The sequence below is a fragment of the Roseovarius sp. MBR-6 genome, from assembly GCF_040547525.1.
Taxonomy (GTDB): Bacteria; Pseudomonadota; Alphaproteobacteria; order Rhodobacterales; family Rhodobacteraceae; genus Roseovarius.
The window spans coordinates 54,539-108,587 of sequence record NZ_JBEPPW010000004.1; the positions used below are offsets into that span (position 1 = coordinate 54,539).

Annotated in this window: 61 protein-coding genes and 2 tRNA genes (2 of these 63 cut by a window edge); 23 read left to right on the forward strand and 40 right to left on the reverse strand. The window is 66.3% G+C overall.

The genetic code is table 11. The annotated features are described in order from the left end of the window. Both ABIE57_RS06765 and ABIE57_RS06770 read right to left on the reverse strand, forming a co-directional pair. Positions 1-251: the 5' end (the start) of a hypothetical protein gene (locus tag ABIE57_RS06765; protein ID WP_354538245.1), read on the reverse strand. 523 nt of this gene lie to the left of the window's left edge; 251 of the gene's 774 nt are visible here — the first part of the coding sequence; its start codon is at positions 249-251; its stop codon lies beyond the left edge, outside the window. Further along, the gene (locus tag ABIE57_RS06770) at positions 245-1,081 is read right to left on the reverse strand and encodes a sulfite exporter TauE/SafE family protein (RefSeq protein WP_354538246.1); all 837 of its coding nucleotides are present in this window, start codon (positions 1,079-1,081) and stop codon (positions 245-247) included. Before ABIE57_RS06770 ends, ABIE57_RS06765 begins: the two co-directional genes overlap by 7 nt. A 124-nt stretch (positions 1,082-1,205) precedes the next feature. Between ABIE57_RS06770 and truA the strand changes: the two genes are divergently transcribed. After that, on the forward strand, positions 1,206-1,976 hold the full coding sequence (gene truA / locus ABIE57_RS06775; RefSeq protein WP_354538247.1) for a tRNA pseudouridine(38-40) synthase TruA: 771 nt from the start codon (positions 1,206-1,208) through the stop codon (positions 1,974-1,976). A 79-nt stretch (positions 1,977-2,055) separates the two neighbouring features. Here truA and ABIE57_RS06780 read toward each other — a convergent pair whose 3' ends face one another. Next, positions 2,056-2,877: an IclR family transcriptional regulator gene (locus ABIE57_RS06780; RefSeq protein ID WP_354538248.1), complete on the reverse strand. Its 822-nt coding sequence runs from the start codon at positions 2,875-2,877 to the stop codon at positions 2,056-2,058. Positions 2,878-3,077: 200 nt separating this feature from the next. Here ABIE57_RS06780 and bhcA point away from each other — a divergent pair, with 200 nt between their 5' ends. The 4 genes from bhcA to bhcD are packed head-to-tail and all read left to right on the forward strand — an operon-like array spanning position 3,078 to position 7,466. Next, the gene (gene bhcA, locus ABIE57_RS06785) at positions 3,078-4,268 is read left to right on the forward strand and encodes an L-aspartate--glyoxylate aminotransferase BhcA (protein ID WP_354538249.1); all 1,191 of its coding nucleotides are present in this window, start codon (positions 3,078-3,080) and stop codon (positions 4,266-4,268) included. Between the two features lie 11 nt (positions 4,269-4,279). Further along, on the forward strand, positions 4,280-5,254 hold the full coding sequence (gene bhcB / locus ABIE57_RS06790) for a beta-hydroxyaspartate dehydratase BhcB (protein ID WP_354538250.1): 975 nt from the start codon (positions 4,280-4,282) through the stop codon (positions 5,252-5,254). Positions 5,255-5,296: 42 nt separating this feature from the next. Then, the gene (gene bhcC, locus ABIE57_RS06795) at positions 5,297-6,460 is read left to right on the forward strand and encodes a 3-hydroxy-D-aspartate aldolase BhcC (RefSeq protein WP_354538251.1); all 1,164 of its coding nucleotides are present in this window, start codon (positions 5,297-5,299) and stop codon (positions 6,458-6,460) included. A gap of 37 nt (positions 6,461-6,497) precedes the next feature. After that, positions 6,498-7,466, forward strand: a complete 969-nt coding sequence (gene bhcD, locus ABIE57_RS06800; RefSeq protein WP_502950134.1) for an iminosuccinate reductase BhcD — start codon at positions 6,498-6,500, stop codon at positions 7,464-7,466. 6 nt (positions 7,467-7,472) lie between these two features. On the opposite strand, the gene ABIE57_RS06805 is transcribed toward bhcD, so the two are convergent. Then, entirely contained in the window at positions 7,473-8,282 is an 810-nt protein-coding gene (locus ABIE57_RS06805) for a LytTR family DNA-binding domain-containing protein (RefSeq protein WP_354538253.1), read from the reverse strand. Positions 8,283-8,377: 95 nt separating this feature from the next. On the opposite strand from ABIE57_RS06805, the gene ABIE57_RS06810 reads away from it, so the two are divergent. Both ABIE57_RS06810 and ABIE57_RS06815 read left to right on the forward strand, forming a co-directional pair. After that, positions 8,378-8,815, forward strand: coding sequence for a PaaI family thioesterase (locus ABIE57_RS06810; protein ID WP_354538254.1), 438 nt, complete (start codon positions 8,378-8,380; stop codon positions 8,813-8,815). Positions 8,816-8,871: 56 nt separating this feature from the next. Continuing rightward, positions 8,872-9,417, forward strand: a complete 546-nt coding sequence (locus ABIE57_RS06815) for a histidine phosphatase family protein (protein WP_354538255.1) — start codon at positions 8,872-8,874, stop codon at positions 9,415-9,417. A 61-nt stretch (positions 9,418-9,478) separates the two neighbouring features. Here the strand turns inward: ABIE57_RS06815 and typA are convergent, their stop codons facing one another. Together typA and ssb are read right to left on the reverse strand one after the other, a co-directional pair. Further along, positions 9,479-11,299: a translational GTPase TypA gene (gene typA / locus ABIE57_RS06820; RefSeq protein ID WP_354538256.1), complete on the reverse strand. Its 1,821-nt coding sequence runs from the start codon at positions 11,297-11,299 to the stop codon at positions 9,479-9,481. A gap of 82 nt (positions 11,300-11,381) precedes the next feature. Then, entirely contained in the window at positions 11,382-11,882 is a 501-nt protein-coding gene (gene ssb / locus ABIE57_RS06825) for a single-stranded DNA-binding protein (RefSeq protein ID WP_354538257.1), read from the reverse strand. 191 nt (positions 11,883-12,073) lie between these two features. Here ssb and ABIE57_RS06830 point away from each other — a divergent pair, with 191 nt between their 5' ends. After that, positions 12,074-12,667: a lytic transglycosylase domain-containing protein gene (locus ABIE57_RS06830; RefSeq protein ID WP_354538258.1), complete on the forward strand. Its 594-nt coding sequence runs from the start codon at positions 12,074-12,076 to the stop codon at positions 12,665-12,667. A 100-nt stretch (positions 12,668-12,767) separates the two neighbouring features. Here the strand turns inward: ABIE57_RS06830 and ilvC are convergent, their stop codons facing one another. Further along, the gene (ilvC, locus tag ABIE57_RS06835) at positions 12,768-13,790 is read right to left on the reverse strand and encodes a ketol-acid reductoisomerase (RefSeq protein ID WP_354538259.1); all 1,023 of its coding nucleotides are present in this window, start codon (positions 13,788-13,790) and stop codon (positions 12,768-12,770) included. Positions 13,791-13,922: 132 nt separating this feature from the next. Here ilvC and ABIE57_RS06840 point away from each other — a divergent pair, with 132 nt between their 5' ends. The 4 genes from ABIE57_RS06840 to ABIE57_RS06855 all read left to right on the forward strand — a co-directional run bounded on the left by ABIE57_RS06840 (position 13,923) and on the right by ABIE57_RS06855 (position 16,952). After that, entirely contained in the window at positions 13,923-14,378 is a 456-nt protein-coding gene (locus ABIE57_RS06840; RefSeq protein ID WP_354538260.1) for an Lrp/AsnC family transcriptional regulator, read from the forward strand. Further along, on the forward strand, positions 14,375-14,833 hold the full coding sequence (locus ABIE57_RS06845; protein ID WP_354538261.1) for an Lrp/AsnC family transcriptional regulator: 459 nt from the start codon (positions 14,375-14,377) through the stop codon (positions 14,831-14,833). The genes ABIE57_RS06840 and ABIE57_RS06845 overlap by 4 nt, the downstream gene beginning before the upstream one ends. A 44-nt stretch (positions 14,834-14,877) precedes the next feature. After that, positions 14,878-15,762, forward strand: coding sequence for a CHAD domain-containing protein (locus ABIE57_RS06850; protein WP_354538262.1), 885 nt, complete (start codon positions 14,878-14,880; stop codon positions 15,760-15,762). Positions 15,763-15,824: 62 nt separating this feature from the next. Further along, complete coding sequence (locus ABIE57_RS06855; RefSeq protein ID WP_354538263.1) at positions 15,825-16,952, forward strand: aminotransferase class V-fold PLP-dependent enzyme; 1,128 nt, start codon at positions 15,825-15,827, stop codon at positions 16,950-16,952. A 247-nt stretch (positions 16,953-17,199) separates the two neighbouring features. On the opposite strand, the gene ABIE57_RS06860 is transcribed toward ABIE57_RS06855, so the two are convergent. From ABIE57_RS06860 to ABIE57_RS06870, 3 genes are all read right to left on the reverse strand, one after another. Continuing rightward, entirely contained in the window at positions 17,200-18,402 is a 1,203-nt protein-coding gene (locus ABIE57_RS06860) for a UbiH/UbiF family hydroxylase (protein WP_354538264.1), read from the reverse strand. 21 nt (positions 18,403-18,423) lie between these two features. After that, positions 18,424-18,642, reverse strand: coding sequence for a hypothetical protein (locus ABIE57_RS06865; protein WP_354538265.1), 219 nt, complete (start codon positions 18,640-18,642; stop codon positions 18,424-18,426). A gap of 108 nt (positions 18,643-18,750) precedes the next feature. Beyond that, positions 18,751-19,395, reverse strand: coding sequence for a pyrimidine 5'-nucleotidase (locus ABIE57_RS06870; protein ID WP_354538266.1), 645 nt, complete (start codon positions 19,393-19,395; stop codon positions 18,751-18,753). 137 nt (positions 19,396-19,532) lie between these two features. Here ABIE57_RS06870 and ABIE57_RS06875 point away from each other — a divergent pair, with 137 nt between their 5' ends. The 4 genes from ABIE57_RS06875 to trpA all read left to right on the forward strand — a co-directional run bounded on the left by ABIE57_RS06875 (position 19,533) and on the right by trpA (position 22,112). Continuing rightward, positions 19,533-19,865, forward strand: coding sequence for an SMR family transporter (locus ABIE57_RS06875; protein ID WP_454282146.1), 333 nt, complete (start codon positions 19,533-19,535; stop codon positions 19,863-19,865). Between the two features lie 71 nt (positions 19,866-19,936). After that, complete coding sequence (locus ABIE57_RS06880) at positions 19,937-20,353, forward strand: Fur family transcriptional regulator (RefSeq protein WP_354538268.1); 417 nt, start codon at positions 19,937-19,939, stop codon at positions 20,351-20,353. Between the two features lie 4 nt (positions 20,354-20,357). After that, entirely contained in the window at positions 20,358-21,266 is a 909-nt protein-coding gene (locus ABIE57_RS06885) for a cation diffusion facilitator family transporter (protein ID WP_354538269.1), read from the forward strand. A 54-nt stretch (positions 21,267-21,320) separates the two neighbouring features. Continuing rightward, positions 21,321-22,112: a tryptophan synthase subunit alpha gene (gene trpA / locus ABIE57_RS06890; protein WP_354538270.1), complete on the forward strand. Its 792-nt coding sequence runs from the start codon at positions 21,321-21,323 to the stop codon at positions 22,110-22,112. Between the two features lie 125 nt (positions 22,113-22,237). Here trpA and ABIE57_RS06895 read toward each other — a convergent pair whose 3' ends face one another. Beyond that, positions 22,238-22,960 carry a heme-dependent oxidative N-demethylase family protein gene (locus ABIE57_RS06895; RefSeq protein WP_354538271.1) on the reverse strand — a complete coding sequence of 241 codons (723 nt, stop codon included), beginning with the start codon at positions 22,958-22,960 and terminating at the stop codon, positions 22,238-22,240. Further along, the gene (locus ABIE57_RS06900; protein ID WP_354538272.1) at positions 22,957-23,358 is read right to left on the reverse strand and encodes a DUF6314 family protein; all 402 of its coding nucleotides are present in this window, start codon (positions 23,356-23,358) and stop codon (positions 22,957-22,959) included. The genes ABIE57_RS06895 and ABIE57_RS06900 overlap by 4 nt, the downstream gene beginning before the upstream one ends. Before the next feature lie 76 nt (positions 23,359-23,434). Here ABIE57_RS06900 and purB point away from each other — a divergent pair, with 76 nt between their 5' ends. Then, on the forward strand, positions 23,435-24,742 hold the full coding sequence (gene purB / locus ABIE57_RS06905; protein WP_354538273.1) for an adenylosuccinate lyase: 1,308 nt from the start codon (positions 23,435-23,437) through the stop codon (positions 24,740-24,742). Between the two features lie 34 nt (positions 24,743-24,776). Next, positions 24,777-24,941, forward strand: coding sequence for a hypothetical protein (locus ABIE57_RS06910; protein ID WP_354538274.1), 165 nt, complete (start codon positions 24,777-24,779; stop codon positions 24,939-24,941). A gap of 74 nt (positions 24,942-25,015) precedes the next feature. Here the strand turns inward: ABIE57_RS06910 and ABIE57_RS06915 are convergent, their stop codons facing one another. The 16 genes from ABIE57_RS06915 to ABIE57_RS06990 form a co-directional block, all read right to left on the reverse strand. Next, a complete protein-coding gene (locus tag ABIE57_RS06915; protein WP_354538275.1) occupies positions 25,016-26,176 on the reverse strand; it encodes a M20 aminoacylase family protein in 1,161 nt (386 codons plus the stop codon). 84 nt (positions 26,177-26,260) lie between these two features. Continuing rightward, entirely contained in the window at positions 26,261-30,259 is a 3,999-nt protein-coding gene (locus tag ABIE57_RS06920; RefSeq protein WP_354538276.1) for a baseplate multidomain protein megatron, read from the reverse strand. Between the two features lie 3 nt (positions 30,260-30,262). Next, positions 30,263-30,700 carry an NlpC/P60 family protein gene (locus ABIE57_RS06925; protein WP_354538277.1) on the reverse strand — a complete coding sequence of 146 codons (438 nt, stop codon included), beginning with the start codon at positions 30,698-30,700 and terminating at the stop codon, positions 30,263-30,265. Continuing rightward, positions 30,697-31,590 carry a phage/gene transfer agent baseplate hub protein gene (locus ABIE57_RS06930; RefSeq protein ID WP_354538278.1) on the reverse strand — a complete coding sequence of 298 codons (894 nt, stop codon included), beginning with the start codon at positions 31,588-31,590 and terminating at the stop codon, positions 30,697-30,699. Before ABIE57_RS06930 ends, ABIE57_RS06925 begins: the two co-directional genes overlap by 4 nt. Then, positions 31,587-32,219, reverse strand: coding sequence for a phage distal tail protein, Rcc01695 family (locus ABIE57_RS06935; protein ID WP_354538279.1), 633 nt, complete (start codon positions 32,217-32,219; stop codon positions 31,587-31,589). Before ABIE57_RS06935 ends, ABIE57_RS06930 begins: the two co-directional genes overlap by 4 nt. A gap of 13 nt (positions 32,220-32,232) precedes the next feature. Continuing rightward, entirely contained in the window at positions 32,233-32,895 is a 663-nt protein-coding gene (locus ABIE57_RS06940) for an RcGTA-type gene transfer agent tail tape measure protein (RefSeq protein ID WP_354538280.1), read from the reverse strand. Beyond that, a complete protein-coding gene (locus ABIE57_RS06945; RefSeq protein WP_354538281.1) occupies positions 32,888-33,094 on the reverse strand; it encodes a rcc01693 family protein in 207 nt (68 codons plus the stop codon). The genes ABIE57_RS06940 and ABIE57_RS06945 overlap by 8 nt, the downstream gene beginning before the upstream one ends. Then, entirely contained in the window at positions 33,091-33,414 is a 324-nt protein-coding gene (locus tag ABIE57_RS06950) for a gene transfer agent family protein (protein WP_354538282.1), read from the reverse strand. The genes ABIE57_RS06945 and ABIE57_RS06950 overlap by 4 nt, the downstream gene beginning before the upstream one ends. A gap of 5 nt (positions 33,415-33,419) precedes the next feature. Beyond that, positions 33,420-33,833 (reverse strand): phage major tail protein, TP901-1 family, encoded by a 414-nt coding sequence (locus tag ABIE57_RS06955; protein WP_354538283.1) that lies wholly within the window; start codon positions 33,831-33,833, stop codon positions 33,420-33,422. Positions 33,834-33,855: 22 nt separating this feature from the next. Continuing rightward, positions 33,856-34,269 carry a DUF3168 domain-containing protein gene (locus tag ABIE57_RS06960; RefSeq protein WP_354538284.1) on the reverse strand — a complete coding sequence of 138 codons (414 nt, stop codon included), beginning with the start codon at positions 34,267-34,269 and terminating at the stop codon, positions 33,856-33,858. Continuing rightward, positions 34,266-34,607 (reverse strand): head-tail adaptor protein, encoded by a 342-nt coding sequence (locus ABIE57_RS06965; protein ID WP_354538285.1) that lies wholly within the window; start codon positions 34,605-34,607, stop codon positions 34,266-34,268. The genes ABIE57_RS06960 and ABIE57_RS06965 overlap by 4 nt, the downstream gene beginning before the upstream one ends. Next, positions 34,604-35,203, reverse strand: a complete 600-nt coding sequence (locus ABIE57_RS06970; RefSeq protein WP_354538286.1) for a head-tail connector protein — start codon at positions 35,201-35,203, stop codon at positions 34,604-34,606. The genes ABIE57_RS06965 and ABIE57_RS06970 overlap by 4 nt, the downstream gene beginning before the upstream one ends. A gap of 151 nt (positions 35,204-35,354) precedes the next feature. Further along, complete coding sequence (locus tag ABIE57_RS06975; RefSeq protein WP_354538287.1) at positions 35,355-36,533, reverse strand: phage major capsid protein; 1,179 nt, start codon at positions 36,531-36,533, stop codon at positions 35,355-35,357. Between the two features lie 32 nt (positions 36,534-36,565). Next, positions 36,566-37,117 carry an HK97 family phage prohead protease gene (locus ABIE57_RS06980; protein ID WP_454283719.1) on the reverse strand — a complete coding sequence of 184 codons (552 nt, stop codon included), beginning with the start codon at positions 37,115-37,117 and terminating at the stop codon, positions 36,566-36,568. A gap of 14 nt (positions 37,118-37,131) precedes the next feature. Beyond that, on the reverse strand, positions 37,132-37,374 hold the full coding sequence (locus ABIE57_RS06985) for a GTA head formation protein, RCAP_rcc01685 family (RefSeq protein ID WP_354538288.1): 243 nt from the start codon (positions 37,372-37,374) through the stop codon (positions 37,132-37,134). Further along, positions 37,367-38,557 (reverse strand): phage portal protein, encoded by a 1,191-nt coding sequence (locus tag ABIE57_RS06990; RefSeq protein WP_354538289.1) that lies wholly within the window; start codon positions 38,555-38,557, stop codon positions 37,367-37,369. Before ABIE57_RS06990 ends, ABIE57_RS06985 begins: the two co-directional genes overlap by 8 nt. A 236-nt stretch (positions 38,558-38,793) precedes the next feature. Here ABIE57_RS06990 and ABIE57_RS06995 point away from each other — a divergent pair, with 236 nt between their 5' ends. Continuing rightward, on the forward strand, positions 38,794-39,111 hold the full coding sequence (locus tag ABIE57_RS06995) for an H-NS histone family protein (protein WP_354538290.1): 318 nt from the start codon (positions 38,794-38,796) through the stop codon (positions 39,109-39,111). Positions 39,112-39,239: 128 nt separating this feature from the next. Here the strand turns inward: ABIE57_RS06995 and ABIE57_RS07000 are convergent, their stop codons facing one another. The 5 genes from ABIE57_RS07000 to hemA all read right to left on the reverse strand — a co-directional run bounded on the left by ABIE57_RS07000 (position 39,240) and on the right by hemA (position 44,740). Then, the gene (locus tag ABIE57_RS07000) at positions 39,240-39,779 is read right to left on the reverse strand and encodes a GIY-YIG nuclease family protein (RefSeq protein ID WP_354538291.1); all 540 of its coding nucleotides are present in this window, start codon (positions 39,777-39,779) and stop codon (positions 39,240-39,242) included. After that, positions 39,776-40,933 (reverse strand): DNA cytosine methyltransferase, encoded by a 1,158-nt coding sequence (locus ABIE57_RS07005; RefSeq protein ID WP_354538292.1) that lies wholly within the window; start codon positions 40,931-40,933, stop codon positions 39,776-39,778. Before ABIE57_RS07005 ends, ABIE57_RS07000 begins: the two co-directional genes overlap by 4 nt. A 52-nt stretch (positions 40,934-40,985) precedes the next feature. Then, positions 40,986-42,110 carry a flavodoxin-dependent (E)-4-hydroxy-3-methylbut-2-enyl-diphosphate synthase gene (gene ispG / locus ABIE57_RS07010; RefSeq protein WP_354538293.1) on the reverse strand — a complete coding sequence of 375 codons (1,125 nt, stop codon included), beginning with the start codon at positions 42,108-42,110 and terminating at the stop codon, positions 40,986-40,988. 72 nt (positions 42,111-42,182) lie between these two features. Continuing rightward, on the reverse strand, positions 42,183-43,394 hold the full coding sequence (locus ABIE57_RS07015; protein ID WP_354538294.1) for a helix-turn-helix domain-containing protein: 1,212 nt from the start codon (positions 43,392-43,394) through the stop codon (positions 42,183-42,185). Between the two features lie 116 nt (positions 43,395-43,510). Further along, positions 43,511-44,740 carry a 5-aminolevulinate synthase gene (hemA, locus tag ABIE57_RS07020; RefSeq protein WP_354538295.1) on the reverse strand — a complete coding sequence of 410 codons (1,230 nt, stop codon included), beginning with the start codon at positions 44,738-44,740 and terminating at the stop codon, positions 43,511-43,513. Between the two features lie 211 nt (positions 44,741-44,951). Here hemA and ABIE57_RS07025 point away from each other — a divergent pair, with 211 nt between their 5' ends. Both ABIE57_RS07025 and ABIE57_RS07030 read left to right on the forward strand, forming a co-directional pair. Beyond that, positions 44,952-46,328 carry a M20/M25/M40 family metallo-hydrolase gene (locus tag ABIE57_RS07025; RefSeq protein ID WP_354538296.1) on the forward strand — a complete coding sequence of 459 codons (1,377 nt, stop codon included), beginning with the start codon at positions 44,952-44,954 and terminating at the stop codon, positions 46,326-46,328. Next, a complete protein-coding gene (locus ABIE57_RS07030) occupies positions 46,325-47,179 on the forward strand; it encodes an alpha/beta fold hydrolase (protein WP_354538297.1) in 855 nt (284 codons plus the stop codon). Before ABIE57_RS07025 ends, ABIE57_RS07030 begins: the two co-directional genes overlap by 4 nt. A gap of 78 nt (positions 47,180-47,257) precedes the next feature. Here the strand turns inward: ABIE57_RS07030 and ABIE57_RS07035 are convergent. From ABIE57_RS07035 to trkA, 6 genes are all read right to left on the reverse strand, one after another. Beyond that, positions 47,258-47,334 (reverse strand) — tRNA-Asp (locus tag ABIE57_RS07035). A gap of 33 nt (positions 47,335-47,367) precedes the next feature. Further along, positions 47,368-47,444: transfer RNA gene (locus ABIE57_RS07040), tRNA-Asp, on the reverse strand. A 112-nt stretch (positions 47,445-47,556) separates the two neighbouring features. Next, a complete protein-coding gene (gene hflX / locus ABIE57_RS07045) occupies positions 47,557-48,834 on the reverse strand; it encodes a GTPase HflX (RefSeq protein WP_354538298.1) in 1,278 nt (425 codons plus the stop codon). Continuing rightward, positions 48,831-49,070 (reverse strand): RNA chaperone Hfq, encoded by a 240-nt coding sequence (hfq, locus tag ABIE57_RS07050; protein WP_210876827.1) that lies wholly within the window; start codon positions 49,068-49,070, stop codon positions 48,831-48,833. The genes hflX and hfq overlap by 4 nt, the downstream gene beginning before the upstream one ends. A gap of 125 nt (positions 49,071-49,195) precedes the next feature. Further along, the gene (locus ABIE57_RS07055) at positions 49,196-50,719 is read right to left on the reverse strand and encodes a TrkH family potassium uptake protein (protein ID WP_354538299.1); all 1,524 of its coding nucleotides are present in this window, start codon (positions 50,717-50,719) and stop codon (positions 49,196-49,198) included. A 4-nt stretch (positions 50,720-50,723) separates the two neighbouring features. Further along, positions 50,724-52,103 carry a Trk system potassium transporter TrkA gene (gene trkA / locus ABIE57_RS07060; protein ID WP_354538300.1) on the reverse strand — a complete coding sequence of 460 codons (1,380 nt, stop codon included), beginning with the start codon at positions 52,101-52,103 and terminating at the stop codon, positions 50,724-50,726. Positions 52,104-52,135: 32 nt separating this feature from the next. Between trkA and ABIE57_RS07065 the strand changes: the two genes are divergently transcribed. Then, positions 52,136-52,657: a hypothetical protein gene (locus tag ABIE57_RS07065; protein ID WP_354538301.1), complete on the forward strand. Its 522-nt coding sequence runs from the start codon at positions 52,136-52,138 to the stop codon at positions 52,655-52,657. A gap of 231 nt (positions 52,658-52,888) precedes the next feature. Then, a complete protein-coding gene (locus ABIE57_RS07070) occupies positions 52,889-53,803 on the forward strand; it encodes a LysR family transcriptional regulator (RefSeq protein WP_354538302.1) in 915 nt (304 codons plus the stop codon). On the opposite strand, the gene ABIE57_RS07075 is transcribed toward ABIE57_RS07070, so the two are convergent. Next, on the reverse strand, positions 53,793-54,049 hold the 3' portion of the coding sequence (locus ABIE57_RS07075) for a hypothetical protein (RefSeq protein WP_354538303.1). 928 nt of this gene lie beyond the right edge of the window; only the last 257 of its 1,185 coding nucleotides appear in the window; the start codon falls outside the window, past its right edge — the gene reads right to left on this strand; the stop codon is at positions 53,793-53,795. The two genes, ABIE57_RS07070 and ABIE57_RS07075, sit on opposite strands and share 11 nt — an antisense overlap.

The following is a 54,049-nucleotide window of genomic DNA, read 5'->3' on the forward strand; positions in this document are numbered from 1 at the left end:
CGGTGCAGCGACAGCGCGCCCCAGAGCGCCTCGGCCACCTGCCGCGCCTGGCAGGCAAGCGGGACGCCCCCCACCCCGCCCCCGGCATCGTTGGGCAGAGCATCAACGCCGACCACCCATGTCCCCTCGCATTCCCGCGCGGCCCCCGCGATGACCGGCAGCACCAAAGCCCGCGCCGCATGCGCCCACGCGCTCAGCGCCGGTTCGGGCGCAAACACCGCCCAGCCCCGGTCAAGCAGCCCCTCTACCATCCCGACGCCTTGCGCAGCATGTTGAGGGCCACGAGAATGATGAAACCCGCGAAGATCCGCTTGAGCGGTTTGGGGTCCATCGCATGGGCAAGCCGCACCCCCCAGGGCGCGGTGATCATCGTCATCGCCACCACCACGGCGAAGGCCACCAGATTGACCGCACCCACGCTCAGGGGCGGGCGGCCCTCGGGGGCGACCGCGACGAAGAGAAAGCCCAGCACCGACGGCGCGGCGATGCTGAGCCCGAAGCCCCCCGCCGTGGCGACCGCCCGGTGGATCGGCACGCCGTAAAGGCTCATCACCGTAACCCCGAACCCGCCGCCGCCAATGCCCATCAGCACCGACAGAAAGCCAAGCACCGGCGCCACCACCAGCCGCCTCAGGCCGCCAGGCATGGTGTCACCCAGCCGCCAGTCGGGGCGGCCCAGCCCCAGTTGCAGGCCGATGACCACGCCGACCACGCCAAAGATTGCCTGAAGCGTGACCGACCGCAGCCCCGCCGCAACCACCACCCCCAAAAGCGCCCCCGCCGCGATCCACGGTCCCCAGCTTTTCAGGATCGCCCAATCGACCGCTCCCTTGCGGTGGTGGCCGAGCACCGAACGCACCGAGGTGACAGCGATGGTCGCCAGCGAGGTGGCGAGGCAGATCTGCATGAGCTGCGGGCTGTCATAGCCGAGCGTCCGGAAGGCGTAGAAGAACGCGGGCACAAGCACGATACCGCCACCCACGCCCCAGAGCCCCGCCAGAACCCCCGCAACCGCGCCGATCGCCATCAGCAGTCCGAGCATCTGCAAAATCAGCCCGGTCTCGGGCAGGATGATCGGCATGGGCGCGTCTCCGGTCTGGTCCGTGCCAGACTTATACCGCGTTCGGGCCGGGCGAAAGGCACGGATTGGACTTGCCCCGCCGCGCCCGAGCGCGCACAAGATCGGCCCCGAGAAAGGAGGCCCGATGCCCCGTTACGCCCTCAGGGTCGAATATGACGGCGCGCCGTTTGCCGGCTGGCAGCGGCAGGCCGAGCACGCTTCGGTGCAGGGTGCCATCGAGGCCGCGCTGGCAAGGCTGGAGCCGGGCGCGCATACCATCGCCGCTGCCGGACGCACCGATGCGGGCGTGCATGCGATGGCGCAGGTGGCGCAATGCGATCTGGCGCGCGACTGGGATCCGTTCCGCCTGTCCGAGGCGCTCAACCATCACCTCAAACCGCTGCCCGTCGCCATTACCGCCTGCGCGCGCACAGCCGACGATTGGCACGCGCGGTTTTCGGCGACGGGACGGCGCTATGTCTTTCGTATCCTCAGCCGCCGTGCGCCGCCTGCCATCGCGGCGGGCCGCGTCTGGCACCTGCGTCACCCGCTTGACATCCACGCCATGCGCGCGGGTGCCGCGCATCTGGTCGGACATCACGATTTCACCACCTTCCGGTCGTCGATCTGCCAGGCACAAAGCCCGGTCAAGACACTCGACGAGGTGCGCATCGACGCGGTCGAAACCCCCACCGGCCCGGAAATACACCTGCATTTCGCCGCGCGCTCGTTCCTGCACAATCAGGTGCGCAGCTTTGTGGGCACGCTCGAACGCGTGGGAAGCGGGGCCTGGCCGCCGGACGATGTGCGCGCGGCACTGGAGGCGCGCAACCGCGCCGCCTGCGGCCCCGTGGCCCCCCCGCACGGGCTCTATCTGGCCGGGGTGCGCTATCCGGTCGATCCGTTCGACGCGTAGGGCGGCCGCTGCGGCCCTGCGAGGGGTCCGCGACCAGCCGGGGGGCGCACGGGCTCGAAATGGCGCAACGCGGATGCCGTCATCCGAGGATCGTCTGTCCGGCGATCCGCGCGGTGATCTGGCGCGCCGCCTCCGCCACGGCGGTGCCGAACCCGGTCAGGCGATCCTCGGCAAAGCGCGAGGACGGGCCCGAAATCGAGATGCCCGCGCAGGGTTCTCCCCGGTCGTTGAAGATGGCCGCGCCGATGCAGGACATGCCCTCATACCGCTCGTCACGGTCAAAGGACCAGCCGCGCGCGCGAATCGTATCGAGATCGGCCGCGAGGCTGGCAAGGCTGACATGGGTGCGCGCGGTAAAGCCCGGAAGCCCTGTCGCGGGCAAAAGCCGCGCGCGGCGCGCCTCCGGCAGGGCGGCAAGGATCGCCTTGCCGGTGCCCGAGGCGTGCATCGGCGTGCGCGAGCCGGGGGGAAAGAAGGCGCGAATCGGGTTCGCGGTCTCGATCTGACCGATAAAGACCACCTCGGCCCCGTCGGGCACGGCAAGATTGGCGGTCTCGCCGGTTTCTTCCATCAGCGCGCGCATGACCGGGCGGCCCATATCGGCAAGCCCCGCACGCTTGAGATAGGCAACACCCGTGCGATAGGCCTCGATGCCGATGGACCAGTCCTGACGCTCCTCGTCGAAACGCAGGAAGGCCCGGGCTTGCAGGGTGGTCAGGATGCGGTGCGTGGTGGCGGTGGGGATGTCGAGGACGCGCGAGAGATCGGTCAGGCTGATACCGTCATGCTGCGCGACGGCGGTGAGGACCGACAGCGCGCGGTCGAGCGCCTGCATGGTGCCTGCACTGCTCTCGGTGAATTGCGATTTGGGGCGACCGCGGGGGCGCTTGGTCTGGGTCATGGGGCACTCCTTTCAGAGAAGAGGATAGGCAAAGTGAAAAATATTTCCAAATATTTTTCATACCGCAGTAGTTGAAAAACGAAATATAGCTTTAAATCATAGTCTTATGAAAACTTTACTATAAATGAAAAAATATTTCAAGAAAATTGCATCTCGCTGGATGACAGGCGATTATGGCGCATCTTGAGGAGGGCTTTGCCATGTCAGATCAGAATCCGGTGTTCATCCCCGGCCCGACCAATATTCCCGACCGCCTGCGCCGTGCGATGCAGGTGCAGACCATGGATCACCGTTCGCCCGCCTTTGCCGGCGCTCTTGCCCCGGTTCTGGACGGGTGCAAGACGGTTTTCGGCACGACATCAGGCGAGATCGTGACGTTTCCCGCCTCCGGCACCGGCGGCTGGGAAGCGGCGATCACCAACACGCTCTCGGCCGGGGACAGCGTTCTTGTGGCGCGCTACGGCATGTTCAGCCATCGCTGGATCGACATGTGCCAGCGCCACGGGCTGGACGTGCAGATCCTAGAATGCGCCTGGGGCAGCGGTGCGCCCGCCGACCGGTTCGAGACGGCGCTGCGCGCCGATACGGGCCACACGATCAAGGCCGTTCTGGTGACACATAACGAGACCGCGACCGGCGTGCGCTCTGATATCGCCGCCGTGCGCCGCGCCATGGACGCGGCCGGACATCCGGCGCTTTTGATGGTGGATTGCGTCTCGTCGCTGGCCTCGATGCCGTTCGAGATGGATGCCTGGGGCGTGGATATCGCCGTTGCGGGCTCGCAGAAGGGCTTCATGCTGACGACCGGCATGGCGATCCTTGCGGTGAGCCCCAAGGCGCTGGCGGCGATGGACGCGGCCACCCTGCCCCGCACCTTCTTTGATTTCCGCGACATGATGGGCGCCAACGCCAAGGGCGGATTTCCCTACACGCCGCCACTGCAACTCATTTTCGGCATGGCCGAGAGCCTCGAGATGCTGTTCGAGGAAGGGCTGGACAAGGTCTATGCCCGCCACACACGACTGGCCGAGGGGGTGCGGCGTGCCGTTGATGCCTGGGGGCTGCGCCTTGTCGCGCAATCGCCCGATCTTTACTCGGACACGGTAAGCGCGATATTCGTGCCGGAAGGGTTTGACAGCAACGCGCTAGTCAACCACGCTTTCGCCACTTACGGGATGAGCTTTGGCGTGGGTCTGGGCGAGATGAACGGTCGGGCCTTCCGCATCGGCCACCTGGGCAGCCTGACCGATTCCATGGTCCTGTCGGGGCTGGCCACGATCGAGATGGCCATGGCCGATCTCGGGTATCCGATCCGCCTGGGCAGCGGTGTGACGGCGGCGCAGGAGCATTTCCGCGCCACCGCGAAACCCGCGCTGACCAAGGCCGCATGAGGGGAGAGACCATGCTTGACGTGAAAGACAAGACCGGGGCCGATCTGACGCTTGACGATATGCTCGCCGCGCGCGCGCGGATCGCGCCCTATATCCACCGCACGCCGGTGCTGACCTCGTCGTTCCTCAACGACCTGACCGGGGCGGAGCTGTTCTTCAAGTGCGAGAACTTCCAGAAGGCCGGTGCGTTCAAGGTGCGCGGTGCCTCGAACGCGGTTTTCGGCCTCAGCGACGAGGTGGCCAAGCGCGGCGTTGCCACCCATTCCAGCGGCAACCACGCGCTCTCGCTCAGCTACGCGGCCGGTCGGCGGGGAATCCCGTGCCACGTGGTCATGCCGCATACCGCGCCGCAGGCCAAGAAGGACGCCGTGCGCGGCTATGGCGGGATCATCACCGAATGCGAGCCCTCGACCACGAGCCGCGAGGCGGTCTTTGCCGAGGTGCAGGCGCGCACGGGGGCGGAGTTCGTTCATCCCTACAACGATCCGCGCGTGATCGCGGGGCAGGCCACCTGCTCGGCGGAACTGATCGAGCAGGTAGAGGGGCTCGATGCGGTGATCGCCCCCATCGGCGGCGGCGGCATGGTCTCGGGCACGTGTCTCACGCTGTCCAATCTCGCGCCGGGGGTGAAGATATACGCCGCCGAGCCGGAGCAGGCCGACGATGCGGCGCGGTCGTTCCGCGCGGGCCATATCATCGCCGACGACGCGCCGGTAACGGTGGCCGACGGGCTCAAGGTGCCCCTCAAGGAAAACACCTGGCATTTCGTGAGCCATTTCGTGGAGGATGTTCTGACCGCGAGCGAGGAAGAGATCATCGACGCGATGAAACTCACCTGGGCGCGCATGAAGATCGTGATGGAGGCAAGCTGCGCCGTGCCGCTGGCCACCATCCTGAAGAACCCCGAGATATTTGCCGGCAAGCGCGTCGGCGTCATCATCACAGGCGGCAATGTCGATCTCGACAGCCTGCCCTGGATCAAGTGAGGCCGCCGAGCGCGCGCCCCTGTAAAACAACCGGAGGATACCATGAAAGACGCGATCAATCTTGACGAATACGAAGTGGGCTTCGACATCCCCGCCCTGCCCGGCATGGCCGAGGCGGATGTCCAGACGCCCTGTCTGATCCTCGATCTTGACGCGCTGGAGCGCAATATCAAGAAGATGGGCGATTGGGCAAAGGCGCATGGCGTGCGCCACCGCGTCCATGGCAAGATGCACAAATCGGTCGATGTGGCGAAATTGCAGGAAAGCCTTGGCGGCGCCTGCGGTGTCTGCTGCCAGAAGGTGAGCGAGGCCGAGGTGTTCGCGCGCGGCGGCATCAAGGATGTGCTGGTGTCCAACCAGGTGCGCGACCCGGCCAAGATCGACCGGCTGGCGCGGCTGCCGAAACTGGGCGCGCGCGCGATCTGCTGTGTCGACGATCTGGCCAATGTGGCGGACCTGTCGGCGGCGGCGGTCAAGCACGGCACCCAGATCGAATGCCTTGTCGAAATCGACTGCGGCGCGGGACGCTGCGGCGTGACGACCACCCCCGCCGTGATCGAGATTGCCAAGGCCATCGACGCCGCACCGGGGCTGAAATTCGCCGGTATCCAGGCCTATCAGGGCGCGATGCAGCACATGGACAGCTATGAGGATCGCAAGGCCAAGATCGAGGTGGCCGTGGCCATGGTCAAGGACGCGGTGGACACGCTCAAGGCCGAGGGGCTGGACTGCGACATCGTCGGCGGCGGCGGCACGGGCAGCTACTATTTCGAAGGCACCTCGGGCGTCTATAACGAGCTGCAATGCGGGTCCTACGCCTTCATGGATGCCGATTACGGGCGTATCCTCGACAAGGACGGCAACCGCATCGACCAGGGCGAGTGGGAAAACGCGCTCTTCATCCTGACCTCGGTGATGAGCCATGCCAAGGCCGACAAGGCTATTGTCGATGCCGGCCTCAAGGCACAGTCGGTGGATAGCGGCCTGCCGGTGATCTTCGGGCGCACGGATGTGCAATATGTCAAATGCTCGGACGAGCATGGCGTGGTGGCCGATGCGCAAGGCGTGCTCAAGGTCAACGAGAAGCTGCGGCTGGTGCCGGGCCATTGCGATCCGACCTGCAATGTCCATGACTGGTATGTGGGCGTGCGCGGCGGCAAGGTCGAAACCGTCTGGCCGGTCTCGGCGCGCGGCCGGGCCTATTGAGGGCATGGGCATGGACACGCAGAGCACGGCGCAGGGCATTGTCATCGTCTCCGAGGCGATCTGCGAAGAGGTGATCACCCGCGCCGATGCTTTCGGCGCGGTGGAGGCGGTCTTCGCCGCCATGGCACGGGGGGATGCGTATAACTTTCCCGTGGTGCGCGAGGCGATCGGCCACGCGGACGCGCTTTACGGCTTCAAGGGCGGGTTTGATCGTGCGGGGCTGGCGCTTGGCCTGAAGGCGGGGGGCTACTGGCCCGGCAACATGGACAAGGGGCTGACCAACCATCAGTCCACCGTGTTCCTCTTCGATCCCGATACCGGGCAGTTGTCGGCGCTGGTGGGCGGCAATTACCTCACGGCGCTGCGCACGGCGGCCTCATCCTCGGTCTCCATCGCCCATCTGGCGCGCAAGGACGCAAAGGTTCTGGGCATGGTCGGCGCGGGCCATCAATCCACCTTCCAGCTGCGCGCCGCCGTCGAGCAGCGCGATTTCGAGAAGGTCGTGGCGTGGAACCCGCATCCCGACATGCTGCCGCGCCTCGGCGCGGTGGCCGAGGAACTGGGGCTGGCCTTCGAGGCGGTGAGCCAGGAGGAACTGGGCGCAGAGGCCGATGTGATCATCACGATCACAAGCGCGTTCGAGCCGCTGGTCATGGCCGGCTGGATCAAGCCCGGCACGCACATCGCCTGCATGGGCACCGATACCAAGGGCAAGCAGGAGGTGGACCCGGCCCTGCTCAAGCGGGCAACGGTCTTTGCCGACGAGATCGCGCAATCCATCAGCATCGGCGAGGCGCAGCACGCGGTGGCGCAGGGGCTGATCGCCGAAGGCGACATCACCCCCATCGGCGCGGTCATCAACGGCAGCCATCCGGGGCGCGGCTCTGACGACGAGATCACGCTGTTCGACGGCACCGGCGTGGGGTTGCAGGATCTGGCCGTGGCCTCGGTCGCGGCGCGCATCGCGCGCGAACGCGGGCTGGGAGACATGGCGCGGCTTGGCTGAGCCGCGTCACTCCGCCACCTCGGAACGCGGCGGGATCAGGCCCGCCGCTTCCAGATTCGGCGCATAGGTGCGCGTGACCGGCACGCGCTCGCCATTGCTCAGGCGCACGAACACCTTGCCCTGCCGCCGCTCGCTGGCGGTGATGGCCGCAAGCGCCACCCAGTGCGAACGATGGGTGCACAGGCCCTCGACCGGCTCCATCTCGTCGATCGCATCCGACAGACGCAGGCGCAGGGTCTCCGTTCCCCGGTCCGTCACCACCTCCACATTGTGGCCGCTCCCCGAGAGACGCAGGATCTGTGCCCCCTGCAAGGCCTCGGGCAGGCGGCGCACAAGGCGGGGGGGCGGCGGCGTGTCCCCGGCCTCGGCCGTCCCAAGCCCGAACTGACGGTGGAACAGGAAAACCGGAGTGACGAAGAACAGCGTGTTGACCCAGATCGACCCCGGCAACAGATCGGCATGCGTCAGGGCCGGATCGAGCGTGGCCCGCAACGTGTAGATGAGCGGCGCAAGCAGGGTCGTGGTGGCAAGGCTGATCTTGAGATCGAGCAACAAGGGCCGCCAATGCCCGCAAAATGTCAGAAGCGTCGCCCGGCTGACGGCCCCGAGCGCCACACCCGACAGGATCACCGCACCCCAATAAACAAGGCGCAGCGGCATGGACATGGTCTGAAACGTCCCGAACGGGCCTGCGACCACGGCCACGAGCCATCCTGTCAGGAGAACCGACAGGCTGGTCAGCGATTTGAACACGGCGAATGTCCGCATGACATGACGCCGGAACTCGGACCAGATCAACTCGACACCCTTGCTCATACCCTTCTTACGTGTATCTATCAGGCGGGCTTTGCAATTCCAACACGGAGTTGGAATATGTGATCCGAACATGACCGGGCAGAAGGGCAAAGGTGATGGGAAATGACGCGGCGCTTTCCCCGGCGCAAGAGGCGCGCATCCACCAGAGTTTCGGCGCGCAGAGCATGATGGCGACGCTCGGCGCGCGGCTTGTCGGCGTGGAGCGGGGCCAGGTGCGGATCGAGGCACCGATCCTGCCCGGCAGCCGCCAGCAGCACGGCTTTGCCCATGCCGGGCTGACATTCGCCATCGGCGACAGTGCGGCGGGTTATGCCGCGCTGAGCATGATGCCCGAGGGGCATGAGGTGCTCACCACCGAAATGAAGATCCACCTGCTCGCGCCCGCGACGGGCGATCTGCTTGTCGCCACGGGCCGGGTGATTCGTCCGGGCCGTCGGCTGGTGATCGTTCAGGCGGATGTGCACGCGCTGAAGGACGGGCGCGAGAGCCATGTCGCGCTCATGACGGGGACGATGATTCCGCTTGCGCCGTGAGCGGGCGTTGCCACGCACCCCCTGCCCGCTATGTGACCCCGTGAAAGGGGGCAACCATGCGCATCGTGCTGGCGATCTGGATGTGTCTGACGGCAGGCGCCGTGGCAGCGGAGCCGAACGAGGCCCTGAAGGCCCCCGGCGTGGTGGCGCTCATGCGGCACGCGCTCGCCCCCGGCACGGGCGATCCGGCGGGGTTCGTGCCGGGCAATTGCGCCACGCAACGCAATCTCGATGCGCGCGGCCGCGCGCAGGCGGCGCGCACCGGCGCGGCACTGCGGGCGGCGGGCGTGACCTTCGATCGGATCTGGACAAGCCGCTGGTGTCGGGCGCGCGACACTGCGGCGCTGATGGAGATGGGCACGCCCGAGGAGATGCCGCCGCTCGATTCCTTCTTCGCCGGTCGCGGCGACGGGACCGCGCAGACCGAGGCGGCGCTCGCCCTGATCGCGGCACTGCCCGAGGATACCCGTCTTCTGATCGTGACCCATCAGGTCAACATCACCGCCCTGACCGGGCTTGGCGTCGGCTCGGGCGAGATCATCGTGACACGGCGCGGGACCACGGGCCTTGTGCCCGTCGGGCGCTACCTGATCGCGCCCTGAACTTTCTCATTTCGCATGATAGAGACGCCCAAAACCGGTTCCCGATTTTGAGCAACAGGCCCTAGCCCTGTTTCGAGGCGCGCTTGCGCTCATGCGGATCAAGATGGCGCTTGCGCAAACGAATGGCGTTCGGTGTCACCTCGACCAGTTCATCGTCGTTGATATACGCGATGGCCTCTTCGAGGCTGAGCGTGATCGGCGTGGTCAGGCGCACCGCCTCATCGGTGCCGGAGGCGCGCACGTTGGTCAGCTTCTTGCCCTTCAGGGGGTTCACCTCGAGGTCGTTCTCGCGGCTGTGCTCGCCGATGATCATGCCGGTATAGACCGGGGCCTGCGCGCCCAGAAAAAGCCGCCCGCGCTCTTCGAGGTTCCACAAGGCATAGGCCACCGCCTCGCCGTTCTCCATCGAGATGAGCACGCCCGCGCGCCGCCCGGGGATAGGCCCGCGATGCGGCACCCAGCCGTGAAACACGCGGTTGAGCACGCCGGTGCCGCGCGTGTCGGTCAGAAACTCGCCGTGATAGCCGATGAGCCCGCGCGACGGCACATGCGCCACGATCCGGGTCTTGCCCACGCCGGAGGGCTTCATCTCGACCAGATCGCCCTTGCGCGCGCCGGTGATCTTCTCGATCACCGCGCCGGTATATTCGTCGTCCACGTCGATGGTGACCTCTTCGACCGGCTCCAGCCGCTCGCCGTTCTCGCCCGCGCGCATCAGAACCTGCGGGCGCGAGATGCTGAGCTCGAACCCCTCGCGGCGCATGTTCTCGATCAGAACGCCCATCTGCAATTCGCCGCGCCCCGCGACCTCGAACGCCTCGCCGCCCGGTGTATCCGTGACCTTGATGGCGACGTTCGATTCGGCCTCTTTCATCAGCCGCTCACGAATGACCCGGCTCTGGACCTTCTTGCCGTCACGGCCCGCAAGCGGGCTGTCATTGATGCCGAAGGTGACGGTGATGGTCGGCGGATCGATCGGTTGCGCGGCAATCGGATCCTCGACGGCAAGCGCGCAGATCGTATCGGCCACGGTGGCCTTGGACATGCCCGCGATGGACACGATATCGCCCGCGCTGGCCTCTTCGATATCCTGCGAGGAGAGGCCGCGAAACGCCTGAATCCGCGTCACGCGGAACTGTTCGATCTTCTGGCCGATGCGCGAGAGCGCCTGCACGGTCTGCCCCACCCGGAGACGGCCCGATTCCACCCGTCCGGTCAGCAATCGCCCGACAAAGGGATCGGCCCCGAGCGTGGTGGCGAGCATGCGGAAATCCTCATCCACATGCTTGATCTGCTTCGGCGCGGGCACATGGTTGATGATGAGGTCAAACAGCGCCGAGAGATCCTTGCGCGGGCCGTCAAGCTCGTGATCGGCCCAGCCGGAACGGCCGGACGCATACATGTGCGGAAAATCGAGCTGATCCTCATTGGCCCCGAGATTGGCGAAAAGATCGAAACACTCGTCAAGCGCGCGGTCCGGCTCGGCATCGGGCTTGTCGACCTTGTTGAGCACCACGATGGGGCGCAGCCCGAGGCGCAGCGCCTTGGACGTGACGAACTTGGTCTGCGGCATGGGGCCTTCGGCGGCATCGACCAAGAGCACGACGCCATCGACCATCGACAGGATCCGCTCCACCTCGCCGCCGAAATCGGCGTGGCCGGGGGTGTCGACGATGTTGATGCGGGTGGTTTTCCACACCACCGAGGTGGGCTTGGCAAAGATGGTGATGCCGCGCTCACGCTCGATGTCGTTGCTGTCCATCGCGCGCTCATCGACCGCCTGCCCTGCGCGAAACGCGCCGGACTGCTTGAGAAGTTCGTCCACGAGCGTGGTCTTGCCGTGGTCGACATGGGCGATGATGGCGATGTTGCGCATATCCATTGGGACGTGTCCTGATGCTGTTCCGCCCGCGCCTTAGACGCCGCGACGCAGAAAGGCCAGAGCCAAAGCCCGCAAAGCGCCCTCAGAACGGGATTTCGTCATCCATGTCACGCGACGGACGGCCTGCCGGGGCACCGCCACCCTGATCGGCCCCGTAATCGGGGCCGCCATAGCCCTGATCCTGCCCGCCGGAATAGCCGCCGCCGCCGCCGCCACCGCCGCCGCCTTCGCCACGGCCATCGAGCATCACGAGCGTTCCGTCAAAACCCTGAAGCACAACCTCCGTGGTATAACGGTCCTGACCGGACTGATCCTGCCATTTGCGGGTCTGCAGCTTGCCCTCGAGATAGACCTTGGAACCCTTGCGCAGGTATTGTTCAGCCACACGCACAAGCCCTTCCTGAAAGATCGCCACCGAATGCCATTCCGTGCGCTCGCGCCGCTCGCCTGTGGTCTTGTCTTTCCACGTTTCGGAGGTGGCGATGCGCAGGTTGCACACCTTGCCGCCGTTCTGGAATGTGCGCACCTCTGGATCGCGGCCAAGATTGCCGACGATGATTACCTTGTTCACGGACCCGGCCATTCAGTTCCCTCCTGCCGCTTGCGGATGGTGTTTGCCCGGTTACATCATCGCACCGGGATGAAGGAAAGGTTAAAATTCGCCACAAACCGGCGATTTCCCGCGCGCGCCCTGTAACATGCGCGAAAATCGCTCGAATTTCGAGGTGAAATTCATATAGTGCTCGCTGAGGAACGGGTTGGGGACGGTTTTTGATGCGAGTCACTGTTCTGGCGCTTGTGGCCGGACTTATTCTGCCTGCGGCGGCTGAGGCCGACACCCTGTCGACCAAGGGGCGCATCGGCGTGTTCAAGTCGCAGACGCGCGTGCTCGACAGCCGCGCAAGCCAGCAATACAGCAATTCGGTCCGGCTTCAGCCGCAAAGCTTCAAAGCCCCGACGATGTGGGACGATCTTGATCCGTCCCCGATGTTTCGCGGTGCCTATCGTGGCCCCTATCTCGAGATGGCGAAACAGGCGGCGCGGCGGCACGACGTCCCCGAGAGCCTGTTTCTGCGCCTCGTGCAGCAGGAATCGGGCTGGCGCGCGGATGCGGTCTCGCACAAGGGGGCGATCGGGCTGGCGCAACTCATGCCCGGCACCGCGCGCCTGCTGGGGGTGAACCCGAACGACCCGCGCCAGAACCTTGAGGGGGGCGCGCGCTATCTGGCCGAGCAATACCGCAAGTTCGGCTCCTGGCGGCTGGCGCTTGCCGCCTATAACGCGGGGCCGCAGGCGGTCGAGAAATATGGCGGCGTGCCCCCGTTCAAGGAGACGCGCAACTACGTCAAGGTGATCCTGGGAAGCTGAGGCCGCGCGCGACGCCGGATGCGACAAACCCGGCCATGATGACCGGGTTTGCAAGGCATGGGTCGGGCACCCCGAAAGGTGTCCCGCGCAGAACGTGGGCTCAGTTCTTGTCCTGATCCACCAGCTTGCCCGCCGAGATCCACGGCATCATGGCGCGCAGCTTCTTGCCCACTTCCTCGATCTGATGGGCATCGTTCATCCGGCGCGTGCCCTTGAAGAAGGGCTGGCCCACGGCGTTTTCCTGCATGAAGTCGCGCACGAATTTGCCGGTCTGGATGTCGCGCAGAATGGCCTTCATCTCTTTCTTGGTCTGCTCGTAGGGCAGCACACGCGGCCCGCTGACATATTCGCCATATTCGGCGGTGTTCGAGATCGAATAATTCATGTTGGCGATACCGCCCTCATAGATCAGATCGACAATCAGCTTCACCTCGTGCAGACACTCGAAATAGGCCATCTCGGGCGCATAGCCCGCCTCGACCAGCGTCTCGAAGCCCATGCGGATGAGTTCCACCAGACCGCCGCACAGCACCGCCTGCTCGCCGAAGAGATCGGTTTCGCACTCTTCGCGGAAATTGGTCTCGATGATCCCCGAGCGCCCGCCGCCGATGGCAGAGCAATAGCTGAGGCCCAGCTCCAGCGCCTTGCCGGAGGCATCGTTGTTCACCGCCACAAGGCAGGGCACGCCGCCACCCTTGACATATTCGCCGCGCACGGTGTGACCGGGGCCCTTGGGGGCCATCATGATCACGTCCACGCCCTCTTTCGGCTCGATCAGGCCGAAATGGATGTTGAGACCATGGGCAAAGGCAATCGCTGCACCGGGCTTGATGTTGTCATGCACGTATTTGCGATAGGTCTCGCCCTGCAGCTCATCCGGCATGGTGAACATCATCAGGTCGCACCACGCGGCGGCCTCGGCGATTCCCATGACCTTGAGGCCCTCGGCCTCGGCCTTCTTCGCGGATTTCGACCCCTCACGCAGCGCGACAACAAGGTTTTTCGCGCCCGAATCCCGCAGGTTCAGCGCATGGGCATGGCCCTGGCTGCCATAGCCGAGAATGGCCACCTTCTTGTCCTTGATCAGGTTGATGTCGCAGTCACGATCGTAATAGACGCGCATGGCGGTCTCCTTCAGATTGGTTGGATAGGGGCAAACTAAGCGCATGCACCCGGAATAGCGCGTGTTATTTCGCGTGTATTCGGTCGGATTTTTGAGTATTTATTCGAACAGTGAAGGTTTGATGGAAATTTCATGCTCGATGACACAGACCGCCGCCTCTTGCGGCAATATCAGCATGCGCCCGATCTTGGCCCGGCGGAGCTGGCGCAGCGCGCGGGCCTTGCCCCGGCCACCTGTGCGCGCCGTCTGGAGCGGTTGCGCGCCATGGGCATCATCCGCGCCAATCGCGCGGTGATCGACTGGCGCGCGCTTGGCTACGCGGTCGAGGTGAGCTTGCGCATCGCGCTCGACAAGACGCAGCCGCGCGCCTTTGACGAATTCATCGCCGCCGCGCGACTTGTGCCGGAAGTGCTGGAAATCCAGACATTTCTGGGGCGCGTCGATCTGCGCCTTTCGGTCATCGCGCGTGACATGGCGCATTATCAGGACCTCTATCGCAGCGCCATCCTGACCCTGCCGCATATCGCCGATATCGAGGCGCTGATGCATGTGGCGCGGATCAAGTCCGACGAGGCGCTGCCGATATGATCGCGCTCGACACGCTCGACCGGCAGATCCTGCGCGCGCTTTGCGAGGATGCGACGCAGAGTGCCACGGCCATCGGGCGCGCGCTCGGCCTGTCGCAGCCCGCGACCTGGCGGCGCATCCGGCGGCTTCAGGAGGCGGGGGTGATCAAGGGCCAGCGGCTCGACCTGGATCACGAGAAGCTGGGCTTTGGCGTGACCGTGTTTCTAGGCGTCAAGCTCGCCACCAAGGGCCGCGTCAGCCTCGAGGATTTCGAGCGCGCGGTCTCGGCCATCCCCGAGGTGCAGACGGTCGAGCACATCCTCGGGCTCTACGATTACCGGCTGCGCGTTGTGGCGCGCGACATATCGGATTTCGAGCGTGTGCTGCGGCGGCGGATCATGACCCTCCCCGGCGTTGGCAATGTGGAGGCCAACGTGCTGTTGTCCGAGGAGCGGCGGCCCGGCCCGATCGGTTGAGGCAGGCTTGTGGGCGCGCGCGGAACGCTTATCTTCGGGGGATCATGGTCTATCGCCTCAAGACATCCGACAAGAGCCTGACGGCGGCGCTGCGCCGCATCGCCCGCGCGCAGATCGACGGCGCGCTCGAGGCCGCCGATCGTCCCGGCGAGATCCCGCGCGACATCCATGAGGCCCGCGCGCGGTGCAAGAAGTTGCGCGGCCTCATCCGTCTCGTGCGGCCCGCCTTTCCCGGTTTCGACGCCGAGAATGCGGCCTTCCGCGACGCGGCCAAGGCGCTCGAACGCCTGCGCGCGGGCGGTGCCGGGCTGGAAACGCTCGACCGGCTGCGCGCGGCCGCGCCCGACGGTCTGGACGCGGACGCGCTGGCCGCGATCCGCGCGCGGTTCAAAGCCGAGGCCCTGCCCCACCTTGCCACCGACCGCCACGCCGATATCGCCGCCTTCCGCGCGTTGTTGAGCGATGCGCGCGCACGAATCGCAGACTGGCGGCTCTCGTCCAGGGGCTTTGCCCCCGCGCGCAAAGGGTTGCAAAAAACCTATGCGCAGGGGCAGCGCGGGCTGGAGCGCGCACGGCAGAGCGGCACGGCGGAGGCGTTCCACGACTGGCGCAAGCCGGTGAAATACCACTGGTATCACGCGCAACTCCTGCGCCCGGTGAAGCCCCGGCGGATCGACCCGCAGCGCGACCTTGCCAAGGCCCTGGGCGAGATGCTGGGCGATCATCACGACCTTCACGACATGCGCGCGCATCTGGCGACGGGCGATTTCCCCTCCAGGGCAGTGGCCGCCATGCAGGCCCCCATCGCGGCAGAGATGGCCCGGATGGAGGCCGGGGCGCTCGCGCTTGGCGCACGGCTCTTCGAGGACGACCCCGCGGCCCTCGCGCGCCGCTGGCAACGCTGGTGGAAAGATTGGCACGACCATTAGACGCGTGGACTTTTCCGCCGGTCTTGCGCACTCTGCCCGCGACACAGCATCAGGAGATCCCCATGCCCGCCCTTCTCGACCATGTCGATCCCGACGGCCTTCTGGAATATTCGGTGGTATTCACCGACCGGTCGCTCAACCACATGTCGGCCTCGTTTCAGGAGGTCATGCGCGACATCTCGGCCATGCTGAAAGAGGTCTACAACGCCGATGCGGTGGCCGTGATCCCCGGTGGCGGCACATACGCGATGGAGGCTGTGGCGCGGCAGTTCGGGCGCGGCTCCCATGCGCTCATCGTGCGCAACGGCTGGTTTTCCTTCCGCTGGAGCCAGATTTTCGACGCAGGCCAGTTCACAGCCGACACCACCGTCTGCATGGCGCGCCAGACCGGCAATGGTGCCACCACGCCCTTTGCCCCTGCCCCGATCGAGGAGGTGGTAGCGAAGATCCGCGAGGTGAGGCCGGACGTGGTCTTTGCCCCGCATGTGGAAACCTCTGCCGGGCTGATCCTGCCCGACGACTATGTGACGGCGCTCGCCGAGGCCGCGCATGAGGTGGGCGCGCTGATGGTGCTCGATTGCATCGCCTCCGGCTGCGCCTGGATCGACATGCAGGCCACCGGCGTCGATGTGCTGATCTCGGCCCCGCAAAAGGGCTGGTCGGCCTCGCCCTCGACCGGTCTGGTGATGCTGTCGGCGCGCGCCGTGGCACGGCTCGAGGAAACCACATCGGACAGTTTCGCCCTCGATCTCAAGAAATGGCGCGCGATCATGGTTGCCTATGAGGGTGGCGGACATGCCTATCACGCGACCATGCCCACCGATGCGCTGCGCGCCTTCCGCGACACGATGATCGAGACGCGCGATTACGGGTTCGAGCGGTTGCGCGATGCACAGTGGGAGATGGGCAACGGCGTGCGCGCGATGCTGGCCGCGCGCGGCGTGACCTCGGTCGCCGCCGAGGGGTTTGGCGCGCCGGGGGTGGTGGTCAGCTACACGGACGATCCCGACATCCAGAACGGCAGGAAATTCGCCGCAGAGGGGATGCAGATTGCCGCCGGTGTGCCGTTGCAGGTGGGAGAGCCGGAGGGCTTTCGCACCTTCCGGCTGGGGCTTTTCGGGCTGGACAAGCTTTATGATGTGGAGGGCGCGCTTGCGCGGCTGGAGACGGTGCTTGAGCGGGTGTTGTGACGGGGGGCGACTGGCCTGAAGGGGACGGTCGCCCCCTGTCCCCCGCGCGGAATCAAGGCGTGCTTGCACGCCGCCGCGCGAGCGCCCGACCGCCCCCCGGGCGGGCGCTTCTGCAACGTCAAACTCCCTTCAATCGTTCCAGTATTTGGCACCATAAAGCGCCCACCAAAGCCCGAGCAGCGCCCACCCGCGGTCGGGCCCTCGCGCGGCACCACCAACGTCCCCTTCAGGCCAAACGCCGCCCGCCTCACCCCCGCGCGCCAAGCCCCATCTGCATCAGCGTCTTGCGCACCGGGGCCAATGAATAAAGCGCGTTGAGCGCGCTGGCGCGCGCGTCGCGCAACGGCGGGGCCGCAAGCATCGAGGCGCGGTTGAGCAGGTCGATGCCGCGCACCCGCGCCGCCACCTCCCAGTGGCGCTTGCGGTGATAGTCTTCGAGCATGGCGCGCTCGCCCAGCCGGTCGGGCGCAGCAAGGGCCAGGTCGGCCAGCACGCGCATGTCGGCCAGGCTCATGTTCAGCCCCTGCGCCCCGATGGGTGGCACCACATGCGCGGCCTCCGCCACCAGCGCCACGCGCTCGGCATACATGCGGTCGGCGATCTGGCTGATGATCGGCCAGACCGTGCGCCGCGAGGCCAGCGTGAGCGGGCCGAAAAGCAGGCACGAGCGCGTATTCATCGCCTCCTCGAACGCCGCCACCGGCAGGGCGGCCAGGCGCGCCGCCTCCGGCCCTTCCTCCATCCAGACCACGGCAGAGGAGGGCCGCCCCTCGTGATCGGGCAGCGGCACAAGCGTGAACGGCCCGCCGGAGCGGTGTATCTCGGTCGAGACATTGTCATGCGGGATCGGATGGGTGACGGCAAAGGCCAGCGCCTTCTGCCCGTAGCGCGTGGTTTTCACGGCAACACCCGCCGCCTCGCGGATGGGCGACTTGCGCCCGTCGGCGGCGATCACAAGCCGCGCGCGCACGCGGCTGCCATCCGAGAGCCTCACGCGCGCCTCCGCCTCTCGGGTGAAAAGCGAAACCGTGCCGGTGCCGGGGCGGAAGGTGACATTTTCCAGCCCGTCCAGATGCGCCACCATCTCGCGCCGCAAGAGCCAGTTGGGCAGGTTCCAGCCAAAGGGCCGGTCGGAAATCTCCGAGGCGTCGAAATCCTTGACGATGCGCGGCTCGGGCACCGCACCACCGGCATCGACGACGCGCATGATCCGCAACGGCGCGGCATGGGGTTCCAGCCTCTCCCACAGACCTGCGCGGTCCAGAAGCGCCTGCGAGGGTTGCAGGAAGGCCGTGCTGCGCAGGTCCGACCCTTCGGCGTCGCGCGTGGTGACGGGCGGCGCGGGATCGACGCAAAGCACCGAGAACCCCGCGCGCCCGAACAGGGCTGCGGCGGTGAGCCCGGCCACGCCCCCGCCCGAAATCAGGATATCGACAGTCTCGCGTGTCATCTGCGTGCCTTTCGCCCGCGCCTAACCGCGCGAAATGATCAGAAGCAGCGCCCAGACCACCGGAACGAGGAGGAGCGCCGGGATATAAAGCCCCGGAATCCCCCAGAGCACAACGCTTGTCGCCCAGCCTGCGACAAAGACGGCCACACTCAACAGGATTTTCAGCACGGTCGCGGTCTCGCCTTCGGCAGGGGCGTGGCTTGGGGCATGGGCAGCGGCATGAGTGTCGGTCAGGCTCATCGGGCGATCCTTTTGCAAAAGCTGAGTATGAGGCTCAGATATGCGGCCCCCCCGCCACCTTCAAAGAGACGTCTCGCCGCAGGTGCGCCGCCCCCCTTTAACCAGCTTTCAGACCAGCCGCCCGAGGAACCCGCCCAGATCGTCCGTGTGATGGTGGATATGCGCCGCCCTGACCGGTGCGGGAGCGACATGGACGGTGCGCATCCCCATCGCGTGCGGGGCTTCGAGATTGCGCGGATCATCCTCGAACATCGCGGAACGCCCCGCCGCCGAACCGTCGCGCGTCAACACGGCGGCAAAGGCCCCGGCCTCGGGCTTGGGGCGATAGCCCGCGTCCTCCACGCCATAGATCGCGTCGAACACCCCCGCAAGGCCGCGCGCCGCCACCACCCGGCCGGCATACTCGCCCGAACCGTTGGTATAGACGATCCGCCGCCCCGGCAGCCGCGCGATGGCCGCGCGCAAATCAGGATCGGGTGCCAGATGATCGAGCGAGATATCGTGCACGGCCTGCAAATAGGGGCCGGGATCGAGATCATGGCAGCGCATCAACCCGGCCAGCGTCGTGCCATGCTCGCGCCAATAGTCGTGGCGGATGCGGTCGGCCTCGTCGGTGCTCACCTTGAGGAAATCGCGCACGAAGGTCGTCATCCGCAGCTCTATCTGATCGAAGAGACGCGCGGCCGGCGGGTAGAGTGTATTGTCGAGGTCAAAGACCCATGTGGTCACATGGGCAAAATCCTGTTTCGCCATGGCCGCACCCTAGGCCAAGGCGCGGGCGCGCGCAATCGTGTGAGCGCGCGGATGCGCGCGACCGCTCCGGGCTGGACCCGGTGCCTGTCTGCGCGTATCCGGGGGCTGCGACACAAGTCACGGGGCATCCGATGAACATGCAGGTCTATCTTTTCCTTGCTCTGGCAATCCTCGCGGAGACGGCGGGCACGACCGCGCTTCAGGCCAGCCAGCAATTCACGCGGCTCTGGCCATCAGTGATCGTGGTGGTGGCCTATGCGATCAGCTTCTACCTTCTGGCGCAGACGCTGCGCTACATGCCCGTGGGCGTGGTCTATGCCATCTGGTCGGGGCTGGGGATCGTGTTCATCGCCGCCATCGGCTATGTGATCTTCGGCCAGAAGCTCGACCTGCCTGCGGTGATCGGCACGGCGATGATCCTCGCCGGGATCGTGGTTATCCAGCTTTTCTCGAAGGTGTCGCCGCATTGAACGGCGAAAACGGCTGGAAAAGCGCGGCCTCTCCCGCTATCCCCTCGCCACGACCCGACCGGAGAGGCGCGATGCCCGACACCATCACCGAACGCTGCGAGGCCAAGGGCCTGCGCATGACCGGGCAGCGGCGGACCATCGCCGAGGTGCTGGAAGAGGCCGAGGACCACCCGGATGTCGAGGCATTGCACGCCCGCGCCGCCGCGCGCGATGCGCGCATCTCCATCGCCACGGTCTATCGCACGGTCAAGCTCTTCGAGGAGGCGGGCATTCTCGACAAGCTCGAATTCGGCGACGGGCGCGCGCGCTACGAGGATGCCGAGCGCGAGCATCACGACCACCTCATCGACATGCAGTCGGGCGAAGTGATCGAATTCGTCGATCCCGAGATCGAGGCGCTTCAGGAGCGGATCGCCGAGAAACTGGGCTATCGGCTGGTCGGGCACCGGCTGGAGCTTTACGGCGTGCCGCGCCACAAGAAAGGCTAAAACGATGGATCGGGTGATGCGGCTGGCCATCGGCTCGGTGCTGGTGGGGCTTTTCGTCATGGCCCTGAAGCTGGTGGCCTGGCAGGTGACCGGCTCGGTCGCGCTGATGTCGGACGCGCTGGAAAGCCTTGTGAACCTCGCCACCGCGCTGGCGGTGATCGTGGCCCTGCGCGTGGCCAAGCGCCCGGCAGACGACAACCACCCTTACGGCCACCACAAGGCGGAATTCTTCTCGGCGGTGCTGGAGGGCGTGCTCATCGTGCTGGCAGCACTTTTCATCCTGCGCGAGGCCTGGGACGGCTTTGCGGCCCCGCGCGCCATGGACGCGCCGATCCTCGGCATGGTCATCAGCGCGGGCGCGGGGGCGATCAACGGGGTCTGGGCCTTGATCTTGATCCGCGCGGGGCGCGCGCATCGATCTCCGGCGCTGGTGGCCGATGGCAGGCATTTGATGACCGATGTCGTCTCGTCGCTCGGCGTGCTGATCGGCGTGGGGCTGGCGGTGCTCACCGGCTGGTGGGTGCTCGATCCGGCGATGGCGGTGCTGGTCGCGCTCAACATCCTGTGGTCGGGATGGGCCGTGATCAAGGGATCGCTCAGCGGGCTGATGGACGAGGCGGTATCAGACGCCGAACAGGCGACGATCCGCACGGTCATCGCCGAGGAAGGGCGCGACGGCGTGGCGCTCGAGGCGCATGACCTGCGCACGCGGCACGCAGGCCCGGTGACCTTCATCGACTTTCACCTCGTCGTTCCGGGCGAGACCACGGTCGAGGACGCGCACGAGATCTGCGACCGGATCGAGGCGGCGCTGATGGCCGCCCTGCCCGATGCGCGCGTCACCATCCATGTGGAGCCAGAGCACAAGGCCAAGGAAGGTGCCCATGTCAGCCTGAGCCAGCCGCACCATTGATTTCCGCCGCCATTTGCGCCAAACCCGCCGGAACATCATCACCGAAGGCCCGCCATGACCCGTATCGACGCCAAATTCGCCGAGTTGACCGCCGCAGGCCGCAAGGCCTTTGTCTCCTACATCATGGCCGGGGATCCGGACATGGAAACATCGCTTGCGGTTATGAAGGGGCTGCCCGAGGCGGGTGTCGATGTCATTGAGCTGGGCGTGCCCTTCACCGATCCGATGGCCGACGGGCCGACCATCCAGTTGGCCGGGCAACGCGCGCTTGCGGGCGGCATGACGCTCTCGAAGGCGCTCGGTATGGTGGCCGAGTTCCGCAAGGGCGACACCACGACGCCGATCGTGCTCATGGGCTATTACAACCCGATCTACAATCGCGGCGTGGCGCGGTTTCTGGCCGATGCCACGGCCGCCGGGGTCGATGGGCTGATCGTCGTGGACCTGCCCCCCGAAGAGGATGAGGAGTTGTGCCTGCCCGCGACGGCGGCGGGCTTGAATTTCATCCGTCTGGCGACCCCCACCACCGATGACAAGCGCCTGCCCAAGGTGCTTCAAAACACCACGGGTTTCGTCTATTACGTCTCGATCACCGGCATCACCGGCGCGGCGGCGGCAGAGGCGGGCGACGTGGCCCCCGAGGTCGCGCGCATCAAGGCGCAGACCGACCTGCCGGTGATCGTGGGCTTCGGTATCCGCACGCCCGAGACCGCGCAGACCATCGCCAGCGTCGCCGATGGCTGCGTCGTCGGCTCCGCCATCGTGAGCGAGATCGCCAAGGGGCGCCCGGTCGCGGAGGTGCTCGATTTCGTGCGCGGGCTGGCGGCGGGGGCGCATCGCGCCTGACCGCGTCATCAGGCGACGGAGCCCGGATTGCAAGAGATCCTCCGGTCAGGCCGGAGGATGACACGGCCTGAACCACGCGAGTCACCCCCGGACCCGATCCGGGGGTTTCCTCCGAGCGACGCGCCTCAGCGCGCCATGACATAGGTGTGGATCGAGAACACGCAGGCCCGCGTCTCTGGCAGACGCAGCACGCATTGCCGCTCCGACCGCAGATAGGGCAGGCGCGCGCGCGCCGCCTCATCGACATTCTCGCGCATCGGATGGTAAAGCGCCGGATCGCCATAGCCATGGGCATTGAACCGCCAGAGCGGGCGGCCCGGCTGCACCCCGTCGAAAAGCCGCTGCACACGCGGCGCGATCTGCGGATAGTCGGGCACCGGCACATGAATCGCCAGAAGCGGACGACCGATCTTCTCGGCCAGCCGCCAGCTTGCCGGAAAGCAAAGGACGGCGGCGGTCAGCACATGCTCCTCGCCGCGTTTTTCCATGATGCAAAGGTCCTCCTGAACCAGATGGCCGAGGGTCAGCATCGGATCAGCCCGACAAACCGGCACGGTCACGCCATCCGGGCGGCGCACCTCATTTGCAAAAATCTCATAGTCAGAGCCATTTTTCGCCAGCCAGTCCAGCACGAATTGCAAAAGCTCGTCCACCGCCGGCCCGGCCCCCTCGGTCACGGCCAGCACATCGGCACGGCGTTCGGCCAAAAGCCGCGCGCGCTCAAGCATCTGCGCGGCAAATGCCTCATCGACCAGCAGCCACTCGGCCATATCCAGCGGCGCAATTCCCGGCAACGGGCGCAAGGCGGTCACGTCATAAGGGGTTTTTTCTTGCAGGATCGGGGTCATGAACCCTCTCGCCGATACTCTGTCACCATCTGGTAGTCCTTTCGTGGACCTTTCACATGCCACACCACCCGGAAATCGGGCCATTGGCCGAAATCATAATCGCCGTCATACTGGTCAGGGTCGCACCAATGCGCCACCGCCCCGCCCCCGGGCGGCACCGTATGAAAGGGGCGCCCGTCCTCGAAGGCCACACATAGCCCCGGCCCCCAGAGCGTGCGGCGCATCACCTGCATCGGCGCATGGCCGGGCACGCGCATCTCGCCCGTCTCCTCGCAGACAAGGCCCGCGCCGTCGCGCGTCCAGACCGCGCGGCCCGTGACCTGCGTCAACCCTCCGCCCGCCTCGGTCACGCGGCGTTCAAACCGCCACACGCCCTCGAAATCCGCCAATTGCCGCACGCGCCCTCCCTGCCTTGCCGCGGCCCGCCTCTGCCACTAGAAGCGCAACAAACCCCATCCGCCAAAGGACGACAAGATGATCCCGCGCTATTCCCGCCCCGAAATGGTCCAGATCTGGGAGCCTTCGACGAAATTCCGCATCTGGTTCGAGATCGAGGCCCATGCCTGCGACGCGATGGCCAATCTGGGCGTGATCCCGCGCGCGAATGCCGAGGCCGTCTGGAAAGCGCGCGATGTGGAGTTCGACGTGGCGCGCATCGACGAAATCGAGGCCGAGACGAAACACGACGTGATCGCATTCCTGACGCATCTGGCCGAGCATGTAGGCAGCGACGAGGCCCGCTTCGTGCATCAGGGCATGACCTCCTCGGATGTGCTCGACACCTGTTTCAACGTGCAGCTCACCCGCGCCGCCGATATCCTGATTGCCGATACCGAGGCGCTTCTGGCCGCCCTCAAACGCCGCGCCCATGAGCACAAGGACACCATCCGCATCGGGCGCAGCCACGGCATCCATGCCGAACCCACCACCATGGGCCTGACCTTCGCGCGCTTTTACGCCGAGATGGACCGCAACCTCGCGCGCCTGCGCACCGCGCGCGCCGAGATCGCCACCGGGGCCATCTCGGGCGCGGTCGGCACCTTCGCCAATGTCGATCCCCGCGTGGAGGCGCATGTCTGCGCACAGCTTGGCCTCACGCCGGAACCGATCAGCACGCAGGTGATCCCCCGCGACCGTCACGCCGCATTTTTCGCCACGCTCGGCGTGGTCGCGAGCAGCATCGAGAATATCGCCATCGAGATCCGCCACATGCAGCGCACCGAGGTGCTGGAGGGGGCCGAGTTCTTCTCGATGGGGCAAAAGGGCTCCTCGGCCATGCCGCACAAGAAGAACCCGGTGCTGACCGAGAACCTCACCGGGCTGGCACGGCTCGTGCGCGGCATGGTGGTGCCCGCGATGGAAAACGTGGCGCTCTGGCACGAGCGCGACATCTCGCACAGTTCGGTCGAGCGGATGATCGGGCCGGATGCCACGATCACGCTCGATTTCGCGCTCGCGCGCCTCACAGGCGTCATCGACAAGATGCTGATCTTCCCCGAGAACATGCGCGCCAATCTCGACAAGTTCCCCGGCCTCGTGATGAGCCAGCGCGTGCTTCTGGCGCTCACGCAGGCGGGCGTCAGCCGCGAGGACGCCTACCGTCTCGTGCAGCGCAACGCGCTCAAGGTCTGGGAAACGGGTGTTGATTTCCGGACCGAGCTCTTGAACGATCCGGAGGTCACCGCCGCCCTCAGCCCCGCCGAAATTGATGAAAAATTCGACTTGGGCTATCACACCAAGCATGTCGATACGATCTTCGCGCGGGTTTTCGGCGAATCGTGATAATCTGAAATCCTGTTCAACAGGGAGACAGATCATGAAACTGACATTCGGACTTGCCGCCCTCGCCCTCGTGGCGTTGCCCTCGGTGGCGTTGGCCACGGGTGGCTGCAACTACGGCAAAAGCAAACAGGCGTTGTCCTGCGCCGAAGGCACCACCTATGACAGCGCGACCCGGAGCTGCCTGCCGACGTCGAGCTGACACCGAAAGGGGCGGGATGATCCCCGCCCCCGTTTCACTGTTCCAAAAATACTCAGACTGCACCGTTGCCGCGCTCAGGCCGGCATCCGTTCCTCGACGATCCCCGCCCACCAGCTACAGCCTGCCGGAATGGCCTCGTCGTTGAAATTGTATTGCGGGTGGTGGACCATGGCCGTGTCGCCATTCCCCACCAGAATATAGGCCCCGGGCCGTTCCTCGAGCATGAAGGCGAAATCCTCGCCGCCCATGACCAGCGGCGCGTCATCGCAGTCCCCTGCCACCTTTGCCGCAACCCGTGCCGCGAAGTCCGTCTGTTCCTCGTGGTTCACCATCACCGGATACCCGCGATGATAGCTGACCTCGGCCGTGCCGCCGAAGCCTGCGGTGACATGCTCAGAAAGCGCGCGGATCCGCGCCTCGGCCAGGTCGCGCATCGCCGTGCTCATCGTGCGCACCGTGCCCTTGAGATGCACGCCCTGCGGGATCACGTTGAAGGCATTGGATGAGGTCTGGAACGAGGTGACCGAGACCACGACCTGATCCACCGGATCGGCATTGCGGCTGGCGATGGTCTGGAACATCGTCACCAGATGCGCGGCCATCACGGTGGTGTCCACCGTTTCGTGCGGTTTGGCGGCGTGCCCGCCCTTGCCGGTCAGCGCGATGTCGAATTGATCGGTGGCGGCGAAAAAGGCACCCGGACGGATGGCGAAACTGCCCACCGGCTTGCCGGGCCAGTTATGCATCCCGTAGACCTCCTGAATGCCGAACCGCTCCATCAGCCCGTCGTCGCACATCGCCTTGCCGCCCGCGCCGCCCTCTTCGGCGGGCTGAAAGATCACCACGGCAGTGCCGTCGAAATTGCGCGTCTCGGCGAGGTATTTCGCAGCCCCCAGCAGCATCGCGGTATGCCCGTCATGGCCGCAGGCATGCATCGCGCCCGGGGTCTTGCTGGCATAGTCCACCCCCGTCGCCTCATGGATGGGCAGCGCATCCATGTCGGCGCGCAGCCCGATCACCCGCCCCGAGCTATTGGATTTGCCCCGGATCACGCCGACAACACCGGTGCGCCCGATGCCCGTCACCACTTCGTCACAGCCGAAGGCGGTCAGCTTTTCGGCCACAAGCGCGCTGGTGCGGTGCGTCTCGTAGAGGATTTCAGGATGGGCGTGGATATCGCGTCGCCATTCGGTGATTTCGGGGTGCATTTCGGCAAAGCGGTTCTTGACGGGCATCGTGGCCTCCCTGTGCGCATGTCTGTCGCGGCACAAGGTGACGCAAAGGGCGGGCGGCGGCAAGGGGCCGCGCCCGCACCGGGATCACAACGCGCGGATCGCGAAACGCCCCGGCCCGAACAGCGCCGAGACCTGCGCCACCTCGATCCGCTTGCCTGCGTCGGGGCCGTCGGCGGCGCGCGCGGCTGCCGGGTAGGTCCAGTCCGGCGTGGCAACGTCCACCTCGCGCAGCACCTGCGCGCCGCGCCGGACGCGCACCAGATAGCGCTCGCTTTCCTCAGCAAGCGGCACATCGGGCGTGTCCCAGCGGTCGCCGCCGATCCGCGTGCGCCGCACCCAGGACACCCGCAGATCGCCCGCCGCCTGCGCCACACGCAGATGCACCGGCGCAAGGGGGCGCAACCCGATCCCGTCAAAGGCCAGCACCGCATGGCCGAAACTCGGATCGTCCACCGGACGCCCGCCCGGTCCGATGCGGTAATGGCGCGCCTGCCCGCGCTGCGCCTCTGACAGCCCGATCTGCTGCGGCACCCCGTCGAGCCGCACGAGGATCGAACCGGGCGGCCAAGTGCCTGCCCCTTCGGTGCCCAACTGCCCGCGCAGCCGGTGACGCAGGATATAGGTCTCGGGGGCCACCAGTTCGGCATCGCGGAACTGGAAAAGCTCCCAGCCATCCGGCGTGCCGTCACCGATCGCGCAGAGATTGGCCCCGTTGAGCAGGGCCAGATCGCTGACGCTTTCCAACCCCCCGTGGCGCATCCGCACGAAAAGACCGTCGCCCCGGTCAACCCTGCCCGGATAGGCCGGGAACAGCGGCGTCTCGGTCAACCCCACCGTCGCCTGCGCGGCGACCAGCGTATCGAGCGCGTAATTCGCATCCTCGTCCGAGGCATAAAGCGCCGCCGTGCCCGGCCAGGGATCGGCGATCACCGCCAGATGCGGCGCGTGCGGCACTTCCTCGCCGCTCATTAGCGGCAGATCGAGGAAAAGCGGCGTGACCGGCCCCGGTGCGGTGAACGGGCGCAACCGCGCGGGCGCGTCCTCGACCAGAATGGGGCGAAAGCTTTCGGGGTCGGTGCGCGTGGCCTCCACGCGCTGCGCGCCCGCCATCTGCTCCACCCGGTCGATGCGGAACAGCCCGCCGCCCGCGTCCTCGGGCAGTTGCAGCACATCGCCCGCACCGATCAAGAGCCGCGAGGGCGGCAGCGTCAGCCGCAGCGTATCGACCGAAAGCCGCGCCTCCGACAGCCACCGCTCCACCACCTGCCGCCCCTCCGCGCGCGTCAGCGCCAGCAGCATTTCCGAGGTGGCCACGGCATGCGTGGCCTCGTCGGGCAGGATCGCCTCCTCGGATACCGCATCAAAATCGGCATCCGCCTCGACGAAGCGCAGCCGCACCCGCCCCGCCAGTTCCAGGTCAGAGCCGCGCGTCTCTTCCAGCGCGCCGCCCAGTTCCGCATCGCGCACCACCCGGTCGAGATCGACCAGATGATCGGCGCGCCCGTCGCGGCGCCGAAACGCCAGCACGCCGCCCCGCTCCACCGCATCCACACCATACGCCATCAGCACGGGTTGCAACGCGGCGCGGGCGCTGCCCACCTGATCGACCAGATAGCCGCGCAAAAACCCCTCCGCCCGCGCCAGATCGAGCGCCGCAACACCTGCGCGCCCGCCAATCTCGCCGATCACCTCACCCAGCCTGCGCCCGCTCACGCGTCCGGTGATCCAGTGCCCGCGCGCATAGTTCGCGCCATCCGACCACCGACCGGTATTGCCCGGAAACCACGGGAACGGCCGCGCGTCCCAGGCCCAGACATAGGCGTGATCCATGTCGATCATCGGCGCGTCGTAGATTTCCGACACCGGGTTGCGCGCGCTGTCGGACCAATAGCCCGTCACCGCGCGCAAATACTGCATCTGGATCAGATCGTCCCGCTGCCCGGTGGAAAAGCGCGGCAGGCTCGATTCGGACGACTTGGGATCGAGGAACTTGTTGGGCTCATTGGTGCCCTTGTCCACCGCCGCGCAGCCATATTCGGTAAAGCGGATGGATTTCGATTGCGGCTCCCACGCGGTCGGCTCGGCACTTCGCACGCCCCCAACCCGCTCGTGATGGGTATTGGCCCACCAATTGCGCAGGTCCTTGAAACGCCAGACCCATGGCTCACCATGCTCACCATCGGTGATCGGTTCGCGCCGCTGCGCCGCGCGCGCCTCCTCGCTGGGATAGAACCAGTCAAACCCCTCGCCGCCCTCGATATTGGATTGCAGGTAATCGAGATCATGAATCGAGGGCCAGTCGCGCGCGTCGAGATGCTCATATCCCTCGCGCCAATCCGACAGCGGCATGTAATTGTCGATGCCGATGAAGTCGATATTCGCGTCCGCCCAGAGCGGATCGAGGTGAAAGAAGCGGTCGCCACCCCCCGGCTGATAGCCGAAATATTCGGTCCAGTCGGCGGCATAGGTGATCTTCACCTCCGACCCGAGCAACTCGCGCACCTCGGCGGTCAGCGCGATGAGCTGCGCCACCGCCGGAAAGCTGTCGCCCGCCCCCCTGACTTGCGTCAGGCTGCGCATTTCCGAGCCGATGGCAAAACTCTCCACGCCCCCCGCCGCCGCACAGAGCGCCGCCTGATGCAGAATGAACCGCCGGTAGGACCATTCCTCGGGGCCGGCATAGGCCACCGGGCTGCGCTTCACCGCGCCGCCAAAGCTCAAGAGGTCGAGCGCGCCGGTCCCCGGCTCCTCCAGCGGCACCGCCGCAACCGGCGTCACGATGAAATCCGCCGCCCGCGCCGTGCCGAAGAAGGCCGCAACCTCGGCCTCGGCCTCTGCCGTGCCATCGGGCGAACCGGGCTGTCCCGGTGCCTTCGAGGTGGTGATGCGCCCCCGCCAGGGCAGCACCGGCTGATCGGGTGCCGCGCTCCATGGATCGGGCAGGCCATTGCCCGCCATCTGCTCCATCAGGATGAACGGATAATAAAGCACGTCCTGGCCGGCGGCTTTCAGCGACAGGATCGCCTCCACCACCGCCTGATCGGCGGGCGTGCCGCCATAGACTTCGCGCCCCTCGGCGTCCTTCGGCACCTCGCCCGCGCCCGCGCGCGTCAGGCTTGACACCGTCCAAGGCATGTTGCGCGCGTCAAACGTCTTTTTCTCCACCCGAGGCCGGATTTGACAGTTCCCGCAGCGCAGATCGTCGCCGAACCAGCTCACGATGAGCGAGGTGGCGCGCACCTGCGGCAACTCCTCGCGCAGCGCCTCCAATGCCACGACGAAATCGGGCCGTTCCTGCACCGAATTGACATTGGCCGGGCCCGACGCGCCAAAGCCGAAATCCATCATCACCGGTGTCGTGGCCAGCGCATACTCCCCCGTTCCAGGCAGCATCGCCACGCCGCGCAGCGCGCGCACCGGATCAAGCGCCGCGCCCTCGTCGCCGGCCTGAGACGGGCGGCACACCTCAAAACTGAACTGCGGCACCCGCGTGCCGAATTGCGACAGGTCCAGATCCTCGATCACCACATAGGCCGTGCCGCGATAGGCAGGCACGCGGCCCGCCCCCTCGACCGCCTCGATCACCGGATCGGGCAACTGGTCGCGCGTGCCGGGATAGACCCGCATGTTGAGGCTTGCGGGCGCAATCTCGGTGCCATCGGCCCAGATGCGCGCGACACGGCTGATCTCGCCCTCGCAAAGCGCCAGCGCCAGGCTCACCGAATAGCTGATCTCGCGCGTGTCGGGCGTGGCAGGTTTGGGGGTCCCCTTGCCGCCCCCGCGCCCGCGCGTCACGGTGACAGTCTCGCGGAACTCGGTGGCCCAGATCACTTGTCCGCCAACGCGCATCCGCCCGAAGACCTGCGGGATCGCATCGCCCTCGCCCGCGCCCGTCAGGCGCAGGCGGCTCACGCGACCCGTCTCCACCACGCCCGAGCCCTGCCCCAAGAGCCGCTGGTCGATGGACCGCCCCACCAGCGCGCCCGCAAACCGCCCGAGCGCGACCGACGAAAGGCCCAGCACCGAGCCGCCGACCGCGCCGCCAATCGCCGCGCCCGCCGCCGACAGAAGTATCGTTGCCATGGTCTATCTCTCCTCAGGAAAGGCAAAGCGCCCGACGATGCGCCGCCGCCAGGGCAGGCTCAGCGCGCTTTCGACCACGCCATGCCCCGAATAGGCGTGAATAAACGTGACCCGCGCACCCGTTTCGGCGGCAATGCCCAGATGCTTGGCCACCGCCCCTTCGCGCATCCGGAACAGGATCACGTCGCCGGGGGCCTCCTCCTCCAGCGGCCTGGGGTGCAGATGCCGCAATGCCGCCGCCCAGAGCGCCTCCTCGCGCGCAGGCTCGGCCCAGTCCATCGAATAGGCGGGCGGGCGCTCGGGCTCGGCCCCCATCACCTCGCGCCAGACACCGCGCACCAGCCCCAGGCAATCGCAGCCCGCCCCCCGGCACGCCGCCTGATGCCGGTAGGGCGTGCCAAGCCAGCCGCGCGCGGCGGCCACGATCCGCGCGGCCCTCATCGCCGCCGGCTCCCGCCGTCAAGACGCGGCGATTTGGTCGGATCGGTGATCACCCAGTCATCGCCGGGAATATCGGGGAAGCCCTGGAAATTCAGCAGGTTGTCGAATTTGAACAGGCAGGTCTCCATCGCCTTGTCGCAGCCCGCCTCGATGCGCAGCGCGTCGCCCATGGCCACCGGGGCCCCCAACGGATGCCACAGCTCGATCACCCGTCCCGCCCCCTCCATACGGTCGCGTTTGATCAGACCCGACAGGCCCGCCGCCGCCCCCGATTGCACCCGGATCAAGCCATGGCGGAACCAGTCCTCGGCAAATCCGCCCATCTGCGCGAAGCGAAACACCCGGTTTTCGTCAACCGCCTCGGCAGGTCGCTCGGCAACATACCCCGGCGTATCCAGATCGAATGTGCAGTCGCGATCCCCCAGGATGGCGCTGCACCGCTTCTGATAGACCCGCCCCAAGGGCACGTTGAGCGCATCCGTGAGGCCGCGCAATTCCGCCTCGAACGCACCGCCCGCGCGGCGGATATCGCCCAGGGTGCCCGCGAAAATCTCCAGCCGCTCGGCCACGTCCTGCCAGTTCACCACCCAGGCGCGCAGCCCCGCGCCGTCATAGCGCCCGGCCTCGATTTCCGCTTCGGTAATGCCCTCGTCCGAGAGCGCGCCAAACGCCTCCGTATTGTTGACCGCCAGCCCGGTGCTCTCCTCCACCGCGCGCGCGCTCATCCCCGTGCCGGGGCGAAAGGCGATGCCGTCGAACATGAGCGCCCGGTCGTGATCGGTGAACCCCATCACCTGCCCGTCGCGCCGCGTCAGCGCCCAGCACCGGCACACCGTGGTGATCCCGCGCCCCAGATGCGCGGCCAGCGCCGCCGCCCCTGCCCCGCTCACAACCGGACCTCCACCACCGGCACATTGGGCACCTCGCCCGCCTGGAACGAGGCAAGGCTCACCGCGATGCGGTCGGTATCGAACCGCACCGGCACGTCGAATTCATATCCGGCGGTGACCGGCACGCCCCTGTTGGGCGGCTCGGCAAAGGTCACGATCCCGGTGGTCTCGTCCACCTCGTAATGCACGCCCTCGCGCATCTCGACATCGCCCAGCCCCATGCGCACGCTGCCGCGCACGGGCTTCACGATGGGCCGCACCGCCACCTGCACGCCCGAGCGATAGGTCTTGACCAGTTGAAACGCGCGCGTCGCATCATCGCCCACCCCGATCCGCTGATCGTCAAAGGCGGGTGCGGCCCCGGCGCGGCTCGATTTGAAATCGCTCCAGTCCTTCCAGCGGAACCCGTATAGCTGCCCCTGCCGCGCCTCGAAGAACGCAATCAGCGCCTCGATATCCTCCAGGCTGCGCAGCGCCACGCCCGCGTCATAGCGCCGTCGCGCCTGCGCCCAGGGGCTGTTGCGCTCCTCATGCCCGCTGGCCAGCGTGACGATCTCGGTCAGCCGCTCAGGGCCACCGATCGAGCCAAAGCTCAGGTTTGCCGGAAACCGTATCTCGTGAAATCCCATGATCCCGCCCCCTTCAGCGATTGCGCGCGCCGCGCCCGATGACGCGGCCAAGCTGCGCCGCGATCTGACCCTGGCTGCGGCGGAACCCCTCCACATCGGGCGTCGAGACATTCATGACCACGCTGACCGCGCCGCCGCCCTGCGCGCGCACCCCGAGCCGCCCGTCCGCGCCGCGCGAGAGGGGCAGGATCGCCTCCGGCCCCGCCTCGCCCATCAATCCGCTGCGCCCGCCACGCATCGGAAACGTGACCGGCCCACTCACCACGCCGCCATTGGCAAAAGGCATGACCCGGCCTTGGGTGAACCCGCCCCCCTTGGCGAAGGGCAACAGCCCACCCAGAAGCGCGCCCACCCCTTGCGAGACGAGCCCCCCCACCTGATCCGTGACCGGGCGCACCGCGTCATTGAACGCACTGTTGACGAGGGTGGTGGCCAGCCGCCGCAGGCTCTCGCTCAGGCTGTCGCCCTCCACCACCGCGCCGCGCAGCGCACCGCGCAGGCCCCGGCTCAACCCCCGCTCAAGGCTCTGCGCATCCTGACCGGCAGCGGCAAAGCCACCGCGCACCCGCCCCAATTCCCCGGCAAAGGTCGCCGCCATCGCCCCTGCCTGCCCCATCGCGGCATCAAGCGCCGCGATCTGCGCCTCCAGCTCCTCCGTGCGCTCGATCTCATCCATCGCCCAAATCTCCTGTCTCGTCGGGGAAGGCCGCCAACAGCGCCTCCAGTCCCGCCCGCGCCATCGGTTGCCCCGCGCGCCCCTCGCCCAGCATCAGCCGCAATTCGACCGGTGTCAGCGCCCAGAACTCGACCGGGCGCAGGCCCAGACCCTGCACGCCCGCCCGCAAAAGCGCGGGCCAGTCGAACCGCGCGCTCATGCGTCCCCCTCGGGCAGGGCAAAGGCCCGCGCCAGAAGCTGCGCCGCCGCGCGCGCCGCCGCCAGCGGCCCGCCCTCGATCTCGGCACTGAGCAACTCCGCCGCCGATCCGCGCCAGCCACCGCCGCGCAAGCCCGCGACGATCACCGCCAGCACATCGCGCGTGGAAAACGCGCCGCCCTCGAAGCGGGCAACCAGATCGACCAGCGATCCCGCCGCCAGCGCCGCCTCCAGCTCTGCCAGCGCCCCGAGCGTGAGCCGCATCACGCGGGCCTCGCCATCCAGCACCAGCGCCACCTCGCCTGCCCAGGGGTTCGCCATCGCGCTCACAGCACCGTGAAGGTCAACTGCCCCGCCGACGCGAGCGCCACCTCATAGGTCGCCTCGCCGTCATGGGTGCCGCCATACTCGATCGAGGTCACCTGAAACGGCCCCTCGATGGTGCCGAAATCGGGGATGATCACCTGAAAATCCGGCATCTCCCCGTCAAAGAAGATCTGCCGCATCCGCGCATCGCTCGCGGCATCGCGGAAGATCCCCGAGCCGCTCAGCCCCGCCGATTTCACGCCCGCGCCCGCCAGCAATTCGCGCCAGCCCCCCGCCGATTCAAGGCTCGTGACATCCACGCTCTCGGCGTTGAAGCTGACGCGCGTTGCGCGCAGCCCCGCCACGGTCTGGAAATTGCCGCTGCCGGTGAGATCGACCTTGATGAGAAGGTCCTTGCCATTCTGAACTGCCATTTTGGGTCTCCGTTCCTGTGTCTCAAACGCTGTCGTCCACGCGCGCCCGGAAAGTCAGATCGATCCGCCGCCGCTGTGCCGCGCCGGTGCGGATCGCCCGCGCGCGCAAGAATTGAAGCGCCACCAGCCGCCCCCGCGCGAGGCTCAGCGCCGCGCCATCAAGCGCATCGCTGACCGCCCCCGCCGCCTGCTTGGCGGCCAGAAACCCCGCCGCCTGCGCCACCACCGAGACGGTCACGCGATGCTCGGCCCCCGCGCCGGTCATGTCGCCGCGCTCGCGCACCTCCTCGGGGCCAAGCGTGACGTAGAGATCGGGCACCCTGCCCTGCGGCACCGCGTCGTGGATCGCGCCGCCCACCAGCGCGCCCAGCGCCGTATCGGCAATGAGCCGCTCATAGATCGCCGCCTGAAGGGCGGCCGCCGCGCCATAGCTCATGCCACCACCTCCTCTTCGGCCCAAAGCGTGAGGAAACCCCGCCCTGCCGCGCTCTCGGTCACCGCCTCGATCAGGAAGAGCCGCGCGCCGTCGCGCAGCCGTTGCCCGGCCAGCGGGCGCGACGGCGCGCCCTGTGGCGCGGCGCGCACCGTGATCCGGAAGGCCGCGCGCGCCACGCTTGCGCCCTCGCCCGGCCCCTCGCGGCCCGTGCGCGCCACCACCTCGGCCCAGAGCGTGCCGCGCACCTCCCAGACCTCCGTGAAGCCGCCCGCGCCATCGCCCACCCGCGCCGGGGCCTCGAGCACCAGCGGGCGCGACAGCGTCACCGCCCCTCTCATCGCGCGCCCCCCCCGAGCAGGCGCACCTTGCGATAGCGCTCGATCAGGCTTGCCACGCCAAACGGCATGCAGCCCTCGCGCAATGCGGTCTCGGCGCGGTGTTCGTAGAAATGCGCGGCCAGCATCAAGACCGCCTGCCCCAGATCGGACGGCAGGTCGCCCCAGCCCACGCCATAGCCCGCGCGAAACACGATCTCGGCCACCCCGCCCGTCGGCACCATCGGCAAAAGCGTCCCCGCCGGCCGCAGCACCGGACGATGCGCGTCACGCTCCAGCCGGTAAAGGGCCGGATCGATCACCTCCACCTCATCGCGCCGGTCGCGCAGCACAAGGCTCAGGACTGCCCCCACCGGCGCAACCGGCAGGGCTTGGCCCGTGGCGTCCTGCCAGCCATGCAGAACCCATGAAAAATTCCGTTCGATCAGCACCTTGCCAGTGCGTCCCTCGATCGCGGCCATGGCCGCACGCAGAAATCCCTCCAGAACGGGGTCCTGAATATCGTCATCCGCAAATCCGGTGCCCAGCCGCAGATGCGCCTTGAACTCCGCCAGCGGCAATGCGGCAGTCGGTGCCGCGCTCTCTTCCATCAGCAACATGGACCATCTCCATCATTCCGGACCCCTCCCGCGTATTGGCGCGTGCCGCCCGGCCTTGCCCGGACGGAGGGGAAGCTGAACAAAGCCGCATTTTGCGGCACGCGCCTTCTGGGCGAGGGCCATGCGCCCCCGCCCGCCTTCACCGCGCGCCTCAGGCGGCGGCGAACCGCAAGAGCTTGATCGCCTTGAAATCGCTCACATCGCCGCCCACGCGCTTGGTGGCGTAGAACAGGACATGCGGCTTGGCGCTGAACGGGTCGCGCAGGATGCGCAGGTCGGGACGTTCGGCCACCGTGTATCCGGCGCGGAAATCGCCGAAGGCAATGGCGTCCGCGCCCGCCGCGATCTCGGGCATGTCCTCGGCAATCAGCACCGGATAGCCCATCAGCCGCGCGGGCTCCGCCGCCGCCAGACCGTCCGACCACAGGAACCGCCCATCGGCATCCTTGAGCTTGCGCACCACACCGGCGGTGCGCGAATTCATCACGAAAGTGGCGTTGGCGCGGTATTCCGCCCCCAGCGCATAGACCAGATCGACAATCGCATCCGGCCCGCCCAGATCGCCCGCAACCCCGGTCGGCACATAGCCCAGGTTGCCCCAGGTCCAGACATCGTTATCCACGGCCGGACGGCTCAGGAAGCCGCGCGGCTTGTCCACCCCGTCGCCCGCGACGAACGCCGCCGCCTCGGCACGCGCGAACCGGTCGGCGATGCGCGCCGCCAGCCAGCCCTCGACATCAAAGGCGCTGTCATCGAGCAGCCGCTGGCTTGCCTTGGGCAGCGCGCTCAGCTCATGGAGCGGGATCGAGATGCGGTCGATCACCGGCGTGGCGGTCTCGGTCACCGCGCCCGTCTCCGAGGCCCAGCCGTGGCCCAGATCGGTGTGATCCACCAGCACGTCGAAACTCGTCGCCTCCACCGTCACGACATTGGCAATCGCGCGGATCGAGGCCGTGGAATTCATCACCGAGCGGATCGTCTCCGAGGTCTGCGGATCGACCAGGTAGCCACCCTCGGCAGCCACCGAGGTGTTGAGCGCCTTGCCCTCCATCTCGAGGCCCCGCAGCCCGTCATCATCGCCCGAGCGCAGATAGGCGTCAAACGCCTTGCGATGCGGCGCGCCGCTGTCGCGCTCGCCTGCCAGATGCGGGCGGCCCTGCGTCAGGCTCTTGCGTTCGATCATCGTCATCTTGTCATCCTGTTGTTGAAACCGTTTGCTGATCTCGGCCCGAAAGCCCCTGAACTCGTCGAGAAACCCACCCAGGGCCTCGCGCATCTCGGTGGCCGGAGACATCTCTCCCCCGGTCCGAGCCTTTGTCTCGGTCGTCATCGTCAACTCCTCTCGGTTACGGGTGGGGCGGCTCAGGGCCGCGCCATCTCCCGGCGCACCGCCCGCAGCACGGCCGCCAGATCGCGCCAGGTGTCGCCGGGGTCTTCTCCCTTGGCGGCCACCCGCGCACTGGGCAGCATCGGGAAGGTCACCAGCGACACCTCCCAAAGCTCCAGTTCCTGCAAGAGCCTCTGGCCCTTCTCGTTCCGGCTGGCGCGCACGGTGCGATAGCCGATGCTCAGCCCGTCAAGCGCGCCCGCGGCAATCAACGCCGAAGCCTCGCGCGCCCGCGCCACGCCATCGAGCAGCCGCCCCTTCACGTAGAGGCCGCGCGCATCCTCGCGCACCTCGTCCCAGATCCCGATGGGCTCGCGCGGGTCGTGCTGCCAGAGCATCCGCACCCGGCGCCCCTCATCCGCCAGCCGCTTCAGGCTCGCCGCATAGGCCCCCCTGGCCACAACGTCGCCGCCCTGATCGGGCGCATCGAAAAGGCTCGCATAGCCCTCGATCGCGCCCGCCTCGGTGACGCGCAGCGCATCCGTCGCGCCGCCCATGAATTTCCGTTCCAGTCCCGTCTCCATCATCTCGCCCTTTCGCCTCATCCCGGCAGTGCCGCCAATATCGGCTGAAACGCCTGCACCAAGACCGCTGCCACCACGCCATACACCGCCAGCCACAGCCGCCGCTCCAATCGCTCCAGCGCCGCCTCCATCCGCTCCAGCCGCTCCACCATGGCGCGATGCTGCAAATCCGAGACCCGTTCATGCGCCTCCAGCCGCAGCGCGGGCGCACAATCGAACGCCTCGAACCCGTAACGCGGGGGTGGCGCGGGCTCAGCCATCCGCGCCCACCTCCGCCAGCGGCGGCAGCCCCAGAAGCGCGCGCTTCTCCGCCGCCGTCAGGAAATCCGCCCCCGCCACCCGCGCCCAGTGCGCATCGCGCTCGGCGGCCAGCGCAGGCACCCGGTCAAGGTCGGGCGCAAGCTCCAGCGCCTCGCCCGTGAACGCCGCCAGCCACGCCGCCACCGCCGCGCTCACCCGCGCCGCCAGCGGCAGCACCGTCAGGCGGTAAAAGGCGCGGTTCGCCTCCTGGTAATTGGCGAAGGTCGCATCGCCCGGAATGCCCAGCAGCATCGGCGGCACGCCAAAGGCCAACGCAATCTCGCGCGCGGCCGCTTCCTTGGTTTTCTGGAATTCCATGTCCGAGGGCGAGAATCCCATCGGCTTCCAGTCCAGCCCGCCCTCGAGCAGCATCGGCCGCCCGGCATTGCGCGCGCCCTGATGATGCGCCTCCATCTCGGCCACAAGGCGGGTGTATTGATCCTCGGTCAGGTTCCCCTGCCCCTCGGCCCCCTTGTAGACAATCGCCCCCGATGGCCGCGCCGCATTGTCCAGAAGCGCCTTCGACCAACGGCTTGCCGCATTGTGCACGTCAATCGCCTGTGCCGCCGGTTGCAGCGGCGACAGACCGTAATGGTCGTCCTGCGGGTGAAAACTGCGGATATGACAGATGCAGGGCGCGCCCTCGCCCAGATGAAACCGGTGCTTGCGCCCGCCCACCTGATACTCATAGCCCACCGGCCAGCCATCCGGGCCGGGGATGACGCTCATCCGGTCCGAGCGCAGCACATGCAATTCCAACGGAACCCCACCCGCACCGACCGCCTCGACAAAGGCATTGCCGCTCAGGAGAAGCTGACCATAGAGCGCCTCGAAAAGCTCCGCCCGCCCCTGCGCCGGGTTGGGCCGCGCCACCAGATCAAGCACCGGATGGGCTGCAAAACGCCGCTCGCTGTCCTGCAAGACAAGCGGCAGCGCCGCCGCCGCCTCGGCGATCATCTTCACGCAGCGGAACCCCACCGGATTGCCCGCAAACCCCGTGCGCATGAGGCCCGCCGTGTCGCGCGGCCCCCCGGCCGCGCGGCCCTGCATCCCCCAGGCCATGACCCGGCCGGCGGCACTCGCCTTCGTCTCGGGCGGTCCTGCCGCCTCCGTCCCTCCCTGCCGGAAGAAATCCAGTATCATTGCGTGCTCCTTCATCTCGGCGCGTGAAGGGCATCAGACGGTCAAAGATTTAAGACTTCTTAACCCCACCGCACGCTCCCGATCCGCATCCGCCCCGGGCAGGGTGACCGCCAAGCACAAATGCCGTTTTTCGCGAGGAGGCCGATTTTATAAAACGCTGAAACGTCATGCATTCCGGTTTCCCTTGCATCTGCAAAACATCTCTGTAAATAAATGGTTCATAAAAGGAGACCAGAATGACTGACCTGTCAAAACTTTCCTCACAGGAACTCGAAAACCTCGCAAAAGAGGCGCGTGAGCTGGCAGTTGCCAGAAAAGAAGACGAGAAAAAGCAGCTTCGCGCAGAGATTGTAAAGCAAATCCGCGACGCCGGTTATACGATCGCAGATATATTTCCGGGCACCGATACGCCGGCCCGGAAATCCGTCAAATCCGTGGTGAAATACCGAGACCCCGCCGATCCCTCGAAAACCTGGACCGGACGCGGCAGAAAACCCGGCTGGCTGGTCGAAGCCGAGGCCGCTGGCCGTTCACTTCAGGATTTCGCAGTCTGACAGCAAAAGGGCGCGGCATTGCCGCGCCCTCATGCCCCGCCTGACGCAGCCCGTCAAAGTAGCGAGTCATGCATTTGTAGCCACTTACTCCGCCGCCTGCGCGCTCTACGCTACATAGCGCCGGACCCTTAAAGAAAGGTTCGGTGATATTTGACCAAGCGCTCGAAATGAGCGTCAAGCGAGCGTTTGAGATGCGCCGCATCTTTCACATTCAAAATATAGTCGACCAACAGGTTATATTGCATGATCTGACGCGGCAGTCGCAAAGCGGGGTCTTGGCGATTGATGCGCTCATCCTCTTCGATGACTTGAATGACCTGTTTTTCGGGCACGTCAACCGGTTGATCCGGGACCAGCATGCCCTTGCCGTTCATCAACCTGACGCACGGATCAAACTCGTTGAACAGATGTGCTTCCAATCGCGCAATCTCGGACACATGCTTGACAGGCCAGGCCCATACATAGGCGATTTCCCAAACATCCACTTGTCGATTGGCAATCACATCCGACCGTGCCGAGGTCAAATGGCGGCGAACACGGGATCGGATTCCATCAACGGATTGCCCGACATAGATCGGAACGCCATCCAGATCACAAAGCGCGTAAACACCGATTTCATCAGTCAAGTCCCTCAGCGCGTCCCCCCTGAAAGACTGAACATTGCTCACGCAACAGCCCTTTCCGCCGCAGTCTTGAGCAGGATCGGTTGAAAAAGATGCTCGTCCAGATGTTTCACGATGGGAACAACCACACCGTCTCCTGCGATCCGGTAGGCATCATTGTAACGATCGGGCATTCGATACGTCTTGGGCAGCCCCATAAGGCGGGCAACCTCGCGTCGCGACAACAGGCGCGCCTCGATCTTGTCTCCGCGAATAATCAGAATTGTTTGACGGGAAGAGCCTCCCGCCGGTGTTCGCAAACAACCCGCGATACCGTCAAACCGCACCTCCGCCCGCTGACGCACACGCCCGGACTCGTCGGGCCGCCCTCGCTTGTAGAGTGTTCCGACAACTGTCTGGCCTGCTCGCGTCGCCGCGGCGACCCGCGCAAGGCTCGGGGTTGACATCATCGAAAGCAAACGCCCGATTTGATCTTCGGTAAACCAGGATGTATCGGGGTCGGTGTCAAGAATGTTCTGCAAGTTTTCGCGCGATACGGTCGGGGTTGGCAGGCGAAACCACAACCAGTTATTTCGTATCAATTGGCTGGACCTGTCATGGAAACGCCGCAGGCGTGGCGTGCAAAACATGCCCGCCGCTTGCGAGTGACAAAGATCACCCACGTCCAGTTCCCCACGCACCGCGATCACGAAAAGACGCGGTCGGCTCTGCGGCACGAAATGACAGGCGTCGATTTCAAGTGCCCCGACCTTGTAGCCAACCGATATGAACGATCTCAGGATGTGATCAAGATCTCTGCCTGCGTCGCGCGACAACAGGCCCGTCACGTTCTCGAATGCAATCAGTCGCGGCGCAAATCCGGCGATAACAGCGGCGCGCACCTTTTCGAACCAAGGATTGAACACACCGCTCCGCGCCCCCCCAAGCCCTAAGCCCTTGCCGGCAAGGCTGAAATCCTGACACGGGCTTGACGCCCAGTAGAGATCGATGGGTTGCTTTAATACGTCCGGATCAAGTGCTGCTACATCCCCCTCGACTAGCCCTGCTGCGGACCAGTTTTCACGGTAAACCCGGCATTTCATCGTATCGATGTCGTTGGCGAGTGTGCATTGCCAACCAGCGTCAAGTGCTGCGCGCACCATACCACCGCCGCAAAAAAACTCGGCATATCTGGGAGGGTGATCCACATCGCACACCATATCTATGTCTACGATCTGGAGTATGCCCTGTCGAGACTAAATAAACCTTAATCTATTCCGCCGCCTTCGCGCTTTCGGCCTCGATCTCCGCCGCGCGGCGCTCGACCTGTTCGACGATGTGCTCGATCATGCCGTCATTATCCATCCGGTGGCTCTGCTTGCCCGCAAGATAGACCATCCCGTTGCCCGCCCCACCACCGGTAAAGCCGACATCGGTCATCAGAGCCTCACCGGGGCCGTTGACCACGCAGCCAATGATCGACAGGCTCATCGGCGTCTTTATATGCGCCAGCCGTTCTTCAAGAGCCTCTACCGTGCGGATCACGTCAAAACCCTGCCGCGCGCAACTCGGGCAGGAAATGATATTCACCCCCCGATGCCGCAGCCCGAGCGCCTTGAGGATCTCATAGCCAACCTTCACCTCTTCCACCGGATCGGCCGAGAGGCTCACCCGGATCGTATCGCCGATCCCCGACCAAAGCAGGTTGCCCAGCCCGATCGCGCTCTTGATCGTGCCGGTCATCAACCCGCCCGCCTCGGTGATTCCGAGATGGATGGGCGCGTCCGTCGCCTCGGCCAGTTGCATATAGGCAGCGGCGGCCATGAACACGTCCGACGCTTTCACGCTGATCTTGAACTCGTGAAAATCATTGTCCTGAAGGATACGGATATGATCCAGCCCCGATTCCACCATCGCATCGGGACAGGGCTCGCCGTATTTGTCCAGAAGATGCTTTTCAAGACTTCCGGCATTGACGCCGATCCGCATGGAACAGCCGTGATCGCGCGCCGCCTGAATGACTTCGCGCACCCGTTCCGGGCTGCCGATATTTCCCGGATTGATCCGCAGACAGGCCGCCCCGGCCTCGGCGGCTTCAATCCCGCGCCGGTAATGGAAATGTATATCCGCCACGATCGGCACAGGACTTTCGCGCACGATATCCTTCAGCGCTTTCGCGCTTGCCTCGTCCGGCACCGAAACCCGCACGATATCCGCCCCCGCCTCGGCGGCGGCCTGAACCTGTGCCACGGTGCCCGCCACATCGGTCGTCAGTGTGTTGGTCATGGTCTGCACGGTGATCGGCGCATCGCCACCCACCGGGACCGGACCCACCATGATCTGACGCGATTTGCGGCGCTCGATATTGCGCCACGGGCGGATGGGATTGTGCGACATCGCTTAGCCCCGCTCGGTTGGGATGTTCTCTGCACCAGAGATAGCGCGCCATCTCCCGCACGGCAATCGTGCTCAGTCCTGCGTTGACTGCAACATGGCCGCCATGTGGCTCTGAAGATCGCGGTCGGCCTCCATGTCGGCGACGGCGAACCGCTCGACAAGATCACCGGCCTCAAGCGCCACGTTCGACGTAACCGCCCCGCGCTGGCCTGCCGGGCCGTAATGCGCCCCGTTCACGACGAAATAGACCGCCCCCGATTCACCGACCCGCAAGACCGGCGGCTCCTCGGTCGCGGGCACCTCATAGGTCTGCCCCGCGTTCAGGATGCCCTCGAACAGGACCGAGCCATCCGCCCCGTTCACCCGCACCCATGCCGGACGCACCGCCAGAACCTGAACACCGGCACGGTCACTGGACACGACCTGCGGTGACAGGGGCATGTCCGGGTCCATCTCCTGCGCCTCGCGCAACGCGAATGCGATGGCGCTCTCGCGGTCAGTTACCGGGGCGGCGGGGCTCAACGTGCCGACCTCGCGCGGATCAAGCGTCGATATCGGCGCGTCACGCGCCACCATCACCGGCACATCAAGCGCCTTGGGGCGATAAAGCCTGCTCACCCGCTCCTCGCGCGGGGGCTGGAACACGCCCGCACCCTCCGCCACCTTCTCCCCGCGCGCGACCTGCGCCAGCGGGTCGAGATCAGCGAGCACGACGGGTGTGTTCTCCACCGGCACAAGCTGCACCTGCTGCACCTGTCGAAGCACGCTCCAGCCGCCATAGCCGATCGCCCCGATGAGCGCGACCAGCACCAGGGCCGATCCGACCGCCGCCGGTTCGATCCGCGCCAGAAAATTCTCGGTGGCCGGCAAAAACGGCGTGCCATTTCCCATCAGCGGGTCCTGCGCACGCGGTTTGGCGATCACATTCCGCTCGGCCGCACTGCGTGACGAGGCCTCCTGCGACATGCCATGCGCGATGGAAAATCCCGATTCCGCACAAAAGGCGGCAAAGGCCTTGTCCGGGTCCATCCCGAGGTAACGCGCATAGGATCGCACGTAACCGGGGATGAATCCGGGCGTATCGAAGACGGAGGGATCCGCGTTTTCGATGGCGGCAACATAGTTGGCGCGGATCCGAAGCTCCCGCTCGACATCAAGCAGCGACTTTCCAAGCGTGGCCCGCTCGCCGCGCATCAGGTCGCCAAGACGCACCTCATAGGCATCAAAGCCACGAGTATCGGCGTCTTCAGCCTTTTCCTTGCGTGCGTTCCACCGCCCGATCATGCGCTCTTATGCCTCTCGCGTGTCCCATGGCTTGGGGTTGGACTCTCGATTCGCCCCCTGCCCTTTTCTTTACGCCAGATTAACACATGGCAATGACAATTGCACCCGTCGCAGCGTCATCCCGCCATTTCTGAGCGGTTGAGCGCGCAATGTGCCCAGAGCTTGTCCATCGCCTGCACGAGCTTGTCCATCTCATCGGACCCGTGCACCGGCGAGGGGGTGAACCGCAGCCGCTCGGTGCCCCGCGGCACGGTCGGGAAATTGATCGGCTGCACGTAGATGCCATACCTCTCGAGCAGCATGTCCGACAGCGCCTTGGTATGCACCGGGTCGCCCACGATCACGGGCACGATATGGCTGCCATGGTCGATCAGCGGCAGGCCAAGCCCCTTGAGCCGGGTCTTGAGGATCCGCGCCTGCGTCTGATGGCGCTCGCGCAGCTTTTGTCCTTCCACCGTCTTGAGATACGCGACCGAGGCCGTGGCCCCCGCTGCCAGCGCCGGGGCAAGCGAGGTCGAAAAGATGAACCCCGGCGCGTAACTACGGACAGCATCACACATTTTCGCACTTGCCGCGATATAGCCGCCCATCACGCCATAGGCCTTGGCCAGCGTGCCGTTGATGATGTCGAGCCGGTGCATCAGCCGGTCCCGCTCGCAAATCCCCGCGCCGCGCGGCCCATACATGCCGACGGCGTGCACCTCGTCGATATAGGTCAGCGCGCCGAACTCGTCGGCCAGATCACAGATCGCCTCGATGGGTCCGAAATCGCCATCCATCGAATAGACGCTCTCGAACGCGATGAGCTTGGGCACACCCGGATCGTCGGCTTGCAGCAATTCGCGCAGATGCGCCACGTCATTGTGGCGGAAAATCCGCTTGGCCCCGCCATTGCGCCGCACGCCCTCGATCATCGAGGCGTGGTTGAGCGCGTCCGAATAGATGATCAGGCCCGGAAACAACTTGGGGAGCGTCGAAAGCGTGGCGTCATTGGCGATATAGGCGCTGGTAAAAAGCAGCGCCGCCTCCTTGCCATGCAGGTCGGCCAACTCGGCCTCCAGCCGCTTGTGATAGACGGTCGTGCCGGAAATGTTGCGCGTGCCACCCGATCCCGCGCCGGTTGCATCAATCGCCTCGTGCATCGCGCGCAGCACCTCGGGATGCTGCCCCATGCCGAGGTAGTCATTGCCGCACCAGACGGTAATCGGCTGCTCGGCACCATCGGGCCGCCGCCAGAGCGCATGGGGAAAATTGCCGTTCTTGCGCTCGATGTCGATGAAGGTGCGATAACGCCCCTCCTCGTGCAGACGGTTGATCGCTTGATCGAGCCTGGCCGCGTAGTTCACTGGCATCTTCCTTCCGTTGGCGCGGGCGTGCCCGGCGCTGTGGCACCTTTCGGCCACTTCTGTCCTGTCGGGCACCATGTAAAAGCACCCGTCGCGTGACGCCAGATTACAAATTGCCGCCCCTGCCCTCCTTGACCTCGGTCAAACTCTGGACAGCACCGCCGCGCCTGATACCCTCGACCCGGACATATACCAAGCGCAAAGGCCCGTCATGACCCTCACCGCCACCCTCGCCCGCATCGACGACACCTTGCCCGAGGCGCTCGACCGCCTCCTGGAGCTGTTGCGCATCCCGTCGATTTCGACGGACCCGGCCTATGCCGCCCACTGCGATGCCGCCGCCGACTGGCTGGTGGCCGATCTGCAAAGCCTCGGCGTCAAAGCGGAAAAACGCGCCACCCCGGGCCGCGCGATGGTCGTGGGCCATATCGACGGCGACGGGCCCCACCTTCTCTTCTACGGCCATTACGATGTGCAACCCGTGGACCCGCTCGAGCTGTGGCACACCGATCCCTTTGCGCCCGAACTTCAGGACACCCCCCACGGAAAAGTGATCCGCGCGCGCGGCGCCTCCGATGACAAGGGCCAGCTCATGACCTTCATCGAGGCCTGCCGCGCGTGGAAAGCGGTCCACGGCAACCTGCCCTGCGCGATCACCTTCTTCTTCGAGGGCGAGGAGGAATCGGGCTCGCCCTCGCTCATCCCCTTCATGAAGGCCAATGCCGACGAGCTTTCCGCCGATCTGGCACTCATCTGCGATACCTCCATGGTTGCCCCCGGCATCCCCTCCATCGCCTCGCAACTCCGGGGCATGCTCAAGGACGAGTTCACCATTACCGGCCCCCGCATCGACCTCCATTCCGGCCATTACGGCGGCCCCGCGCTCAACCCGCTCCGCGAAATCTCCCGCCTCATCGCCACCTTCCACGACGATCAGGGCCGCGTCGCCGTCGAGGGCTTCTACGAGGGCGTGCACGAGGTGCCGGAGGACCTTTTGCGCCAATGGCAGAACAGCGGCTTTGACGAGCACGAATACCTCTCCTCGGTCGGCATGACCCGCGCCCATGGCGAGCAGGGCTATTCGACGCTGGAGCAGCAATGGGCGCGCCCGACGCTGGAAATCAACGGCCTCTGGGGCGGCTACCAGGGTGCCGGCACCAAGACGGTCATCCCGTCAGAGGCGCATTGCAAGCTCACCTGCCGCCTTGTCGGCGACATGGACCCCGACAGCCTGCGCCGCAAAATCCGCAAACATGTCGAGGAGCGGCTTTCGCCCGACGCGAAAATCACCTGGGACCAGAACCTTGACGGCTCTCCCGCCGCCGTGATGAACACCAACCGCCCCGAATTCGAGGCAGCGCGCCAGGCGCTTTCCGACGAATGGAACCGCGAGGCGGTCTTTACCGGCATGGGCGGTTCGATCCCCATCGCGGGGTTTTTCAAACAGATCCTCGGGCTCGACGCCATGCTCATCGGCTTCGCGCAAGAGGATGACGCCATCCATTCCCCCAACGAGAAATACAATGTCCAGAGCTTCCACAAGGGCATCCGAAGCTGGGCGCGCGTGCTGGACGCGCTCACGCGATGATCCCCGGCTTCACCGATCACCGGACGGACACGCTCGCCTTCAGCATCGGCGGCGACGGCCCGCCGCTCCTGCTCTTGCATGGCTTTCCCCAGACCCGCGCCATGTGGGCGCATATCGCCCCCGCCTTGGCGCGCACCCATACCGTGATCTGCCCCGACCTGCCCGGCTACGGGGCCTCGACCAAGCCCGAAGACCTCGCCGCCTACAGCTTCCGCGCCATGGCCCGAGAGATGACCTCCCTCATGGACAGTCTCGGCCACGCAACCTTTGATCTTGTCGGCCATGACCGGGGCGCGCGGGTGGCGCATCGTCTGGCGCTTGATGCGCCCGACCGGGTAGAGCGTCTTGCCCTCCTCGACATCATCCCCACTCATACGCTGCTCTCGGATCTGCGCTGGCAGGTGGCCCGCGCCTATTACCACTGGTTCTTCCTCGCCCAGCCCGCGCCCTTTCCCGACCGCATGATCGCCGCCGACCCCGATCGCTATTTCGAATCCTGCCTGCTCGGCTGGGGCGGCGCGCAACTCTCGGATTTCGACGCGACCCAACTCGCACAGTATCGCGCCGCCTGGCGCGATCCGGACACGATCCGCGGCATGTGCAACGATTACCGCGCCACGCTCGGCGATGACATGGCCGATGACAGCGCGGATGCGACGGCGCGCCTCGCCTGCCCCACGCTCATCCTCTACGGGGCGACGGGTGCCATGGCCAGACATTACGACGTGCCCGCCACATGGGCCCCGAAATGCACCGACATGCAGGCCCGTGCCATCACGGGCGGGCACTTCTTCCCCGATACCGCCCCCGAGGAGACCGCCGCCGCGCTGCTCGGGTTTCTGTCGCCCTGAGCTTCACTGTTCCAGAAATACTCGAATTCCCCGCGCACCACGGGCGCGCTGCCTCAGGGATCGTGCAAAACGGGAAAATGGCGCGGTTGACGGGGCTCGAACCCGCGACCCCCGGCGTGACAGGCCGGTACTCTAACCAACTGAGCTACAACCGCGCAATGCGTCATCGGGATCGTTCGGGACAGCGGTGGCGCGGTTGACGGGGCTCGAACCCGCGACCCCCGGCGTGACAGGCCGGTACTCTAACCAACTGAGCTACAACCGCTCGCTGCCCGCCCGATCCCTCGGACGTGTGGCGCTTCTAAGCGTCCCCCGCGCCCTCGTCAAGCGCCGCGCACGGCTTTTGGATATTTTCCGCAAAGGTCCGGTTTGCCGCCTCAAAGCGCGCGAAACCGCGCCTCGTCGCGCGCGCTCCAGCGCACGGTCAGATCGAAACCGTCCTCGCCCTGACGCTCGTCTTCGACAAGGTCCCTCTCGAAGAGCCAGGCGCGCCTGCGCCCCTCGTCGAACCCCAGATGCAGCTTGCTCAGATGGGTGACCTGCGCCAGCACCTCGCCGATCGCGGCAACAAGCGCCGCCAGCCCCTCGCCCGTCACAGCCGAGAGCGCGAGCACCCCTTCGCTGCGCGCCGCCTGCGTCAGCACCGTGTCATGCGCCCCCTCGTCCAGCCGGTCGATCTTGTTCCAGACCTCCAGACGCGGCACCGCCTCATCCACCCCGAGGCTTTCGAGGATCGCCGCGACATCATCCGCCTGCGCCTGCGTTTCGGGATGCGAGATGTCGCGCACATGCACGATGAGATCGGCGGCCAGCACCTCTTCCAGCGTGGCGCGAAACGCCGCCACCAGTTCGGTCGGCAGATCGCTGATGAACCCCACCGTGTCCGACAGGATCACCTCGGGGCCGCCACCCGGCAGGGCGACGCGCCGCATGGTCGGGTCGAGCGTGGCAAAGAGCATGTCCTTGGCCAGGACATCGGCCCCGGTCAGCCGGTTGAAGAGGGTCGATTTCCCGGCATTCGTATACCCCACCAGCGCCACGACGGGAAAGGGCACCTTGGCCCGCGCGGCGCGGTGGAGGGTGCGCGTGCGCGCGACCTTGTCGAGTTGCCGCCGCAGCCGCACAAGCTGCTCGTCGATGGCGCGCCGGTCCGCCTCGATCTGCGTCTCGCCGGGGCCGCCGACGAACCCGAGACCCCCGCGCTGCCGCTCAAGGTGGGTCCATGCCCGTACCAGCCGCGTGCGCTGATAGCTGAGCGCCGCCATCTCGACCTGAAGCACGCCCTCGCGCGTCGCCGCCCGATCACTGAATATTTCCAGGATCAGGCCCGTCCGGTCGAGGATCTTCACCTCCCAGAGCTTTTCAAGATTGCGCTGCTGCACCGGGCTGAGCGGACCATCGACCAGCACCAGTTCAGCCTCCGCCCCGGCAATCGCGGCGTGCAACTCCTCGCGCTTGCCCTTGCCGAAAAGCCTGCCCGCGTCGGGCTTGCGCAATCGCACGGCCACGGCGCCCACCACCTCCAGATCGGGCAGTGCGCGCGCCAGCGACACGGCCTCCTCCAGCGCAAGCGCGGGCTCACGGTCGCGTTCGGCACCGGCGATTTCAGGATGGATGACAAAGGCCCGCGTGATCGGGCGCGCGTGTTCCCTCAATTCTCGCCATCGCCTTCATAGAGCGAAACCGGCTGCGACGGCATGATGGTGGAAACCGCGTGCTTGTAGACAAGCTGCGATTGCCCGTCGCGGCGCAGCAGGATGCAGAAATTGTCGAACCACGTGATGACGCCCTGCAATTTCACGCCATTGATCAGGAAGATCGTGACCGGAATCTTGGTCTTGCGCACGTGGTTGAGAAAAGCGTCCTGCAAATTCTGACGATCCGAAGCCATTGCGTTCCCTGCCCTTGTTCTTGCTCGCGCCGCGTTTCGACGCGGAAATTCATCGCTGACGGGCCGAGTATGTCTTGCAACGGGCCGGGTTTCCAGCCCGAATTTGAATGCCCTGTCATGGGCGCTCACGTGCGCCAAGCCGCCGGGTTGAGCAGCGCGATCAGCGCCAGCGTCTCGACCCGCCCCAGCACCATCGCGCCCGCATAGATGATCTTGGCTCCCGCCCCAAGCTCCACAAGGCGGATCGGCACCTCGGCGGCGCTGTGGATCAGCGGCCCCGTGGACGAGAGCCCGGACAGGGCGACGATGAGCGCCGTCTCGAAATTGAGCCCCGCCAGCGAAAGACCGGCCGTCACCCCCGCCAGCGAGATCGCAAACAGCATGAAGAAAACCCATGCCACATAAGCCCCCTGCCGCCGGATGCGTCGCCCGGTATCAGAGGCGCGCCCCACCGAGGAGGGATGCACCAGCCGCTCCATCTCGCGCTGCGCGTGCAGATAGAGCGCGTAGACGCGCAAGAGCTTGACGCCGCCCGCCGTCGTGGCCACCCCGCCGCCCACCATCACCAGCCCGATGAGGATGAGGCCCGGCGTGCCCAGACCCGACCAGGCCCGCGCCGCCTGCCAGTCGGCACTCTCGAAACCGGTCGTCGAAAGGAAGGACAGCACCGTGAAGACCGCCCCCCAGAGCGCGTGCAGCGCCTCCGCAAAGGTCGCCCCCGCCTCGATGTCGATGGCCCCGATCCAGTGGCGCAGGAACAGGATCAGCGGCACCACCGCCACGATCAGCACCCCCAGCCGGAACTCGGGATCGTTGATCAGACCGGGACGCGCGGTCGGCACAGTGTCCGACGAGAATGTGAGCCGCGACAGCGCGAAAATGAAAAAGAGAAAGACCACCCCCTCGCCCACAAGCCCCGACGCCGCATTCTGAAACCCGCCGATGGGAGAGATCCCGCTTGTCGCCAGCGTGGACATGGCATGGATGAGCGCCACGAAAGACCGCTCTCCCGCCGCCATAAGTGCGATCCACAGAACCAGCGTCAGGCCGCCATAGACCGGCACAAGCGTGCGCGTGGCGATTGCCAGCCGCCGCGCCGGGCGCGCGCGTTGAAACCGGCCCAGCACCGCGTCATCCTGCCCCGGCTCGGCGCGCACCGTGACCTCGAAGCCGCCAAGGCTCATGGGCGCCAGCACCGCAAAGGCGGACACCCAGATGAGCAGCCCCCCGGCCCAGCCCACCAGCCCGCGCCACAGATGAAGGCTTTCCTTGATGCGGCCCGTCGCGTCGAACATCGAGGCACCCGTGGTGGTCAGGCTCGACACCATCTCCAGCCAGGCATTCAGAAACGTGGTATTGCGCACCCCCAGATAAAACGGCAGGGCCAGATAGAGCGGCAGCACCAGATAGGCCAGCAGGAGCGAGGCGAGGTTCTGCACATCGGTCGGCTCGCGCGTGGCCACCCGGTTCGAGATCGCCAGCCCCAGACAGATCACCGCCGCAAGACCCAGGCCCCCCGAATACAGGAACGCCCGCCCTACCTGGTTGTTACCCCGCATCGCCGCGTCGATGGCGGGCAGAAACATCATGAGCGCCGCCAGACCGCCGAGGATCAGGATCAGGGGAAATCGGAGGACCCGCGCGCTCATGGCATCAGAAATAGTCGACCGAGACCTGCAACAGCCGCTCGACCGCCGCCACATCCGCCGCAAGCGCGAAAATCACGATGACATCGCCCGCCTCGACCCGAAGCCCGCCAGAGGGCTTGTGGATCTGTCCGCCCTTGCGCACGCCCCCCACAAGCACCCCCTCGGGAAAGTCGATGTCGCGCAACGCCGCGCCCGCGATGGAGGAGGTCGACAGCACCTCTGCCTCCAGAACCTCGCCCTCGGCGTCGCCGATCGAATAGACCCCGCGCACCCGCCCGTGCCGGATATGGCGCAGGATCGAGCTGACCGTGGTCGAGCGCGGGTTGATATAGGCGTCGATCCCCAAGGGCTCGAGCAGCGGCACGAGGGTGGGATCGTTGATCAGCGCGATGGCGAAGGGGCAGCCTTCGGACTTGGCGCGCACGGCGGCCAGCATGTTGGTCTTGTCGTCATCGGTGACGGCCAGAACCGCGTCGGCGCGCGCAATCCCCGCCTCGGCGAGAATCGCGGCGTTGAGCCCGTCGCCGTTGAGCACAATGGTCCGCTCCAGCGCATCCGCCGCAACCTCCGCGCGGGCGCGGTTCATCTCGATCACCTTGGCGCGGATGCGCCCGCCCTGCCGCTTTTCCAGCGACCGCGCCACCGACAGGCCGATATTGCCGCCGCCGATGATCACAACCCGCTCCTGCTTCTTCTGCGACTTGCCAAAGACCTCGAGTGTGCGCGGCACATCCTCCACCGGCGCAAAGAGGTAGGCCTCATCGCCCTCGAAAAGCTGATCCCCCGCCTCGGGCGCAAAGAGCCGCCCCTCGCGCCGCACCGCCAGCACCACCACCCGCAGCGTCGAAAAGAGATCGCTGAGCTGCCGCAAGGGCGTGTTGAGCACCGGGCAGTCCCCGTCAAGCCGCAGCCCCATGAGCTGCGCGGCCCCGTCCATGAAAAGCTCGGTATCGAAGGCCGCGGGCACCGACAGTCGCCGCAGCGCCGCCTGCGCCACCTCGCGCTCGGGGCTGATCATCACGTCGATCGGCATGTGGTCGCGGCGATAAAGATCGGCATAGGCCGGGTCGAGATAGGTCTGGCTGCGCAGCCGCGCGATCTTGCGCCTGATGCCAAAGACCGAATGCGCCACCTGACAGGTCACCATGTTGACCTCGTCGGAATAGGTGGCGGCGATGATCATCTCGGCATCGCGCGCGCCCGCCTGGTCGAGCACATCCGGATAGGAGGCAAAGCCGATGATCCCGGCCACGTCGAGCGTATCGGTGGCGCGGCGCACCAGATCGGGGTTGCTGTCCACCACCGTCACGTCGTTGTTTTCGCCCGAGAGGTGCCGCGCGATCTGCCAGCCCACCTGACCGGCCCCGCAGATGATGACCTTCATGCCCTTCGCCCCGTCCTGACTGAGGCCGTTGCATGACAGAAGCCTCGAAACCGGTCAATCGCTTTGTCCCCGGCCATCTCTTCTACTATCATGTCGCCATGTCGCGCCTCATGCTCCTTCTTTGCCTCGTTGCCCTCACCGCCTGCGCGCCGCCGCCGCTCTTTCACAAGACCGGCGCGGGGCCCGATCAGGTCGCGGCGCTGCGCACGCAATGCGAGGTGGCGGCCCTGCGCGACGTGCCGCGCGACATCCGCACCACCTATGTGCCGCCACGGTATATTCCGCACCTCTATTACGGACCTTACGGCCATTATCATCACGGCTACGCCCGGATCGGGGCGGGCCGCACCGAGAGCTACGACGCCAATGCCGATCTGCGCGACCGCGTGGTGGATCAATGCATGGCAGAGGCCGGTTTCCGCCCGGTGCGCCTGCCCGCCTGCCCCCGCGACACCCCTGCGCCTGCGCCAGACAGCGCGCAGCCGCCGCTCGGCCCGACAAGCTGTGCGCGGCGCCTGCCGGATGGCGGCTGGCAGGTCGTGACCCCCGGATGACGTCCTATCCATAGGGTCAGGTAGTCCGGGCGCCAAGACCCGCCTAAAGATACATTGAAAATGCGGGAATGCCCGCTGTGTCTTTCCGGTATCACAAATCGCGTCCCGCTGAATTCATATCGGCCATGATTGTGCGGCCCTTGTTTTCAGCCCGCGCATTCTCACTTGTATGCAAGTTTGCCGAGGCTCCAAACCCCGGCCCCACATGAACCGTGAAGGATTGCTTCTACCTTGACCACCTCCCGTCAGACACCCTCCTATGCCCGTCTTTTTGACGATCTGCGCGTTGCGCTCACGGTGCATCGCTGCGGCTCCATGACGCGCGCGGCGGTGGAACTGGACACGACCACCTCGACCGTGTCACGCCAGATCGCACGCCTGCGCGAAACACTCGGCGTGTCGCCCTTCATCAAGACCGACGGCGACTGGCTGCTCAATCCCCGCATCACCGCGCTGATCGAGACGTTCGAAAATGCCGACGGGGCCATCGCCTCGGAGATCGGACGCCTGATCGACACCGATCCGGAGGCCCCGCGCGAGATCCGCATCGGTGCCATGCCCTCGGTCATAGTGGAGGTGCTCATCCCCGCGCTTGGCGCGCTGCGCAGTGCCGTGCCCGGCCTGCGTCCCGTTTTCGAGAACCGCATCCAGGAGGTCGGGCTGGGCATGTGCGACGTGGCGCTGGTCTTTACCCTGCCAGAGGGCGGACGGATCAAGACGCGCCGCTGCGGCAGCATCGCCTTCGGCCTCTACGCGCCATCCGGCTGGCAGCACGGGGACGGTTGGGTGAGCCTGACCGACCGCTACGCCGCCCGCTACTCCGAGGCGCGCGAAACCTGGTTCGGCACCGAACCCGCCCTCAAGGTCGATAGCTTCGCCCAGGCGGTCATGGCCATGCACACGCTTGGCCTTGCGGGCATCCTTCCGGTCGTGGTGGGGGCGTCCGAACCCGCGTTCGACCACATCCCCGGCAGCGGACTTGATCTCACACGAGACCTGCACATGATCTATCACGAGAGCCGCAGCGAGGACGGCGACCTGCGCTGCGTGATCGACTGGATCTGCCGACAGACAGCGCGCCTTCCGGCCATGCCCGATCATGCGATGCGCGACCGGCAGACCCGGATTGTTTCAATCAACTCCTGAAGCCGTCCAACCGCGTGACCGGGCCGCGCGCGCAAGGGCGACAAGGTCGGGTGCCCCCTTGCCCGCGACCGAACACCGCCCCATCGAGCCGCTCAAGAGCCGCCTGGCGCGCGCCGTCCGGCCCGTCCCGGGCGATCATCGCCGCCAGCGCACGGCGCAAGCCCGCCGCATCCCCTGCCCGCGCCGCGCGCCGCGCCTGCCGTGCCAGCGGATCACCGGGCCGCCAGCGCCAGCCGCCGGGCCGCC

Coding starts and splice junctions, on each gene's coding strand:
- ABIE57_RS06770 (WP_354538246.1), bottom strand. CDS start 1,081: ATGCCGATCATCCTGCCCGAGACCGGGCTGATTTTGCAGATGCTCGGA.
- truA (WP_354538247.1), top strand. CDS start 1,206: ATGCCCCGTTACGCCCTCAGGGTCGAATATGACGGCGCGCCGTTTGCC.
- ABIE57_RS06780 (WP_354538248.1), bottom strand. CDS start 2,877: ATGACCCAGACCAAGCGCCCCCGCGGTCGCCCCAAATCGCAATTCACC.
- bhcA (WP_354538249.1), top strand. CDS start 3,078: ATGTCAGATCAGAATCCGGTGTTCATCCCCGGCCCGACCAATATTCCC.
- bhcB (WP_354538250.1), top strand. CDS start 4,280: ATGCTTGACGTGAAAGACAAGACCGGGGCCGATCTGACGCTTGACGAT.
- bhcC (WP_354538251.1), top strand. CDS start 5,297: ATGAAAGACGCGATCAATCTTGACGAATACGAAGTGGGCTTCGACATC.
- ABIE57_RS06805 (WP_354538253.1), bottom strand. CDS start 8,282: ATGAGCAAGGGTGTCGAGTTGATCTGGTCCGAGTTCCGGCGTCATGTC.
- ABIE57_RS06810 (WP_354538254.1), top strand. CDS start 8,378: ATGGGAAATGACGCGGCGCTTTCCCCGGCGCAAGAGGCGCGCATCCAC.
- ABIE57_RS06815 (WP_354538255.1), top strand. CDS start 8,872: ATGCGCATCGTGCTGGCGATCTGGATGTGTCTGACGGCAGGCGCCGTG.
- typA (WP_354538256.1), bottom strand. CDS start 11,299: ATGGATATGCGCAACATCGCCATCATCGCCCATGTCGACCACGGCAAG.
- ssb (WP_354538257.1), bottom strand. CDS start 11,882: ATGGCCGGGTCCGTGAACAAGGTAATCATCGTCGGCAATCTTGGCCGC.
- ABIE57_RS06830 (WP_354538258.1), top strand. CDS start 12,074: ATGCGAGTCACTGTTCTGGCGCTTGTGGCCGGACTTATTCTGCCTGCG.
- ilvC (WP_354538259.1), bottom strand. CDS start 13,790: ATGCGCGTCTATTACGATCGTGACTGCGACATCAACCTGATCAAGGAC.
- ABIE57_RS06840 (WP_354538260.1), top strand. CDS start 13,923: ATGCTCGATGACACAGACCGCCGCCTCTTGCGGCAATATCAGCATGCG.
- ABIE57_RS06845 (WP_354538261.1), top strand. CDS start 14,375: ATGATCGCGCTCGACACGCTCGACCGGCAGATCCTGCGCGCGCTTTGC.
- ABIE57_RS06850 (WP_354538262.1), top strand. CDS start 14,878: ATGGTCTATCGCCTCAAGACATCCGACAAGAGCCTGACGGCGGCGCTG.
- ABIE57_RS06855 (WP_354538263.1), top strand. CDS start 15,825: ATGCCCGCCCTTCTCGACCATGTCGATCCCGACGGCCTTCTGGAATAT.
- ABIE57_RS06860 (WP_354538264.1), bottom strand. CDS start 18,402: ATGACACGCGAGACTGTCGATATCCTGATTTCGGGCGGGGGCGTGGCC.
- ABIE57_RS06865 (WP_354538265.1), bottom strand. CDS start 18,642: ATGAGCCTGACCGACACTCATGCCGCTGCCCATGCCCCAAGCCACGCC.
- ABIE57_RS06870 (WP_354538266.1), bottom strand. CDS start 19,395: ATGGCGAAACAGGATTTTGCCCATGTGACCACATGGGTCTTTGACCTC.
- ABIE57_RS06875 (WP_454282146.1), top strand. CDS start 19,533: ATGCAGGTCTATCTTTTCCTTGCTCTGGCAATCCTCGCGGAGACGGCG.
- ABIE57_RS06880 (WP_354538268.1), top strand. CDS start 19,937: ATGCCCGACACCATCACCGAACGCTGCGAGGCCAAGGGCCTGCGCATG.
- ABIE57_RS06885 (WP_354538269.1), top strand. CDS start 20,358: ATGGATCGGGTGATGCGGCTGGCCATCGGCTCGGTGCTGGTGGGGCTT.
- trpA (WP_354538270.1), top strand. CDS start 21,321: ATGACCCGTATCGACGCCAAATTCGCCGAGTTGACCGCCGCAGGCCGC.
- ABIE57_RS06895 (WP_354538271.1), bottom strand. CDS start 22,960: ATGACCCCGATCCTGCAAGAAAAAACCCCTTATGACGTGACCGCCTTG.
- purB (WP_354538273.1), top strand. CDS start 23,435: ATGATCCCGCGCTATTCCCGCCCCGAAATGGTCCAGATCTGGGAGCCT.
- ABIE57_RS06910 (WP_354538274.1), top strand. CDS start 24,777: ATGAAACTGACATTCGGACTTGCCGCCCTCGCCCTCGTGGCGTTGCCC.
- ABIE57_RS06915 (WP_354538275.1), bottom strand. CDS start 26,176: ATGCCCGTCAAGAACCGCTTTGCCGAAATGCACCCCGAAATCACCGAA.
- ABIE57_RS06920 (WP_354538276.1), bottom strand. CDS start 30,259: ATGGCAACGATACTTCTGTCGGCGGCGGGCGCGGCGATTGGCGGCGCG.
- ABIE57_RS06925 (WP_354538277.1), bottom strand. CDS start 30,700: ATGAGGGCCGCGCGGATCGTGGCCGCCGCGCGCGGCTGGCTTGGCACG.
- ABIE57_RS06935 (WP_354538279.1), bottom strand. CDS start 32,219: ATGGGATTTCACGAGATACGGTTTCCGGCAAACCTGAGCTTTGGCTCG.
- ABIE57_RS06940 (WP_354538280.1), bottom strand. CDS start 32,895: ATGGATGAGATCGAGCGCACGGAGGAGCTGGAGGCGCAGATCGCGGCG.
- ABIE57_RS06945 (WP_354538281.1), bottom strand. CDS start 33,094: ATGAGCGCGCGGTTCGACTGGCCCGCGCTTTTGCGGGCGGGCGTGCAG.
- ABIE57_RS06950 (WP_354538282.1), bottom strand. CDS start 33,414: ATGGCGAACCCCTGGGCAGGCGAGGTGGCGCTGGTGCTGGATGGCGAG.
- ABIE57_RS06955 (WP_354538283.1), bottom strand. CDS start 33,833: ATGGCAGTTCAGAATGGCAAGGACCTTCTCATCAAGGTCGATCTCACC.
- ABIE57_RS06960 (WP_354538284.1), bottom strand. CDS start 34,269: ATGAGCTATGGCGCGGCGGCCGCCCTTCAGGCGGCGATCTATGAGCGG.
- ABIE57_RS06965 (WP_354538285.1), bottom strand. CDS start 34,607: ATGAGAGGGGCGGTGACGCTGTCGCGCCCGCTGGTGCTCGAGGCCCCG.
- ABIE57_RS06970 (WP_354538286.1), bottom strand. CDS start 35,203: ATGTTGCTGATGGAAGAGAGCGCGGCACCGACTGCCGCATTGCCGCTG.
- ABIE57_RS06975 (WP_354538287.1), bottom strand. CDS start 36,533: ATGACGACCGAGACAAAGGCTCGGACCGGGGGAGAGATGTCTCCGGCC.
- ABIE57_RS06980 (WP_454283719.1), bottom strand. CDS start 37,117: ATGATGGAGACGGGACTGGAACGGAAATTCATGGGCGGCGCGACGGAT.
- ABIE57_RS06985 (WP_354538288.1), bottom strand. CDS start 37,374: ATGGCTGAGCCCGCGCCACCCCCGCGTTACGGGTTCGAGGCGTTCGAT.
- ABIE57_RS06990 (WP_354538289.1), bottom strand. CDS start 38,557: ATGATACTGGATTTCTTCCGGCAGGGAGGGACGGAGGCGGCAGGACCG.
- ABIE57_RS06995 (WP_354538290.1), top strand. CDS start 38,794: ATGACTGACCTGTCAAAACTTTCCTCACAGGAACTCGAAAACCTCGCA.
- ABIE57_RS07005 (WP_354538292.1), bottom strand. CDS start 40,933: ATGGTGTGCGATGTGGATCACCCTCCCAGATATGCCGAGTTTTTTTGC.
- ispG (WP_354538293.1), bottom strand. CDS start 42,110: ATGTCGCACAATCCCATCCGCCCGTGGCGCAATATCGAGCGCCGCAAA.
- ABIE57_RS07015 (WP_354538294.1), bottom strand. CDS start 43,394: ATGATCGGGCGGTGGAACGCACGCAAGGAAAAGGCTGAAGACGCCGAT.
- ABIE57_RS07025 (WP_354538296.1), top strand. CDS start 44,952: ATGACCCTCACCGCCACCCTCGCCCGCATCGACGACACCTTGCCCGAG.
- ABIE57_RS07030 (WP_354538297.1), top strand. CDS start 46,325: ATGATCCCCGGCTTCACCGATCACCGGACGGACACGCTCGCCTTCAGC.
- hfq (WP_210876827.1), bottom strand. CDS start 49,070: ATGGCTTCGGATCGTCAGAATTTGCAGGACGCTTTTCTCAACCACGTG.
- ABIE57_RS07055 (WP_354538299.1), bottom strand. CDS start 50,719: ATGAGCGCGCGGGTCCTCCGATTTCCCCTGATCCTGATCCTCGGCGGT.
- trkA (WP_354538300.1), bottom strand. CDS start 52,103: ATGAAGGTCATCATCTGCGGGGCCGGTCAGGTGGGCTGGCAGATCGCG.
- ABIE57_RS07065 (WP_354538301.1), top strand. CDS start 52,136: ATGACAGAAGCCTCGAAACCGGTCAATCGCTTTGTCCCCGGCCATCTC.